Raw genomic sequence first — 57,316 nt, forward strand, 5'->3', positions numbered from 1 at the left:
ACTTTAAGGGGTGCATTTCACAATTAAAATGGTCATGTCTGGGGCTTTTTATTGTTTGCGTTTGTTGGAGGTCAAAATGCCAAGGTTTCGATTCTAAAAATAAATTTGGAACCTCGGTAACTCGTTTAGGTTACAGTGTTCTGTGTCAGCTACGCTGGGACTGGGGTATTTTGCTTTGGTACTCCGCTCTTCGTAAAAAATCAACGGCACGGTCAGGGAAGTCCGTAAACACCCCGTCAACTCCTGCTGTGAAGTAGAACTGATCGAGCAATTCCTCGAAGCTTGCTGCATAGGCAGGGATTTCTCCTTTATCCGCTCGGAAGGTGTATGGATGCACTTCCAGGTCAGCTTCATGAGCCTCTTTGACAAGATTGGTAATGATCAGGTGGTCTCTCGTCGACTCTTCTTTGATGATCATCGGCTTCCATGGCCCTACGCCGTCTGCGTATTTCGAAATTTCTTTCATCGCCCCTTTTTCAAACATCCAATCGTAGTTGTAGGGAGATGCCTTACCGTTTTCATAGATCATGGTTTCGTTCCAGCTGGTTTCTGCCATGAGCTGTACAAGCTTCACGTTCATATTCAAATGTGGATAGAGCTCCGTGCGAATCCGTTTTGCTTCATTGGGGTCGAAAGTCTGTATGTACGCTTTGTCATTCTTGGATACATAACCGTACTTTTTCAACACCTGCAGCACTGCGAGGCTGATGTCCTTTCCTTCGTGTCTGTGGAACCAAGGAGCTTTGATCTCTGAATAGATCCCTACGTTACGACCTGTGCTTTTGTTCATACCCTGGATGAGTTCAATCTCTTCTTCTAGGGTGTGAACACTGAAGCTGGATTTCCAGAGAGGGAAGCGATCTGGATAGTTTTGCACCTGCTTGCCGTTTTCCGCTGTGAAGACCTCTGTTGCTTTCAGTTTCTTGATCTCGTCAAGAGTGAAATCAATAACGTAATACCTGCCGTCTTTTCGTTTTCTATCAGGGTAGACCTCCGCTACATTGGTTACGCTGTCCAGATAATGGTCGTGCATGATAACCAGTTTGTTGTCCTTTGTCATGACCACGTCTTGTTCGATGTAGTCGACTCCCATCGCGTAAGCCATCGCTTTTGCGGGCAGCGTATGTTCCGGCAAGTATGCGCTCGCTCCGCGGTGGGCGATGACAATCTTATCCGCTTCGGCAAAGGATACGCTTCCAAAGCTTGTTGTAATTGCGAGAGCGGCTGCCAGGGATGTAACTAGTTTTTTCATGTTCTGCCTCCTCCATTTGGATGAAAAAAAGATCCACAAATTTCACTGGTAGGTTATACCATACCAAATGAAATATTGTGAATCTCCTGATCTCCATCACAAAAATATTATGTTGGTTACTAATGTAAGGGATAAAGAAAGCGCTGTCAACAAATAGTTGGCGGCTGCCCTTTTCAAGCAGAAATTTGAGATTCCATAAGTATTGCTGGACAAAAAAACAGCAAGGCTGATCGCAGGACCAACCTTGCTGTTTTTCTCGTACATCACGAATTACAACTTCACAGGCTCTCCTGCGAATACTTCCAATTCCATGGCTGCTGCAAAAAAGGAGGGGGCTTGCTTCACGAAAGCCTGAAAATGAGCGCTTGCATTGTGGGCCGCTACTGCGGCAGCGTCCTTCCACTTTTCTACCATGGTGTAGTGATATTCTTGCTCTGTGCTTTTCAGAAGGGTGTATCCCACATTTCCTTCTTCAGCTTGGCTTGCAGCAACCAGGGCTTTGGCCGCTTGAAGGAAGGCTGCTTCCTGTGCGGGTATCACTTGCAGATGGGCATGTATAATAAGCATGGTTTTCTACCTTTCTTCCAACGAATTAGAATTATTTCCAGGTTGTCACTGTCTCAACAGGGAGACGGTAAGATGGGTATCCTTCCTTGGCTGCTTTCCCGATACTGATCAGCATGATCGGTTGATAGCGATCCTTGTCCAAATCAAACGCTTCTGCTATTTGATCCTTTTCATAGCCGCCGATAGGGTTCGTGTCATAGCCGAATGAACGGGCAACCAGCATCAATTGCATGGATACGAGGCCGGCATCGATAAGATTGACATCCCGCAGGTCAGAAGCTGGTAAATTGGCGTAGTAAGGCTTTACGGCTTTCAACTGCATGTCCTTCACTTCCTGCGGCATGTATCCGAGCTCGACAGCTTTTCCAAATATCTCATCCATATATTCCGCATTATTCATGTCGACGAATACGGCAATAACGGCGGAAGAGGTGAGTACCTGCGTCTTGTTGAAGCGTGCCAGCTCTGCAAGCTTTTCTTTCCCTTCTTGACTTTCGATCACCACAAAGCGCCAAGGCTGCATGTTGACCGAAGATGGAGCGCGTGTGGCTCCCGCTAGAATTTCAGTCATTTCCTCGCGGCTGATTTTTATTTCAGGATCATAAAGTTTGACAGAACGACGACCAAACGTGATTTCACGAAAATCATTGGTTCTTTGTACGGTGTTCATGTAAAAACAGACTCCTTTCTGGAACAATCAAATATTGTTTTGCATTCGTTTGAGAAAATCAGTTAAGACCTGCGTTTCATCCTCGCTGAAGCCTTCCAGAATCTGCTGGATAAAATTTCGTTTCTCGCTTTTGTACCCTTCAATCCGATGATGTCCTTCTTCGGATAGACGAACGAAGGTTTCGCGGTTATCATTTGGATTTTTGTGTCGGGTTACCATACCATCCGCTTCCAGTTGCTTCAGGTGGCGTGTAATGGCAGCACTGTCGATATTGACGTGCTTTTGTAGCTGGGACTGATTGATTTCGTTGCATTCGCAAAGGATTTGCAAGATCGAGAGACGAGTAGAGCTGATTCCGGTACAGCGTTCGAACTTGGGACTTATTTTATTGGTTAATCCGATGAGCAGATTCAGTATCTGCTCCTCTTCAAATGCCTTGCGTGTCATGAAAAATGCCTCCCGGGGGCAAGATGAATAGGAACTCAGTCATATATCCACAAGCAATGAGAACATACAGTCAGTTGAGCATGATGACTTGATGATATTTGACGCATCAATAATTGATACATCAAATAATATAGCATCTTATTTTAGCGTTTGCAACATATGGTCTCTGCAAAAGTCGCTGGGCTAACGGAGGTGATAGCAATTTGTTCAAGGTATCATCATGTTCTTCCTCAAAAAAAGACAGGACGGTATGGTCATAGCAGAAGTTAAGTGATTCATACGAAGAGGAAATGGAGTAAGGGGAGAGGGGGCATCTTACTCCAATCGCAATTAATGGATAACAGAACGAAAGGAAGCTTCACTTGCTAGGTCCTGATGCGCCGAAATCAGTCATGGTCAGCTTTACGAAGTAAGTGATGGGTACGGTGCTGAATGTTTGGTCCCAATCTTTTTTTACTTTCTCCCACGTTTTTGGATACTCGATTCGCAAACGTTCTCCGAATCCAGCAACATCAGCATGGAGATTTTTTTGCATTTTTGCTGTGACACTCTTGACCAATTGCCGTACTTCCAATTCAGCCGCTTTTTCCACCCTTTTCAGGAATTCATTTTCAAAAGGATTTGCGTTCAACACCCAATTTTCAGACAAGCGTCCCTTCGAATTGATATGCACATCAAAGGAAATCTTGTTTCCGTCAACATGGGGAGTGATTTTGCTCTCCATGGTTTCGATCTCATAGATGATGAGTTGACCTGTCTCCTTGTCCAGGCTTCTCACTAGCCCTCCTTTACCTTTTCCGGTTATCCACGTTATGCCCTCCAAATCCATTTCGTTTAAAAATCCCGCCCATTTTTTTGTCTTTCCATTGATCACGGCTGCCCCTTCAAACTTTACTTCTTTGTCAGAAGCGGCTACATTTTGCAAGAGAAAGCTTGATTCGGAATTCAACTTGGCGGTTAATTTGGCGAGTGACACAGGAGGTAAAATTTTGGCTGTTCGGCTTCGGTTATCTACGATTCCAAGCAATTTCAGAGCTGGCAATTCTCCAGGTTTTTTGGTTTCCAAGACATGGCGGGCATTCCCGTTACAAACCAATACCAAGCAGCTTGGACGTATTTCGTTATCTCGCAGAAATAGATCCAGCAAAGATTCCAAACGATGTGTGCGTAACAGAGCCTCGCTAATCACAATGATTTTTAAGTGCGGGCTGAACAAGGGGGCATCATGACTCAATGAAAATTCACGGATGATTGGAAGAATAGATTCACCGGTTTGGGACGCATTCAAATATGCTTTTTGTTGTGGTCCTGCCGAACTGCTTTCTTTGCTTGTTGCTTTTGGGTTAATAAATTGATAAGTCATGGTGATTGTGTCAACGTGAGGAGGGCTCTTTCCTTGCTTTTCCAGCTTTTTTTCAACATTTGATTTGTTGCCGACATCCAATGCTAAACCGATGCCCATACCCATCTTGTCGATATCCTGGCTGCTCCAGCATCCGGTCAGTAAGAAGAGCAGGAAAACAGATAACGATGTCAAGAGGAGGAGCCGCTCACGATGATGACTTTGCTTCATGCTTACCCACCTTCAAGCGAGAAATAATAAGAAGGAGAAGGGGCAGTATGCCAAATAAGAAAATGGAAGCATTGCCCACAAAATCTCCAAGTGCAAATACGCCATTGATTTCTTTCGGAGTCATCGTGATGATGTAGATAACAGGCAGCAATCCAAATAGAAACGGCTCAATATTTTTCTTGAGGAGCTGGGCGAGGCCTAGGGCGGCTGAGTAGTAAGCCAACGTGAAAGTAGAAAAGATTTGCATAATCCATAATACGAGCAGCAACGATTCAAACCGTTCAAAGAGTAAACCGGTAATTTCAAAGCTTCGTATGAGATCAATGGTCGGCCATGTCCTTGTGACGACTCCATCGATTGAAAATGCCCCAATGACCATCACGACTGTGATCAGGTAAAAGATCAACGAGGCGCTAATTCCCACCACAACGGCTTTCACGGCTTTGTTTGGCTGTCTCATGTATACCACCAGAATCATCATTATTTCAAAACCGGTATAAGCGAGCGCAGTTGGTTTAATCCCATCGAACACCGGTTTCCACCCCAGCCCCAATACGGGACGAAGATGATCGATTTCAAAAATTTTTATGCTCATCAAGGAAACCACCAAAAAAAAGAGGACAGTAATTGGCAAGATAATCTCAAGCATACGGGCGAGACAATTGATGCCACCTACGACAAGATAAAGAGCAACCCACAAAAATACCATAACAATGGCCCACGTTGGGGTTTTCTCCAGCAAGTAAAAGGTTGTTACTTCAGCCATAGATCGGACTTGAAGAGATGAGGTTAAACAAAAATAACAGATGATAAGAAGACTGAGTATCCTTCCAACCCATTCCCCTGCAATCTCCTGGCTGTATTCAAAAAACGTTTTATCAGGGAACCGCTGGCTTAATTTTACAATGATTATCCCAGTGAACATTGCGAGTAAACCGCCAATAAGGACACTTATCCAAACATCCGGTGTCTTTGCTTTTTCCACTGAGATTCTAGGCAGGGTAAGGATTCCCGCTCCCAGTATAAAGTTGATGATGATCACTGCTGTTTGCGAGGTGGTGATCCGATCATTTCGGGTGGGTATCATTTTGGGCTTCACCTTCTATACTGAGTGGCTATCCTTTGCGAGTCGGCTCTTTCGTATGCAGCATTTTTGGACGGCGTTTCATCATCATGAGTGGCATGCGCACCATAAAATCTTTCCAATCGCTTAACCGATAGGGAACAGCAGGAGTAACATAAGGTACACCAAAACTTTTTAGTTTTACCAAATGACTCGTAAGCAAGAGAAAAAACAAAATCACTCCGTACAATCCAAACATGGCTGCGGAGAACATGACCAAAAACCGAATGAGACGTAAGGAAATACCCAGGTTGTATGACGGAATGGCAAAAGAGGAAATAGCAGTGACAGCCACGACGATTACCATAATTGGGCTGACAATACCTGCTTGTACTGCGGCTTGACCAATAATCAGTCCACCGACAATCCCAATGGCAGGGCCGATTGGTTTCGGCAATCGAAGACCGGCTTCTCTCATAATCTCGATGGAAACTTCCATGATCAGTGCCTCCAACAGAGCGGGAAATGGAACTCCTTGTCGAGTGCCGATGATGGAAATAGCCAATTCGGTAGGAATCAACCCTTGGTGAAATGAGATAAAGGAAATATAGAGGGCCGGTATAAGCAAGGAAGCAAAGGCAGTGAAAAAGCGCAACAAGCGAATGAATGTGCTTGGAATCCAGCGCTCATAATAGTCTTCAGGCGATTGCAGGAGCATGCTGAACGTAACCGGAACGATTAAGGCAAAAGGAGTACCATCGAGCAAGATGGCCACTCGTCCTTCCAGTAATGCACTGATGACGCGGTCAGGCCGTTCTGTGCTCTGCACCTGCGGGAATGGGCTGAGATAATTATCTTCAATAAATTGCTCCACATAGCCGGATTCCGGCACATGGTCAATTTTAATTTTCGTAATTCGGTTTTTTACTTCTTCAACCAACGCGGGATTCGCAATCTCTTTCATATAGGCGATAATCAGCTCTTTTTTTGCACGCTCGCCCACCTGAAATTTTAGGAAGAGAAGATCTCCATTTTCACCGTGTCTCCGCAAGAGGGCGGTATTTTCGCTTAACGTTTCCGTGAAGCCTACTCTAGGGCCTCTAACCAAAGATTCTGAGACAGGTTCATCTATATTTCTTGTTTTTACTTTTACAGTATTAAGAAGGAGAGCATTTGCGGCCCCTTCAATCAATAGTGCCGTGAAGCCAGTCAATACTTTTGTCCTCAGATCGTATACATCCCGGCATTCCAGTATTTCATGGATGGAAAGCACATGATTGATGAAAAACTCTTTGGAACCAGAAACGTCCCCGGAAGAATTCTCCTGTACCATCACTGCCACAGAATCATTCATGAGCGTTTTCAGAATAGTATTATCGATGAGATCCCGATCGGATAACCCATCTACAAAAATAATGGAAGCACGAATGGCAGTCTGTCCGAAAGAAAATTCGCGGATATGCACATCTGCGTTTTGGCCGATTTCCTGACGGATAAGATTCAAATTCGATAGGTAATCGTCTGTAAATGGAGCGATACTTTCCATCTATATCACTCTTCCTCCGTTGTACGAATCCAATGAAATAATCTTGAAATCGCATAAGGAACAAGAAAAACGACTGCGGCTTGAATAAAAACTGGCCAGGCAGGAAGATTTGAAACAATTGTTTTCCACATGGTTTTCCTCCTTTGCAGCTTCATTACAGTCGTAAAATGAACTTGTCCTATTTTGTTCTAGCATGGCAATTCTTATTCCAATCAGCTGGAAAATGTGGTATTCAATGTTCAGGTTAGGCCACTCTGGATCGGGGGAATCGGTTCTGATAAAAAAGAAGGATAAAAATCACAACGATTTTCATCCTTCTTTTTGCTATATTAATGATTTTTAACGACTTCCTGCCCCCGTACATTCCAAGTAAGGGCAAAAACAAGAGCAGCCAATGCGCACGAACCTGTCAGCAACATAAATCCTGCATCCCAGCCAGAAGCATCAACAATAACCCCCATCAATGCGTTCGCTGTGACTGTACCGCCCAGGTAACCAAACAGACCCGTCAGCCCTGCAGCGGTTCCGGCAGCCTTTTTCGGAACAAAATCAAGGGCTTGCAAACCAATCAGCATGACTGGACCGTAAATCAGGAAACCGATAGCGATCAGGCAAATCATATCGACCACGGAATTTCCTGGTGGGTTGAACCAGTAGACCAGAACAGCGATCAATACGCCGAGCATAAAGACAAACCCTGCGGGTCCACGGCGGCCCTTGAACAATTTATCGGACAGCCAGCCGCACAGGAGCGTTCCCGGGATACCTGCCCATTCGTACAGGAAGTAGGCAACGCTCGACTTGTTCATATCAAAGCCTTTTTCCTCACTCAAATAGGTCGGCGCCCAGTCCAGAACGCCGTAACGGACGAAGTAGACGAAGATGTTGGCAATCGCGATTGCCCAAACCCATTTGTTGTTCAATACATATTTGAAAAGGATTTCTTTTGTGGAGAATTCTGTTTCAAACGTTTTCTTTTCTTTGTTTGGATAGTCATTGCGATATTCTTCGATAGGCGGCAGGCCGACTGACTGCGGAGTATCGCGAATTAAGAAATACGTAATGAATGCAAAGACAATGGCAACCAGAGCAGGCAGGGTAAATACACCTTCATACCCGGAAGAGGTATTACCCGTAAGTCCAGTAAACATCGCTGCACCTGCAACAGCGAGGGGGGCCATCAAGCCTCCGCCCACGTTATGGGCTACATTCCAAATGGCTGTTTTGTTACCTCTTTCACTTACACTAAACCAGTGTACGAGGACACGCCCGGATGGAGGCCAGCCCATACCCTGGAACCAACCGTTCAGGAACAGCATCACAAACATGATCGTGACGGATGAGGTGAAGTAAGGAACAACCCCCATCAATAAACTGATAAGTGCAGAAAGAATCAAACCGGCAGGCAAGAACATTCGCGGGTTGCTTCGGTCTGAAAAAATGGCCATTACAAACTTGCTGATCCCGTAGGAAATCGAAATGGCCGATAACGCAAAACCGAGCTCTGATTTTGTAAATCCTTCTTCAATCAAATAAGGCATGGCGAGTGAGAAGTTTTTGCGGATGAGATAGTACGCCGCATAACCGATGAAGATTCCGAGAAACACTTGAAGCCTGAGTTTTTTATACTCAGAATCAATTTGTTCGTCAGGCAATCTGTCAATAGGCGGTGCAGGCTTAAACAGTTTGAGCATCTTATTCCTCCCCCTAGGTGATTTCTAACAAAGATGGAGATGCACGTAAAAAAACCCATACTTTAATGGCGCTTTCAAAAATGAAAGTGCCAAAAAGTATGAGTCTCCGAATCTCCATCATAGTTAACTTGTCGTAAGTGTATTCTATTATTCTGTGAAAACGTTGTCAATGCCGAGCCCGTGGATCACGCTTAAAAATTCTGGAGCATAAGAAAATTTTCCGTAAAAACGTGGTCGCACCACTTCAAAAAAGCCTCGATAGAGCCTTTTCTTATGTGTATGTTATTCAAAAAAATACATTTTTTTCAAATATAAGTATATCTTTATATTAACTCATCTGTATGAGGGGGGTAAAGCAAAGAGGTAGGGGATATCTTTTTTGCACAAGTAAAAATGAAGGAGGCTTTGCTTGATGTATGTTTTGATGAGAAAAACAGGAGTTTTGGTAGTACTATCGCTTATCTTAATTTTTTCTCTATTCCCGCAGTCTTCTGACGCCATGACACCGTGGACTCCCAACACCGTATACAAGGTAGGAGACATGGTTACGTATCAAGGGCAAGATTACAAATGTACATTTGCTCATACATCGCTTGTCGGATGGGAACCGCCTAACGTACCGACACTGTGGCAACTGCAAGGTCCCTCTGCTCCCGATACCATCCCACCTACGTCCCCCACAAATCTTAGTGAAGTAGGGGTATTAAGTAGTTCGGTCAGCTTATCTTGGTCAGCTTCTACGGATAACATATCTGTTCAGGAGTATCTCGTCTACAACGGAGATACACTTGCTGGTACATCGAGTACAACATCCTATACTGTGACTGGGCTTCTACCAAATACGACATATTCATTCACGATCCAGGCAAAAGATGCCGCAGGCAATGTATCCCCACCCAGCGCCTCGATATCGGTAACCACTTTATCTAAATCCCCAAATGAACCGGTGTCCAAACGAGTTTTGATCGGCTACTGGCATAATTTTGACAATGGTTCTACAGTACTCAAGCTAAGAGATGTCTCAGATAAATACGATGTCATCAATGTTGCGTTCGCAGAACCAGTCGGTGGCGATCATGCGACAATGGGATTCGTGCCATTCAATGCATCCATTGAGGAATTTAAGTCGGATATCGCCTTGTTAAAATCAAAGGGGAAGAAGGTCCTCATCTCGATTGGCGGAGCGAATGGTACAGTAGAACTAACGACGGAAGCTGCCAAACAAAATTTTATTACCTCGATGACCTCGATCATTCAAACGTATGGTTTTGATGGTATGGATATTGATCTGGAAGGAAGCTCCCTGTCGTTAAATGCGGGGGACACTGATTTTAGAAATCCGACAACGCCGAAAATTATAAACTTGATCTCAGCGACTCAGACGATCACGAATACATTTGGCCCATCCTTTATTTTGACAATGGCACCAGAAACGGCTTATGTCCAAGGAGGTTACGCTTCCTATGGTGGGCCGTGGGGCGCTTATCTGCCTGTGATTCATGCCCTACGCGATCAAATGAATTATATCCACGTCCAACACTATAATTCTGGAGCGCTCGAAGCATTAGATGGTCGTACGTATCAACAAGGAACGGCTGATTTCCAAGTAGCGATGGCCGAAATGCTATTGAAAGGATTCCCGATCGGGCGTAATCCTAACAACATGTTTCCAGCCTTGAGGGAGAACCAAGTCGCGATCGGGCTGCCTTCTGCTCCAAGTGCTGCCGGGGGAGGGTATACGTCTCCTGCCGATGTCCAGAAAGCCCTTCAATACTTGGTAAAAGGCACGTCTTTTGGAGGAACTTACAACCTCCAAAATCCGGCTGGTTATCCGCAGTTCCAAGGAATAATGACCTGGTCTATCAACTGGGATGCCAGAAATAACTATTCGTTTGCCAATCATGTTCGCACTTCGCTTGATTCATTGAACCAGTAATAACGGAATATTCATGCAACAGGAGAGCACCAGAAATTAGCCGACAGACGAAACCCTCCCTAGGTTCTTACCGGGGAGGGTTTTACGCTTGGTTACCCAACACCCCGAGTAGAGGGGCAGTATTATTGCCTTACCAACATCTTTTATCGTAAGGATTATCTGCACAATACCACTAGGGTGAGAGTTAAGTTAACGGGCAGTGTTTTTGAGTGATTCATTCACGCTGCTTTTTCGTTATAGAAGCATAATTCTTGGTGGTGTAGGTGAAGCCATAAATTCATTTAAAAAGGTAGTTGTTCAGTTTGGGAGAATTTATGCATTTGTAATATATCAAAAAATCAGTATAATGATACTTATTTGTCTTTGTGGAGTGGACTGTGATTAGGATAGCCATCCATCGAAGATAGAATCATACAGAAAGCGAGAATCTATTGCAGGGTCGGGAGAAGTTTATCTTAGTGGGGGGACATCTATGAAAAGTATACTGACGAAGGTAAGTCAAGTAAGTCTTGTAAAGCAAATCATTGTAGGTTTGATTATTGGTATTATCCTGGCTGTAACGATCCCTGAAGTAGCAAAACCCGTAGTAGTTTTAGGTTCTTTATTTGTAGGTGCTTTGAAAGCGATTGCACCTGTGTTGGTACTCTTTTTGGTTATGTCAGCCATTGCTCAACATAAAAGTGGGCACCAAACGAATATGAAATTCATAATTGTCTTATACCTTTTAGGAACCTTCTTAGCTGGATCAATCGCCGTTATTGCAAGCTTTATATTCCCTGTAGGCTTAACACTTGTAGAGGGAGCTAAGGATGTGACGCCTCCTGGCGGTGTTGTAGAGGTTCTCAAGACGTTGTTGCTAAATGTGGTTGATAACCCGGTTAATGCAATTGTTAAAGCGAACTATATCGGTATTTTAGCTTGGGCAGTACTTATTGGTTTGGCTTTACGAAATGCCGCTGATACGACGAAAACGATGATTACTAATTTTTCGGATGCGGTATCGAAATTGGTTGGTTGGGTAATTAAGCTTGCACCATTAGGAATCATGGGACTAGTATTTGAGTCAATTACTACAAGTGGACTTAATGCGTTAGTAGGCTATGCGAAATTACTTGCTGTTCTAATTGGTTGCATGCTCTTTGTGGCACTGATTGTCAATCCAATCCTTGTGTATGCAGCTATACGACAAAACCCTTACCCGCTTGTTTTCAAGTGTATAAAGGAAAGCGGCATTACAGCATTCTTTACACGAAGCTCAGCTTCAAATATTCCTGTAAATATGAAATTATGTGAAAATCTAGGTTTGAATAAAGATAGTTATTCGGTTTCGATACCATTAGGGGCTACTATTAATATGGCTGGTGCAGCTGTCACGATTTCTGTTTTGACCCTTGCAGCGGTTCATACACTTGGTATTCAAGTGGATATCCCTACCGCTATCATCCTTAGCATAGTATCGGCTATATGTGCTTGCGGTGCATCAGGGGTGGCTGGTGGATCTTTATTACTGATTCCTCTAGCATGTAGCCTATTCGGTATTTCAAATGAAGTTGCGATGCAGGTAGTCGGAGTCGGCTTTATTATTGGAGTGTTACAAGACTCTTTTGAAACGTCACTTAACTCCTCTTCAGACGTTCTTTTTACAGCAGCAGCTGAGTTTAAAGAGTGGCGAAAAGAAGGAAAGAAAATAAATATCTCCAAAGCAGCATAGGCGAATGAACTGCACCCCAATTGTGAGACTGGATTAACAATTGGGGTGCAGTTTTATTTTATTGTGGTAGATCGAGAACCGCACAGAATCGCTGTTACAGCGTTTCTCCACGTGTAAAATTAAAAATGCTTGTGAGGAGTGCGTGTGAAACGGTATCGTGAACAACGGTGTTTTTTAAACAACTGTTTAATAGCTACTGTGATAGCCATTGGCCTGAATTTCCCGGTATTTTCCTCTGAAAACAAGCCAAAAAAACCTCCAAAGCTACTACTGTATAGCGCCAGGAGGTTTCTCGCTTACAACTTATGCTATCCAATCGATGGTAGATCCAGATACATGTTGGTTTTCCATTCGCTGTTGCAGGTAAGGGTTTTTCTTTTGCTCATCTATTTGCTTGTCGTTAAATGAACGCTCTGCCTGGCTAGCTTCTTGAGAATTCTCAAGCTTTTTGTCGATCTCGTCAGCCATCTCCAGCAGCTTGCCGTCCAAGCCTTCTGCCTTCCGCTTTAGTTCTTCGGACCTCGTAAAATCTCCGTCCTTTGACGCCGGTTCCCACGCCTTAGCCTCTAATTCCAAGGTAATCTTAGCGCGTTTAACATTATGTACATTCTTGAGATCGTGAGTTGCTGTTAAAACAGCATGGAGGGTAGGGGAGGATTGTGGTGATTCATCTTGTTGGAGGGCGGAATCTGAAGCTTTCTGTTCCTTGCTCTCTTCATCCGTACCTCTCGCCTTGCGTTGTTCTTCCAACTGGATTTGTTTCATTTGCGTATCGATTTCCTCGATCTGTTTGTCCATCTCATCCAGTCGTTCTTTCATGATTTTCGGGTCTGTCAGTTTTTCAGCTGCATCCGCATAATAGTTGTTCCGGCTTTCCAGCATCGCTTGCTTTTGTTCCATGAGGCTTTGCAGCATCTTATTAGGGGCGTTTTTTCCATTGCTTAGCTGTAGGCCTTGCTGGCTAATCGTTACATGATCCTGCTTTTTGTTGCTGTCGTGCTCCAGGGCTTTCGTCTGAAGGTGAACTGCGCTTCTATACTGGACGGACGGGCCCATGGAATATCTAGGTGCCGTGAAGTTTCAAATAGCTACTAACAGGGAAAATATACTTTGCAGAAATGTCCATGTGGAGATGATAGGAACGCGCCTTCTAACGACCGGTGAGGCGTTGTTTGCGTTTCAACTCGTTATTCTACTAGATAGGAGTCCTCACAGATGATAAAGAAAATGATTACTGGTTATAAAGCATCGCTGTCTAAGCAGATCCTTTTTTTACTCGTCCTGCTTATTGTTGTTCCCTCTGTCGTTTTGAGCCTGACCTTAACACAACTGGCGCGCAATCAGTTAGAGCACGAATTGTTGTCCCAAGTCGAATCGGTTACCACGATGATTACACAAGTACTCAATAATTCGTACGAGGATTATTCTGCTACGATCGATAGCTTTGCGGATGTGCAAGTTCCGCCGGGGCAACGTGCCGATACGTATATCTATGATCGCATTCGCAACATAGAGAAAGACATCGACAATGTTTTGGCTGCGTTCATGTACTACGACAATCGATACTACAACTCGGCGAAAAAGGAAATTGATCCGACTACCCGTGAATGGTACAAGGAAGCGATGCAGCACAAAGGGCAGGTCGTTGTGACGCCACCTTATATCGACGCGATAAGCGGAAGCTACGTAATTACGTTTGCCAAGACGCTCTCCGATGGTAAAGGGGTAGCTGGAATCGACGTTTCTATCGATCACTTAAACGAGCTGGTAAAGACGTACAAGATCGGGGAAAAGGGATATGTGAGCTTGTTCGATCAGAAAAACGTGACACTGTCGCATCCACGATTCCCACAAGGCAAACCGCTTGAAGACGAGCGTTTCCAAGTGATGCGTGATCAAGCACAGGGTTCTTTCGAAATGAATGATGCCGAGCTTCGTGAATATTACCATTTCAATAAGCAAAATTCGCTCGGATTGAACGTTGTTTCCGTGATTGATTGGAGTGAAATCAATCAAAAAACGGGGCCACTGTTGCGGACTTCATTCTTGTTCATCGTACTGTTGCTTGCTCTCATTGCCCTGTTCGTTTGGATATTCATGAAACGCACGGTGCGACCAATCCTGCAATTGAAGCAACTGACCGACTCAATCGCGCAGGGGGATTTGACGGTCCGGTCCATCCAGAGTGGAAGAACGGATGAGATTGGGCAGCTGCAATCCAACTTCAATACGATGTCGCAAGCGTTGTCTGACGTCCTGCGTCAAATTACCGATCATTCCGAGCAAATCTCTGCTTCCTCCCACCATCTGTCTGCGAATTCGGAGGAGAACGTGCAAACGATTGAACAAGTCGCTGCCTCCATGCAAGAAATAGCGTCCATGTCTTCAGATATGAATCAGAGTATAGATAGCGTGAAGCAATCAGCGACGCAAGCGCAACAGGAGCTGGATGATGCCATTCGCATTCTGCGTGAGAGCACGGAAATGTCGCAGCTCATTACAGGTCTGGCCAGTACTGGGGAGGAGTCCCTCGGAGCAGCGAGACAACAGGTGAATATGATCGTGGAACATTCCATTCGTTCAAAAGATGAAATGGAGGAGTTAAAACGGGTTGCTGGAGAAATTAGCGGGGTGACGAATTTCATCCAGAATATCGCCTCTCAGACGAATTTGCTTGCGTTGAATGCTGCTGTTGAAGCGGCGCGCGCCGGGCAAGAAGGCCGCGGGTTCGCTGTCGTCGCTGATGAGGTACGCAAGCTGGCTGATCAGACAGGTTCTGCTGCTGAAAAGATCGACAGCCTGATCGATGAGGTCCAGAATCGCGTCCTTCACATGGTTAGACGCACGGAGGAAGGCGTAGATTCTGCTACAGCCGGAAGTGATTTGACACAATCGGTTGAACAGCGTTTTACGGAGATGTATGGGGCCATTAACCGCATTGACGCCCACCTCGCGCAAGTAGCCCGCGTCAGCGAACGGTTAATGCAATCAAATACGGCGATGCTTGTAGCCTTTGGCGAATCGAGCGCCATGAGCCAAGCTACTGCACAAGAGGTCGACCAAGTCGCCGCAGCCAGTGAAGAGCAAAATGCTTCGATGGAGGAAGTGGCGGCTTCGGCAACGCATCTTGCCAACATTGCTGAAGAGCTGCAATCATTGGTGCACCGTTTTAAATTGGAGCGCACACAGTAGTTGTAGTGATAAAGAGAAAGAAGACCGACAGACGTTGGTCTTTTTTTTTGTCCAAGTTGATCCGGATAATTACCTAAGTAACGTAAGCGTAACTTCTATTGAATTATCAACAAACGATCGATTTGGGCGAGATTTCAAGATTACGGTCAGTCCAATTAACGATACGATAAGTGCTTGTGCGGTAGCTTTCGCGTCTATACTCGAATCGAGTTCACCTGATTGGATACCCCGCTCGATCGTTTCTTGAAAGATGACAGAGAGGTACATTTGGTGTTCCCTTGTCAAAATCTCAAATTTCTCATCATGAGGGGCTAGCTCGACCATGGTATTAATGCAAAAGCATCCTCGGCTGAGACCTTCCGTATATTCCTCGTCGGCCACCTCTTTAAAAAAATGGCGAAATGCCTCTTTCACGGATGGCTGGTTTTGAAGCTTCGTTCGTATCTCGGAAGCACGTGACATCGTGTATCTGCGCAGTGCGGCTTCGAACAATTCTTTTTTGTCTCCAAAGGTTGAGTAAATACTGGGGCGCTGGATGCCCATTCGGGAAGTTAAATCACTTAATGAGGTAGCTTCATACCCCTTCTCCCAAAAAAGCTGCATAGCTGCATCTAGTACTTTTTCTTCGTCAAATTCGCGTGTTCTTGCCATAAAGAGTTCCTCACATTACTCATGAATTTGAATCTACGTGACTGCCAATGCTTTTTGTACTGAATGGTATTTTATATTTTATTGTTTTTCATCTGTTTTGTCAATTTGAGGTTGGCCTTTTCAAACGTGAAAAAGAATGTTATTGACAGAAAAAGAAATAGTGGGATATATTTACTGGGCGTTATAATGTACCGATCGGTATGTTATTAAAAGTTGAATGGAGGTAAGGTGAAGACAGATGGAAGAGGTTATTGAAAATGGAGCAGCCAAGGCCAATAGGAAGGCGGATTCAGCGCAAGACTCTCCCATGCCTCGCTATGTAATATTCTTGTTTGCGGTTGCTTGCGGGATGTCAGTTGCGAATATTTACTTCGCGCAGCCGCTACTTGATCATTTGTCGATTGAGTTCGGTATTGACTATTCCATCATTGGGATTCTGATCACCCTTACTCAAATTTTTTATGCGGCAGGACTGTTGTTGCTTGTCCCGCTTGGCGATTTATTGAACCAGCGTCGCTTGATTATCGGTCAGATGTTTTTATCTGTGGTAGCGCTGGTTATCGTAGGGACTGCCTCCACCAGCACGGTACTATTCGCGGGTATAGCTGCGGTGGGATTGCTTGCCGTTGTGACGCAGACGATTGTTGCATTCGCGGCGACCATGGCTGCTCCCGCTGAGCGAGGGCGAGTGGTTGGAGTAGTTACAAGTGGAATCGTCATCGGCATACTTCTAGCGCGAACCATTGCAGGAGTTTTAACAGATCTTGCGGGGTGGCGTTCCGTATATCTGGTCTCTGCTGTATTTCTATTTTTACTGGTTTGCGTGTTATTTCGGGTATTGCCAAATAGGGAACGGGAGGTAAAGCCGTTATCCTATCTCCAGTTGCTTGGATCGGTACTGAAGCTGTTCGCACAAGAACGGTTATTACGTATTCGCTCTGTTCTGGCTATGCTGATTTTTGCTGCCTTTAGCATTTTGTGGACGCCATTGGTATTGCCTCTGAGTGCGCCGCCATTATCTTTGTCGCACACGGCGATTGGGGCTTTTGGTCTCGCAGGAGTTGCCGGAGCGTTAGCGGCAGCAAGGGCAGGGAGGCTTGCAGATCGAGGCTACGGACAGAGAACGACGGGTTTTGCCTTGAGTCTATTGCTACTATCGTGGCTGCTAATCAGCTATGTAGAACAGTCGTTATTTGCCTTGGCGATCGGCATTGTTTTGCTTGATTTGGCGGTACAGGCCGTGCATGTTACGAATCAAAGCATGATCTTCACCTTAGGTGCAGAGGCGCGGAGTCGGCTAACGGCGGGGTATATGGTTTTCTACTCAATCGGCTCTTCTGCTGGCTCCATTGCCTCGACCTATACATATGCCCATTTGGGTTGGGAGGGAGTATGCTTGCTCGGCGCCTCTGTCAGTGCGTTGGCTCTGGTGTATTGGGCACTGACCAGACGCGTTTCGGCTATCCCAAGAAAATAGAGCGGTTGACTGATGTAAATTTTGCAAAAGGAGAGAGGGTCTGTGGAGATTGGTATTACTTCGTTTGTGGAAACGACGCCGGATGTTCAGACTGGTGAAGTGATCAGCCACGCACAGCGATTGCGTGAAGTTGTCGAGGAAATCGTCCTCGCTGATCAGGTTGGGCTTGATGTATTTGGCATAGGTGAACATCATCGCAAGGATTATGCTGCTTCTTCTCCAGCCATGGTGCTGTCTGCGGCTGCGCCACTGACAAAAAGGATTCGGCTGACGAGTGCAGTGACAGTGCTTTCTTCGGCTGATCCAGTGCGTGTTTTTCAAGATTTTGCTACACTCGATGGCCTTTCAAATGGACGGGCAGAAATTATGGCGGGACGGGGTTCCTTTATCGAGTCTTTTCCCTTGTTCGGCTATGACTTGAATGACTATGAGGAGTTGTTTGAAGAACATTTGGAACTGCTCCTGAAAATACAGGCGTCGGAAAAAGTAACCTGGAGGGGCGGTCATCGGCCAGCTATTCAGAATTTGGGCGTGTATCCACGGCCTGTTCAGAATCCTTTACCCATATGGATCGGCAGCGGAGGCAATCAGGAATCTGTTGTTCGAGCAGGTCTGCTGGGACTGCCGTTGATGCTGGCGATTATTGGTGGAAGTCCGCGGCAGTTTGCACCACTTGTGCAGCTTTACAAGAAGGTAGCCATGCACGCTGGTCATGACGTATCGCGATTAACGGTTGGGTCCCATTCACTCGGGTTTGTTGCAGAAGATACGGAACTGGCGGCAGATACATTCTTTCCTTCTACGCAGGCAGGAATGAACAAAATCGGAAGGGAGCGGGGCTGGGCGCATTATAACCGCGCTAGCTTCGATGCCGCGCGCAGCTTGGAAGGGGCGATGTATGTGGGTGATCCGGAGACGGTTGCTCAAAAGATCATTCACCTTCGCAAACATGTAGGCATGACGCGCTTTATGATGTATGTACCGATATCCACGATGCCGCATGATCAGGTAATGAGAGCCATTGAGCTGCTAGGGACAGAGGTAGCGCCTCGGGTGCGAGAGGAAATAACTAAGTGGGAAGCAGAGACACAGCAAGAATCAACTTTTGCATAATGGAGGGATTCACGTGGATTTTCATCGTCGAGTACTGCCGGAATTAAGGCAAACATTAGCACAATTCCCTGGTTTTCAACTCGAAGAAAATATAGAGTCGAGCAGGGCCATGCTGAAAAATCCGCCTATTGTGAAGTCAGAGGACGTACGTACTACAAGTCGAATGATTCCGGGCGCAGCAGGAGAGATGCTAGCGAAAATATACGAGCCCGTCCAGCGAACTGGCAGTAAGCTTCCAGCCATGCTGTGGATTCACGGAGGAGGCTATGTGCTGGGGCACCCCGATATGGATGATGCTTTATGCGAACGCTTTGTACAAGCGGCTAATTGTGTCGTCGTATCGGTCGATTATCGTCTGGCTCCCGAGCACCCTTATCCAGCTGCCATCCATGACTGTTACGCAGGTTTAACGTGGATGACAGACGAAGCTGAGTCACTCGGCATTGATTTGGATCGGGTTGCGATTGCTGGTGCAAGCGGGGGAGGGGGGCTGACCGCAGCCCTTGCTTTAATGGCTCGCGACAAGGGCGGACCGGCGCTTATCTTCCAGATGCCGTTGTATCCAATGATCGATAACCGTAATCGTACAGCGTCGAGCTATGAAATCGAGGCTGAAAATGCAACATGGAACCGGACAAACAATTTGGCTGCGTGGAGCATGTACCTGGGCGAAGGTGCCGACGACAGTCAGGTATCCGCATATGCGGTGCCTTCGCGAGCGGAAAATTTGGCGGGGCTGCCGCCGACCTATACGTGCGTAGGACAGATTGATCTGTTCCGAGATGAGACGATCGATTATGTGACGCGCCTTGCACAAGCGGGCATAGACGTAGAATTTCATCTGTATCCCGGATGCTACCACTGCTTTGAAGTGTTTGTCCCTGAAGCGGAAGTGAGCCAGCGCGCCAGCCAAAGCTATATAGATGCGATGGCGAGAGCGCTTAATCCTAAATAATCGATGAGACAAAAAGCACAACAACCGAACGAGGGAGAACTCGGCGTTTGTTGTGCTTTTGTAAGTTTCTGTAAGCGCAGTGGTACAGGAATTTTCGGTCATCTTCTCATTGAATTGTTCCCTGTTTTTCCTCCATCACATCATTGATTAATATGACGCCATGCGAAAGGGTCGTTCCGCCGCCGAATGCTCCGGCTACCGCCACTGTTTCAGCAATTTCTTTTTGGGAAACTCCGTCGTTGAGAGCTGCTTCCAAATGATAGACAATGCAATGCTCATTTCCGGAGTAAAGGGAGATAGCCAGTGCCTGCAAATGTTTATGCTTGGATGACAATTCACCGGACGAAAAGCATTGACTGGTGAATTCATTATATGCTCGCAAGGCCTCTGGCATCAGCTGCCCAAAAGCTTGCAGTCCTTCTCGATACTGTTCGGCCAAATAGTGCTCCATGGTTCCATTTCCTCCTATTTTAAAATCGCTGATAGTATTTCTTTGCTGGGAAATTTTCATACAGCTTATCCTTTATGGAGGTAGGATCACATCTGTAATCAATTGACTTTTCATGTAGTTTTTCTTCTTCTTGAATACAAAAATATTTAGTTATCAAGTATTTTCCTTGTAAATATAATTGTGGATATTATTAAAACATATTAAAATATATGAAGTGATCTTCGAATATAGCGTAAGGCGGAGAGGGGAATAATCTTACTAACCAGTAGGAATGCTTGATAAGAAGTAAAGAGAGATGTAAGAGGCAGTTTTTCAATCAATAAAACGAGAATGACTAGAAGCTATCCGAAAATACCGCCAACAGCAGAGAGGAAGAGGAAGCTTACGTGGAAAACAAAGAACTGAAGAGAGGCCTGGAAGCGCGTCATATTCAGATGATTGCTTTGGGCGGTACGATTGGTGTTGGGCTATTTATGGGGTCAGCCAGCACGATCAAATGGACAGGCCCATCCGTCATGTTAGCTTATGCAATTGTAGGAATTTTTATTTTTTTCATCATGCGTGCAATGGGTGAAATGTTGTATATGGAACCGAGTACGGGTTCATTTGCGACCTTTGGGCATAAGTATATCCATCCGTTAGCAGGTTATATGACGGCTTGGAGTAACTGGTTCCAGTGGGTCATTGTCGGGATGGCAGAGATCATCGCCGTCGGGCAGTATATGCAGTATTGGTTCCCGGATTTACCGCCTTGGATTCCAGGCATTATTGCAATGGTGATTCTCGGTGCAGCAAACTTGGTCTCGGTAAAATCATTTGGTGAATTTGAGTTTTGGTTTGCCATGATCAAGATTGTAACGATCGTTTTGATGATTATTGCAGGGTTTGGATTGATTTTCTTTGGTATCGGAAATGGTGGAAACGCAATCGGGTTATCGAATCTGTGGGAGAATGGCGGATTCTTTACAGGCGGTTGGACAGGCTTTTTCTTTGCTCTTTCCTTGGTGATCGGGGCATATCAAGGTGTCGAGCTCATCGGGATTACAGCAGGGGAAGCAAAAGACCCGAAAAAAACATTAACGAGTGCGATCCAAAGTATCATCTGGCGTATTTTGATTTTCTATATCGGTGCGATTTTTGTTATTGTAACCGTTTACCCTTGGGATCAATTGCAGGCAATCGGCAGTCCGTTCGTTGCTACTTTTGCGAAAATCGGTATTACCGCTGCTGCAGGTATCATTAACTTTGTCGTGATCACTGCTGCCATGTCTGGCTGTAATAGCGGGATTTATAGTGCAGGACGTATGCTGTATACCTTAGGTGTAAATGGCCAAGCCCCGAAAGTATTTACAAAGCTGTCTTCGAATGGTGTACCGCTGCTCGGTACGATTGGTGTTCTGATCGGTCTGGGTATTGGGGTTATCTTAAGCTATATCGCCCCAGAAAATCTTTTCGTATATGTGTACAGTGCGAGTGTGCTGCCTGGTATGGTTCCGTGGTTTGTCATCTTGATCAGTCAAATCAGATTCCGAAAAGCAAAGGGTGCTGAAATGGACAACCATCCATTCAAAATGCCTTTTGCCCCAGTGTCCAACTATTTGACCATTGCTTTTCTCATCATGGTACTCATCGGTATGTGGATCAATGATGATACACGCGTCTCCCTGATTGCCGGGATTGTCTTCTTGGCGATTGTGGTCATCAGTTTCTTTACACTCGGAATAAACAAGGCAGTACCACTGGACGAGCAATCAAACAAGAAATAATGAAAAGGGGCCAACTTTTGTTGGTCCTTTTTTTGTTCATCAAATCGCCTTTGTACGGCATACCTACTTCGTTTATCATTAGGATGACTGGACTGGTTAACCGCTTGGGGCCGCCAATGTCCGGGCTCGTCAATGGGTAGACTAAAGCGGGATACTCATTCATGATCTGAGAAAAAAGGAGCATAAGAATGAAACAACGCAACTATACACCGATTATCGTTATTCTCACCATAGCGATTAACACGCTTGTCGCCATCTTGTACTTCATGCCGAAAAACAATGATTTCAGCCATCTCGACCTGACGTTTCTGCCGTTTTTTAATGCGGTCATGAACAGTTTTACCTTTATATTTTTGATTGCCGCGCTTGTTTCCATTGTAAAGTTTAAAAACGTGAAGATGCATCGAGGATATATTTTTGCAGCCTTTTCCACAACAGCTCTCTTCTTGGTTTCGTATGTGATCTACCATGGAATGGCACCTAGCACTTCCTACGGGGGAGAGGGAATTCTGCGTCCGATTTATTACTTCATCTTGATTACACATATTCTGTTGTCGGCGATTATCGTTCCATTTGCGCTGGTTACGACTGCACGTGGACTCAACATGAAAGTGGAAAAACATAAAAAAATCGCCCGCTGGACGATGCCGATGTGGCTGTATGTCAGTGCGACGGGCGTCATTGTTTACATCATGATTTCTCCATACTATTAATCAGAAAAAGAGCATTAGCTGCTAAAAGCTAACGCTCTTTTTTTATCGAAGAAGCCTAATTATATTACCAATCCCATCGGCTTTGTTTGATTCCGAGATTTACGGCGAGTACAGAAGCTATCGGTTGCTTGATGGGGGTAAGTGAATTTGCTGTGCAGCTGGATTCCGGCTGATAATTCAATTCCTGCGCTTTTTGAATATCGGCTTCGGCTAGATTGTTCGTTTTGTTTGCTTGCTCATAACAGGGCGGTGAAATATACGTCTTGTTTGTATGCTCCAATATGACTCGTGTATCAGGTGAGGGGCCTGCCTCAACAGGAATGGAAAGCACGCCTGCTACTACGACTACAGCACCAATGCCAATAAGAAGTCCTCGCTTCATCCTATTCACTCCATCTATTTAGTAAAGGATTGTCCAAATGAGCCGATTTATTGTAACACCTTATTTCCAAGTCAGTAATGGCTCAATGTAGCTATTTACATAAAAAACCACCGCCTCCAATTTGGGACGGTGGTTGGTTTATCTATGAATTGATCTCTATGCCGTTTTCGTCTACACCGAGAGCTTGTCGTGCCATAATCTTGAATTCTTCCAGCCCTGATTTCAGCGCAAAGGTAGCAAGAGTGACAGGATACGCAGCCGTCATTTCGACGATATGCTCATGCATGCGGGGCCAAACACGGCCTCCTGCTTTCTCATACCGTTGGATGAAATCGGCCAAGCCAGTATCACCGAACAACAGGTAAACGACCGTGAAATCAACAGCAGGGTCAGCGACTTCTGCCTCCGTCCAATCGAGGAGCCCCGTTACCTTGCCGTTTTCAGCAACCAGGATATGTCCTGGATGGAGATCACCATGCACAAGAGCAGAGTGAGCAGGCCAGAATGTGTCATCCGCAAGCCATTTTTGCCATCGATCCCATAGCGCCCCAGAAACGCCAAAGATGTGTTTGACTTCATTCATCTTTTCTCGAAGGGTTGCTCGTGCTTCGCTAGGCTGCTTGACGCGGATACCAGCATCTCGAGCAAGATCATGATGAATAGCGTGTAATTCCACCAATGCTTCCGCCCACGTTTGGATGCATTGTTCAGGTAGAGATTCAGGATTCAGATACCACTCATAATTTTTTGTTTCCATATTGATCGTCGCCATCGGTGTGCCATCTAGGATCGGATAAGCGATGAATTCAGAGGTGTAAACCTGCCAATCCGGTACTTCGACACGTAGATGTTTTGCCACGAGATCTAACACCTTTTTCTCATAACGAGCAGTTTCGACGACATCGTCCCGGCGCGGTTGGCGTAATACCCAGGGAACACCGTCTATCGTACTTGCAAAAATCGCAAGGAAATCTAAGCCGGATTCATTCACTTTCACGGTAGTTGGGTCTACAAGGATTCCGTTATTTTTGGCGATTGCAAGCATTTGCTCTACATTGTTTTTTGACATAACAAAAACACCTCATTCATGGATAGTTAAAATCAATTCAAACACAAATAAACCCATACCATTCCGTTTTTGAAAATGGCTGAGCCTACATGGGGTGTTGGCGATTTTAACGAAGTCTCATGAATGCGATGCCCATTGCAATGTCCATCATCGTAACCTCCTATAATTGAAAACAAAGATAGTGTACCATGGAATCTAACGAATAGCGACAAGGAGATTAGCGATGATGAAATTGGTTTCTTGGAATGTAAATGGACTTCGCGCATGTGTAAACAAAGGTTTCTATGAGTACTTCAATAAAGTGAACGCCGATATATTTTGCTTGCAGGAAACGAAGCTGCAAGAAGGTCAAATCGAGATGGAGATCGGCGAGGAGTACCATCAATATTGGAACTACGCAGAGAAAAAGGGTTACTCCGGAACGGCTGTTTTTACAAAAATGGAACCACTATCTGTACGTTATGGCTTGGAAGAAGACCATGAGCCTGAGGGACGAGTCATTACGCTGGAGTTCCAGGATTTTTACCTGGTCACCGTATATACCCCGAATGCGAAGCGTGATCTATCAAGATTGGATTATCGGCTGGAATGGGAGGATCGGTTTCGGAACTACTTATTGCAGCTAGATGCGAAGAAACCCGTGGTGGTTTGTGGGGACCTGAATGTCGCCCATCAAGAGATTGATTTGAAAAATGCGAAGTCCAATCGCGGTAATTCTGGCTTTACTCCTGAAGAGCGTGGGAAGATGACGAGTTTGCTGGCAGCGGGGTTTGTGGATACCTATCGATATTTTTATCCGGATCAGACAGATGCATATACGTGGTGGTCTTTCATGCCGAAAGTGAGAGAGCGGAATATCGGGTGGCGCATTGATTATTTCCTCGCGTCTGAGAGATTGGCTCCATCGCTGCTCGGGGCGGGAATTGACTCACAGGTAATGGGAAGCGATCATTGTCCGGTTGTGTTGGAGCTCGGGACCATCGAGTGAGTATGCTATGCCGGTAGAAACGGGGCCGAATAATGTGGTCCCGTTTCTTTTAGTAAGCAAGATTATATATAAACAATGTTGTACGTAGGCCTCGTTACGCCGTTCGCGTACTGTTTCATGTCCACTAACTCGAGTTTGAGACGTGGCTTCGCACTTCCGAATAGAGGGACACCTTCCCCGACCATCACCGGATTCACTTTCAGCACTAATTGATCAATCAGTTGATGTGCTAGTAACGCTCCTGCCAATTCACCGCCCCCACATAGCCACAGCTTGCCGTTTTCTTGCTGTTTGAGATTCTTGATAAATTCGATGGCATCGCCCTTGACCAACTCGACTTCTGCATTGGACTCAAACTGCATGGAATTTGAGAAAATATAATGCTTGATTCCCTTATAACCTGGTTCGCCGGGCTTGGCACCGAATTTAAACCCAAACTCGTACGTTTTGGCGCCCATCAGCACAGCGGCATATCCCTGAATTTCAGATAAAAAATCCGGTACATGTTCTCCCTCAAATAAAAAGAGAGTGCTGTCGATATTTCCGTCCATCATGGCTTGATCGGCAATGAAATTGTCTAGCGAAACGGCAACGTGATACGTTAAGGTAGCCATACAGAGATCCCTCCTTTTTCGTACATCCATTTTATGTTAAACAAGCTGGGATTTGAACACACTAGAATTGACATAGTCGTAGATTATCGTTTATTTTAATAGTTAAGTTAGCTTAATTATTGGTGGTGGTTAAATGAATGAAGAGCTCGTCGCTTTTGTCCGGGAGCTAAACGAAATCGAGTATGCTTGTCAGGTAATGCTGACGCAAGAATACGCGGATGTGCTGGATGAGACGATTACGAATAACCAGATCATTATGATTAACTTGTTGCATGATCGCGGTCGACTGCTCACTGGTGAATTGGCAAAGCAAATGGACATCACGGCAAGTGCAGTCAGCCAAATGTTGAACAAGATGGAAAAGCGCCAGTTAGTCAAACGTTCGATTAACCCCGGGAATCGCCGGGAAATTTTTGTTGAGCTGGATACTGCCGGAGTGAACTATATCGAAACAAGCCGCAAGATTGAATTGTCGATCATTGAGCGCTTCTATTCCAAGCTTCCTTACGAAGATTTGGTAGCGCTAAAGGAAATAATGTTGAGATTTCGGAGAATTATTGAGGAAGAGCAGACGCGGAAGACAGTTGAATAATTACGAAACAAGGGTAAGCGGCTGGGGCACCAGGAGACGGGCGAATGTCCTGGCTAACCTGCGTCTAATATTTAAGTTTAATTAAATGTTAAGATAGATTAATAATTTGTGTGAAGGAGGCAGATTCAATATGCGGATTTTTGAAGTTGTGTTTGTCATTATGGCTATAGGCTTATTGTGGTACTTAATTTGGGCTCGGAAAGCTTCAGGGCGGCTATTTCTATGGGGAATGCCTATTTTGCTGGTCAGTACAGGGCTGTTTCACCTGATTTTTGAAAAGGCGCGTTGGCAAATGGGTCTAGCTTATTTGGTTGCTCTAATCGCCCTATGCATGTACGGAGCCAGGGCTTACCGGAACACGATAAGGGATAGAGAATGGAAGAAGTCTATTTTACTCAGTGTGCCGGCTTTTCTGATCAGCGCACTCGCCATTTGCCTGCCATTTATGTTACCTGTCTTTTCCTTTGAGAGGCCAACTGGCGCTTATCGAGTAGGAACGGTTACCTACACATGGTCGGACAACTCTCGCATAGGGAGTGACGGGACTTCCAGAAAGATCAATGTGCAGATCTGGTATCCAGCTGATTCGTCATCTTCTGCTACTCCGGGTAAATACATTTCCAATCTGCCGGCGTTTGCCAAAGCTATCGAGGAACAGTACGGATTTTCTGGGAAAGTATTGAGTTACCTCGAACAGGTGGAGACGCATACTTACGCGGGAACTTCCTTCGCTTCAGACTTAAAAGAAGCACCAATCATTTTCTTATCGCACGGGAATATGCTAGGTAGCCGCTTCACGAATACGTTTCAAGCGATTGAATTAGCCAGCCACGGTTATATTGTAGCCGCGGTCGAGCATCCTGGGACGGCGATGATGTCAGTTTATCCAGATGGCAGCTATGCTCCTTTCATAGATACGAGCTCTCATCTCCCTATGGAATACAACGTACAGAACCATGCTTCTATTCCCGTTATCAAGGAGCAGACGCAAGATATCGAATTTGCCCTTCAGCAGCTTATGGATATGAGTGAAAGTGTAACGGAGAGTCCGTTTGCCCATCGAGCTGACTTTTCTAATGTGGGCATCATCGGTCACTCCTTTGGGGGTGCAACTGCGGTGGATGTTCTATACAAAAATCCTGCATTTAAAGCAGGTATTAATATGGACGGCTACTTGTACGGTGAGGATCGTGACAAACCGTTAACGAAACCGCTGATGATTATGAACGGAGGCTTCAAATTACCAGAACTGGAGGATTCGCCGGAGATGAAACTAGCTGAAGAAGGGCGGCGAGAGCGAGTATTAGCTCAATCAGGTGTGGAGTTGGATATCTGGCAGGCGGGGCATCTCAGCTTTACAGATTTTCCTCTGTATTCACCAATGATGGACGCGCTTAGTCCTGAAGTGCGGCGCAATCACACCATTATTAACGAAGTATCGCTAGCTTTCATGGACCGGAATCTTAAGGGTGATCCAAATGCTTCCTATTTAGATGTTGTGGAGCGCTATCCAGATGTTACGATAAGGATGAAGTGATGTACCTGCAGTGTTGTAGAAGGGCCATGCAATGGGTGGAGATGTAAGCTAGTTTTGGTGCTGATTTGGGATACTGACTGACTCATAGGGTAGGAGGATCGGGATGAAAAAAATGACGACGGAGGAACAAGTCCTTTTTGACGAATTATATAGATCGGATGAGAGGAAAGTAGAAATTCTCCACTCCTTGGGCAAGCTGGGAAGCATGATGGCACTGACCTTTCTCTTGCCATTTGCCTTGGAAAAAAGAGAAGAAGTGCGAAAGGCAGCACTTGCGGCTGTCCATCAAATAACCACACGCCTGCGTAAACAAGATTTCATTAGCTTGGACCAATACTTACGGAGGTTGACCCTTTATTCAAATAGAAACCAGTTGGCAGCGTGGCATGAATTGTTACCTGAGGATATTCGTGCTTTTTCTATCAACGATGAGTCAGACCTCAATTTCATCGGAATTTGCAGCTTCCATCGTAACGGTTATGTAAGAGAAGCGGCGATTGAAGTGTTGTTAAAACAGGTTACGGGTGCGGAGCTTCCCTTTTTGTTGATCCGTTTGAATGATTGGCAGCCTAAAATTCGTTATCTAGCGTTTATGGCATGTAAGCTGAGATTCCGTCCCAATTATGTGAAACACTTTCTCGAATCGATTTTCTTGTTGAAGCATTTGTCCGCATACTATAACCGTGAAAAGTTCTCTGATTTCCTAGAGGAGATCGACGCAATGTTTCGTCATCCAAATAATCGAGACGTGTTGCGAAGTGGTTTTCACTCAAAAGACCCGGTTGTTCGGCGATTTTGCTTTGATTTGGCAATCAACCTGCTTGATATCGATCCGGATGAGGTTATTGCAGAGGCTTTGATTCAGAAGGATGCTTTGATCAGGCTCCAGACGGTTAGGCATATGTGCAAACAGGACGAAAATGAGCGCCTGCGAAAATGGCTGGATCGAATCCGACGTGATGTGTTTCCTTCTATTCGCCAACTGGCCCTACAAGCTTATGTGGATCGCTTTCCAGAGGAATCGACTGATGCGTTGCTTGCGGCATTGCTTGATGGACATAAATCTATCCGAGAAATGACACGGTTTTATTTGAAAGACAAAAATATCAATTTCGCTACCTTCTATCGGGAAAAATTGGTGGATACCGAGGAACATGTGATACCCATAGCGATTGTGGGAGTAGGGGAAACGGGTGTGAGGGCAGATGATCAATGGATTCTCCCGTTTTTGCGCCATGAAAATGAACGAATACAAAGAGCAGCCGTGAAGGCACTCGCTATGCTGAATCCGGAAGATCACATCGAAATTTTTATCCGCGCGCTTCAAGCTGATAAACGAAGCGCATCTCGTGAAGCAAGACAAATACTAGCGGATCGGGTGGAGCTTCGTCATACGGATATGCTCTGGGAGATGCTCGAAAAAGATGTAGGCCTTCACGTGAAGAAAAACATTCTCTTCTTATTTTCGAAGATCAACAAGGCAGACAGTATTTCATTATTATTACGGGCATGTGTTGTGGAAGAAAAAGAAATACGCGATGATGCAATCCTGTATGTCGAGCATTGGCTGTATGGATATAATAGAAGGTTCTATTTGCGATTAAAGGATGAACAGCGTGAGAAAATTAACCATATTCTTGAAGCAGTTCGAAAGTTTCTTCCGGAAGATATAGCTGAATCTGTCGAGTCACTCCTTGCGAAAAAATAACAAAGGGGCACCATTATAGGTGTCCCTCTACCTCGTAATTTCATTCTGTCCCTAATAGTTCTTTTAAGGTGGAATCAATAAACGCGGTATCGACAGGGTTAAGTCCAAACCCAGCCAAGTGTCCCCAGATTGATTCAATCGGCTTAAAGGTAGCGTTAGGGATGTGCTTTGTCTCATATTCACTGTCTTCTGGCGTGAAATACAAATCAGTCCGTACAGGCATGACAACCGTTCGTGCCTGGATGCTTCGTAACGCTGCCTCAAAGTCTCCCTTGTACTGATCATTTTGGCTAATGTCGGCATGCTGCCACGTCCACATCATCGCCAGCAAATCGTTTGCATCCGAAGGTACAAAGCTTTCCTCCCAAAATCCCGAGATAAAGTCGGAAAGTGTCTATAGCCCAAAGCTTTATAGCATGCCTCGCGGTAAAATGGCTGTGAAAACCCCCAACTCGCATATACGCGCCCCAAGGTACGCAGGCCAACCTCTGGAGATGCTGTATACTGCCCGTTATTCCAAGCTACATCGGCCTGCAATGCTGCTCGGATGCCTTCGATCAAGACGATGTTATGCGGCCATGTTTTTGCGGTTCCGGCAAAAGGAGCCAATCTCTCGACCATATCTGGGTAGATCGCCGCCCAATGAAAAGCCTGGATGGCCCCCATCGACCAGCCGGTTGCTAACGCAATTTTTTTGATGCCAAACCTCTCCGTAATGAGTCGATGCTGAAGGACGACATTATCGTAGATCGTAACGTGTGGAAAATTGGCCTGATCATACGAGCTTGCCGTGTTGCTCGGTGAGGACGATAGCCCGTTGCCGAGCATATTGGGAATGATGATAAAATATTGATTCGGGTTCAAAGCCTTATCTTCCCCGATGAGCCATTCGTTTTGGTAATGCTGATCTCCAAACGATGTAGGAAATATAATGACGTTATCCTTGGCGGCGTTGAGCGTACCATACGTTTTGTAAGCAATAAATGCAGGCAGTGTCACGCCTGACTGCAAGCGAACCTCTCCCAAGTGAAAAATGTCGTAATCCATCTCGCATTGCTCCTTTGTAGTCATGATTTTTTTCAACTATAAACGTTCCCGTACAGGGGAAAGTCAAGGGAATGATAGATTGGGGGTTTTCCATGTTTAAGATCAGTGAATTTTCCCGATTGAGCAGAGTGTCCTTAAAGACGCTTCGTTTTTATGACCAAATTGGAATTTTGAAGCCAGCGGATATCGACAAAGAGACTGGCTATCGGTTTTATGCAGCAGAACAATTGGTTACACTCAATCGAATCCTCATGTACAAGGACTTGGGTTTTACGTTGCAACAAATTCAGCAATTGCTGCATGAAGAGATGTCCGTGGAGCAACTACAAGGCATATTCAGGCAAAAAGAAAGGGAAATGGAACAGCTGCTTGAGGTGGAGCAAGCACGTTTGAATCGAATCAAGGAGCGTTTGCTCTCGATCGAGCAAAAGGGGTACGTAGAACAAGAGGTTGTCTTTAAACGAGTCGAAGCCCAAAAAGTTGTTTCGTTCCGTTCAGAAGGTACGGTAGAAGAGCTGCCGATGCTCTTTGATCGGCTGGCTCATTATGCAGGCAAGCAGCAGAGAGGGATGCTTTCCCCCATCGTTTTGTGGAAGGAGTCGGAGCGAGACGAGACGGCATTCGAATTGGAGATCGGCTATGTACTCAAACAGGACATTTCCTTGCCAACCGACATGCTGGCAATACGTATGCTGCCAGAGGAGCCGATGATGGCTACCCTGGTTCAGCGTGTAGAGCCATTCGTTCCTTCTACGGCCTGTATTGACTTGGCAAAATGGATAGAGCGCAATCAATACCGGATCAAAAAAGATCAGCCAGGCAGAGAAAACTATCTGCAATCCCCACACGGGGGCGATATGTATGTAGAAGTACAAATTCCAATTGAATCCCCCTGAAGAAGGCCGGTACCTGTATAGACAAAGAGGTACTGGCCTTTTGCTTGTGTTCATTTGACGCTGGTGGAGGGCAGATAGTACAGTAAGGTTGATCGAGGATACAGAAAATTCCAATTAGGAAAGAAGGGAAACCAGCTATGAATAGAAAAGCACGTCGGTTCATTGATCTGAGTGTGCCTCTTGATCGTCTGGCGAAAGAACCGTTTCCACCTGAGATTCAATATAGTAGTCATGAAGAAGGGGCTGTCCAAGCCGCGCAGTACTTCGGATTGCAACCAACGGATTTTCCCGAACAGAAGGCTTGGGCGAGTGAAACGGTGACACTCACGACACATACAGGGACACATGTCGATGCGCCTTGGCATTACTGGCCTACTTCTGAGGGAGAGCCGGCGAAAACGATTGATCAGTTGCCGTTGGAGTGGTTCTACGGGGATGGTGTCCTGCTTGATTTTAGTGAAAAGCCGTCTGGCTATGAGATCACGGTGAAGGATATAAAACAGAAGCTCTCACAAATCCAATACGAACTGAAACCGTTCGATATTGTCCTGATCAGGACGGACGCGGATAAAAGATACTATGAAGAGCACTATTTTCAATCACATGCGGGAGTATCCGCCGAAGCGACACATTGGCTGATTGATCAAGGAATCAAGGTCATGGGAACCGATGGGTGGGGATGGGATATCCCGTTTTCCGTTCAAGCCGCTGATTATAAGCAAAATCCACGCGATGGCGTTTTATGGGCGGCTCACTATGTGGGAAAAGAGAAAGAGTATTGCCAAATTGAAAAACTGGCGAATCTGGAGCAATTGCCTAGGCCCTACGGATTTACCGTATCTGTGTTTCCTGTAAAAGTGAGAGGAGCGAGTGCGGGATGGGCGCGCCCTGTCGCGATTTTTGAGGAAGAGGAGTAGTTGTATGGGCATGAACAAGAGAGCGAAAGTTCTGTTCCTCCTACTCTTCTTCTTGGGCCTTTGTTTCATCATGATCGCGTATGTTTCGCTGATCTGGCATCCTGCATTGCCATTCGAATCCAAGTCCAAAAGAGAAGTAACGGAGCTGTTAGGTGAAAACACGGGAACAATTGTCAAATTGACCACGGAGGAAAACGTCGATTGGTATGGGTATGGGCCGCAAGCGAATGAGGCTTCAGCGGCAGATGCTATGAAACGAGCGGTGACAGAAAAAGGCTGGACCTTTATCCAACAAGAAGGGGCCGGATACTTTTTTGAACGGGGGAAAGAGAAGATGATCATTACGTCACAAATGTGGACGGGCAACTATGTACTCTTTCGAATCCCTGCAGGTGTTCTAGAACCTTGAAGGGGGAAGGGCTTTCCACAACAAATATTTCTCTCGTAAACAAACAGCACAAGGCCGATACCCCGCAGCAATAGCGGTAGCTTCGTCTGCAAAAAATACGCGATGGCGCACATAACCGCCTCGCATAATGGCTCTGGTGGCAGAGGGACAATCCAGTCGGCCATATATTTTACCTGGTCTGTAGCCGCCAAATGTACCAGGTGTATCGCTTTGATAAAACTGGCGATCGGCTCCCAGCAGGGTGTAAGTTTTGGCAGGCATGTGGCTTCCTCCTTTATGGGTTGGTGTCAGTACATTCACTTCAACAGGAGGAAGCCACAGCAAGCCTACATGGATTTTTACCTTATGAGAATTTCGGAATCGCGAAATAGGCAGTCAAGCGGTGGTTGATCTGCTCTTCGGTGAGCTCTGGGAACAATCTCGCTTCCTTCACCATATCGTACAGACGCTCCATCGGCTCGCGGCCATCGGCTTTCTTTGCCTTCGCGTCGTTTTTGAGCAGCTCCCAAATCCCAACCACATACTCGCGTCTGGTGACATCTTGTTTGCGGAAAAAGAAATCGAGGCGCTCCACATGGTCCATGAATTCGTCGCCGAAGCGCTTGTCCACTTCCCCGCGCAGGAGGGCGATTTCAGCCTCGTACATCGGACGCTCGTTGCCTTTTTCCTTGCTGATCCAAGGTGTCTCCAGTACAAGCGGCAGGTGGCGGATTTTCTCGTGGTTCACGATGTAATTCATCGCATCAAAGCCGATGAGTCCTGCACCGATTGGCGCATGGCGGTCTTTGCCTGCCCCGCGGAAGTTTTTGCTGTCATTCAAGTGAACGACGGCGAGACGATCCAAGCCAATTGTCCGATCAAACTGTTCCAGGACACCGTCGAAGTCGTTGACGATATCATAGCCAGCGTCGTGAATGTGGCAAGTATCCATGCAGACGGTCAGCCTGCTGTTGTCTTCTACTTTCTCGATGATGGCGGCGATTTCCTCAAAGCTGCGACCGATTTCTGTCCCTTTGCCCGCCATAGTCTCTAACGCGATTTTCACGTCGGTGTCTTTGACGCCTGTCAAAACCTCATTCAAGCCTTCCGCGATCCGGGCGATGCCGTACTCCGCGTCCTTGTCTGTGTAAGCACCAGGGTGCAGAACGATATTTTTGACGCCAATGTAGTCGGTCCGGCGAATCTCTTCTTGCAGAAAGCGGACAGCGAGCTCATAGGTATCGTCCTTGTAAGACCCCAGGTTAATAATGTACGGGGCATGTACCACAATTTCATCCACGCCTTGCTTCGCCATTACTTCTTTGCCTTCCGTAATGTACTGGTCCTCGATCGGTTTGCGGCGGGTATTTTGCGGTGCACCTGTGTAGATCATAAAGGTACTCGAGCCGTAAGAAGCTGCTTCTTGGGCGGCATTCAGCAGTCCCTTACCGGAGAATGATACGTGGGAACCTATTTTTAGCATAGGATAGAACCTCCTTTGATTAATAAAGAAAACGCCATAAATAAAAAGTAGCGTACGACTCCCAATTCGTCCAAGCCTTGGACAGCTCTCGTATTTCTGCTTTGGTCGGCTTTTTTTCTTTGCCTAGTAAAAATTTGATCGCATTGTGCAAGCCGACATCATCAATGGGAAAAGCAGAGGGCATTCGCAGACAGCGCATGAGCACATAGTTGGCCGTCCACGGTCCAATCCCGCGGATGCTGGTCAAACGTTTCTCCGCGGTTTGATAATCTCCTCCGTCCCATAATAGCTCTTTCGATAGTTTCCCTTCAACGATGAGTTGTGCGACGTCAATCAAATACTCGCATTTCTTGGTCGTCATGCGCAAGCCATCCAGATCAGCGACGGTCAATCCGGCGATTTTTTCCGCTGTGGGAAAAAGCCAATACGTCTGTCCTTCAAGCTCTACTCTTTTTCCGAACGTCTCTACCAACCGCCGCTTGAGGGTGTACGCATAGGTCAGGTTAATTTGTTGTCCAATGATTCCCCAACTGAGCGCTTCAAACAGGTCGGGAATACCCATGGTCCGCAGCCCGTAAAACTTTTCAACAGCCTGCTTAAGAAGAGCATCTCCTGCGGCAAGCTCATAAAACGGAACGAGATCCCTGTCCAGATCGAACCAGTCTCGCACATAGCGTGCTACTTCTGTTCGTACTTTTTCATCGGGGAGCGAAGGATTTAGAAAACGCACAGTCAATCCTTGATCGGTATCTGCGTGAATTTCGACCACTTGTGGATCTTGTTCCATCGAGATAGCTTTGTAGAGGCGCCCGTTTTGAATGTGAAACATGCATTCGCTGGATGCTCTGGATAAGTAGTGAAGATTTTGCGAAAAACTGAATTCCGCAGGTATGGACAAAATTATTTCTTCTCTATTATCGACCCAAGCCGAGGGGGATAGTCCGCTTGTCATGTGAAAACCTCCTGTCTGACTTCCTCCTAGTTTTATAACAAGATAAGCGGGGCTGTCATTTCGTTATCTTGCTATTTTAATCTTCTAGCAGTACGGATCACGTAGCGTGGGGGTATACTGTCGGTAAGAGCAAGCGATTCGAAAACGGCTATAGCAAAGGAGATGACATGTCTTGGAGGAACGGGTAACCGATGAGCGATGGCAGGCTATTATTCATAATGATGCGTCTTACGATGATCAATTTTTTTATGCGGTAAAAACGACGAAGATCTTTTGTAGACCGTCGTGCAAGTCGAAGCCGCCGAAGAGGGAGAATGTGCGGGTTTTCCAAAATGCAAGCCAAGCCCTTCGGGAAGAATTTCGCCCGTGTAAACGCTGCAAGCCAACGGGAGAGAGATTGCCTGATCGTGAGTGGGTGGCACAAATTACACAGTACATTGATTCCCATTATAACGAAAAGCTGACGTTGGAGCATTTAGCTGATATGTGCCATGGGAGTCCGTTTCATTTGCAGCGAACGTTTAAGCGACTCATGGATATGACGCCCGTGGAGTACATCCAGAAAAAGCGGATAGAACGGGCGCGAGAGCTGCTGGCTCATTCGAACAACCAGATCGCGGATGTTGCGCAAATGGTAGGAATGCCGAATACGCCGTATTTTATCACGTTGTTTAAAAAAATGACGGGCAAGACCCCGAGTGAATATCGCCAACTGTACGTCAAACAACAAACGACATAAGGTCCTTGTGAAATGTGATATCTTTAGAGGTAAGAAGCATTGAAGATGAGAAACAAAAGGGGCCCTGCCAAGATGAACGATACGAAAACCTTGCGAGAAGTATTTAAACAGACCACTTATCAAATCGCCGGGCACAGCAAGAGAGACCTCCACCAATTGCAGCAGGTCCTATCCAGGGTGGATGGGAATGTGGAGGGCGATATGTACGGAACAGGCGAACTCATCGAGAATTTTCAACAAAAGATGGCCGAATATTTGGGTAAAGAGTCCGCCGTATTCTTTCCCAGCGGTACGATGGCCCAACAAATCGCGCTACGCATCTGGTGCGATGAGAAAGGAATCAAAAAGGTCGCCTATCATCCGCTCTGCCACTTGGAGATCCACGAGGAAGATGGGCTGAAGGAGCTGCATCAAATCGAGGCTGTCTTGCTGGCCGATAAGGACAGAGTGATTGAGCTGGACGATGTTCTCGGCATGGACGACGATATCGCGTGCCTGTTGCTGGAATTGCCACAGCGTGAGATTGGCGGACAACTGCCCGCGTATGAGGATTTGGAGGCGATTTCCCGTTATTGTCGGGAAAAAGGAATTCGGCTGCATCTAGATGGCGCCCGGCTTCTGGAAATCCTGCCGTTTTATCAGAAGTCTGCCGATGAGGTATGCGCGTTGTTTGATAGCGTGTACATATCCTTTTACAAAGGAATAGGCGGAATCGCTGGAGCGATCCTGGCTGGGAATGAAGAATTCACGAAGCAATCGAAGGTATGGAAAAGACGCCATGGCGGTGACCTGATTAGTTTGTACCCGTATATTGTCACGGCAGAATACCATTTTGAGCAGAGAAAGCATAAATTCAGTCAATATTACGAGCATGCAAAAGAGCTGGCGGGATTGTACAACCAATGCCAGGGGATATCCACGAGACCGGCCGTGCCTGTATCCAACATGTTTCATGTGCACGCAGATTTGCCGAAAGAAGAGCTCGAGCGTATCTTGCTCTCACTTAGTGAAGAGACAGGGATTGGCTTCACGCATTATGTTAGACAGGAAGACGAATCTTCTAGCTCCTATGAGGTAAGTATTGGCGATCGGTATGCGATGATCCCGAAGGAAGAGTTGGCATTGGCATTCGAAAAGCTGCATCAGAAAATAGGGGAGCAGAAATCAAAAGCTGAGTAAATGAATCGATTTCGGGCGCGAATGTTTCCGAAAAGAAGACAAAGGAACCGAATGATAGCTAATAGCCCCTTTCTGGCAGCGAATGCTGTAAGAAGGGGGCTTTTGATTTTTGCTAGGTTTTCACTGGTTCGCCTGTACGCCAAATCGGGTAAACAATTGCCAGATCAGCTCTCGTCTGCTGGATACCCCGGTTTTTACGAAGATGGACTTCAAATGATCCTGAACCGTATAGGCGGAGATGTGCAGTGTGCGTGCGAGCTCCTTCGTGGAAGCGCCGCGGACAATCTGGTCGAGTATTTGCTTCTCCCTTACAGACAATCCGTATGCTTCGGCGATGAGTGGCAGCATATCAGCAGGTTTTGCGGGACCGAACAATACAGCCAAGTGGATCGTACAGCTTTGACTGTTCATAGGGCTTGCCTGAATCGTCATGTAAGGGCCATTTGGCATGCGAATGCAGACTTTTGCCATGGATGTCGTATGACCTGCTTCTGCCGGATTGGAAAGTGCCCGCGAACAAACCGCTCGCACTGGTCGGGGCAAGGTATTGCGATCAATCGACTCCCATTGGCGCAGCAGGGTCAGCCATTTTTCCGCTGTGGGATTGGCAGCGAGCAAGGTGAATTGATCCGACAGCATCAATATCCCCATCTCTTCTTCCATCCACGTATTCTCCTCAGCGGGTAAAGACAGACTCGTCTTTCGCAACTGATAAGCGATCAACGGAGCCAAAGCCAAAATACATTCACGTTCTGGCTCAGAAAAAAAGGCCCGCCCCTGCGATCGAAACAACGTTAAATAGCCCCAGCATGCACCGTCGTACTTGAGGGCAGCACGCATTTCATCATGAAACCCGGCGGGGAGCAGAACATTGCGATAGCGGTCACTTCGTTCAAGGTGGCCCTCGGTCGCCTGACTCAGCGTCGCGACAGGCTCAGGCGCTTTGCACAAATCATCATACCGGTTGAAGTCCTCGCGCAAGTATTCATGCTCAAAAATGCCTTGATGAATAGCTTCCACCCCGTCTTCCGTAATGGCTCCGGTAGATAAAAGTGTTTGCGGATCAACGGCAGTACAGCAGGCCCCATCAAAAGGGACGAACTCTCGCAATAGCTGCAAGAGCGCTGTCCGATAGTCTTGTGAGGAGTCAGAAAAACGTTCAGCCAGTGCCATCACTTTTCGTTTGCTCGCTTCCTGATTTGTGTTCATCTGCATTCTCCTGTATGTCTATTGGCAAAAGGAAAATCCCAGCTTTGTGGGATGGTGCTCTCCTCGATCCTCTCTATAATTGAGAATAATTCTTAGTCTAAATTTACAAGATACGCGAGGAGTTGGAAAGACCGTATGAGCCAGCGGCAGCGCTTTTTCATGATGATCGCGATTTGTCTGGGTGCATTTTTGTCTCATTTTACGGCGGGGATTGTCAATGTCTCGCTTCCTCAGTTCACATACATTTTCCAGACGGAGCTGGCGATCGCACAATGGATTACCACAGGTTATTTGCTTGTCATTGCGTCTCTTCTTCCTTTCATGGGCAAGCTGGGAGATCGATACGGGCATCGTGTGCTGCACAATTACGGCTTCCTGCTGTTCACGGTAAGCTCTGTCTTGGTGGCATTTTCGACGACGGTCACGATGCTGTTGGTGCTTCGAATTATGCAAGCCATCGGAGCGGCTATGTTCCAGGCGACCAATATCGCGCTCATTGCGATTTTGCTCCCAAAAGAAATGCGGGGAAGGGCAATGGGGATCATGAGTACAGCTGTTGCGCTTGGCGGCATGACCGGACCGATTGCAGGTGGGATGATCGCGTCGTGGTTGAGCTGGGAGTGGCTGTTTCTGATTCATGTTCCTGTCGCGATACTGGCTACAGGGCTGGCTTTTCGTTACATTCCTTCCCTAGAGCAGACGAGGGAGACCCGTTCACTTGATCTCGTTGGGGCAGGTCTGTTCATGCTACTGGTCAGCTTAGTCATTACCGCGATCTCCAATGGAAACGGGTGGGGTTGGGCTTCAGAAGGGATACTCATTCTTTTTGGGGGTGTACTCGTCTTGGCATGGGCGTTCGTCTGGTGGGAACGGGGACAGTCAGTGCCGTTTCTACCCATGGCGGTCTTTCGCCGATCAGCTGTGTCCAGTGGACTGTTTATTAGCTTCACTTCGTTTGTGCTTGCGAATCTCGAACTGGTTGTCCTGCCGTTCTACTTGCTTGATCAGGCGCATGTTTCCCCTCTGACGGCAGGGTACATGATGACTGCTTACCCACTGCTGCTGGCGCTGACCGGACCTTTTAGTGGCTGGGTTTCAGACCGCTATCGGGTACGGCCGCTCATTTTTGCAGGTCTTGGTGCGATGGGGGCAGGGATGACCGTCTTGGCGATCTGGCTAGAGGCATTATCTACGGTGGAAATCATCGCGGTACTGGCTTTGACAGGGGCAGGTATGGGGCTGATTGCTTCGCCCAACAACAGCTACATCATGCGCCACGTCCCGATGGAGCATGCGGGCGCGATCGGAGGCATGATCGCCTTGACGAGGAATGCAGGGATGGTAGTCGGCGCAGCGTTGGGACTGGGCATGATGAACGGCGATTCGAGCCAAGCTGCGCATCCGACGATCGATGCGTATCGTGTGGTTTTTGCAGCAGGTGCGCTGATCTGCCTGAGCGGTTTGTTGGTCTGGTGGTATGCGGGACGTCTGGAGCGGAAGAAAAAGAGAGGCACAGAGGTGGAGAAGGCATGAGCAAGGATCGAATTGTGGTCGTCGGAGGGTACGGTCATGTAGGGGCAACCATATGCAAGAATTTGGGTAACGCATATCCGGGACGGGTGTATGCAGCCGGACGCAGCTTGGAGAAGGCTGAAGCATTTTGCCAACAAGCAGATGGGAAGGTGCTGCCGCTGCAACTCGATATTCACAAGCCGTTGGACCAGGGCATGCTGGAAAAAGTAAAGCTGGTGGTCATGTGCCTGGATCAGACGGATACGGCTTTTGTGGAAGGGTGTTTGCGGAATGGAACGCATTATCTCGATATTTCAGCGACTGACCATTTTTTGACGCAAATCGAGCAATGGGGGAGACAAACTGAAACGAAGGACATGGGAACCGCCGTGCTCAGTGTAGGACTTGCGCCAGGTCTTACCAACCTGCTCGCAGGGGAAGCTCATCGCTTGCTGGATCAGGTGAATGAGCTGGACATATTCATTATGCTTGGTCTCGGTGATCGGCACGGGAAGGCCGCGATTGAATGGACTGTCGATAACTTGTGCACGAGCTACGAGGTGATGAACAAGCATCAGCGAGTAACCGTCGAGAGCATGACAGAGGGCAAGGTCGTTGATTTTGGGCCGGAGCTGGGGAAAAAGCACGCGTATCGATTTCCGTTTTCCGATCAGCAGACATTGGCGCGCACCTTGGATGTCTCCACAGTATCTACGCGACTTTGTTTTGATCTGGATGGGATGACGAGAGTAGTGGCGGCCCTTCGGAGTATAGGAATTTGCCGATTACTCCATCAACCAAAAGTACGGGAAGCCGTGATTAAAGCGTTTGGGAGTTGGAAAATAGGGGATGATCGGTTTGCCATTAAAGTAGAAGCACGAGGACAACGGGGAGCTGACGAGGCTGCAGTAGAGTGTCTGCTTTACGGGCGCGATCAGTCAAACATGACCGCAATGGTGGCGGCTGCCGTAGCAAAATCGCTATATAAAGAAGCGTTTCCTCCAGGTGTCCACCACATGGAACAACTGTTTTCATTAGAAAAAATGAGATTTTGGCTGGAGCAGGAAGCATCACTGACCATAAATGTCAGGGAAGCCGGTCTATGATAGAGCTATCGACGAACGAAAGAGGGGGCTTTATCATGACTCACTATGCCAAAAACATGTACGACTTTCACGCGTGGGCGAATCAGACGTTAATCAATCGCTTGAAGGAACTTCCGGAAGGGGTTTATGAGCAGGAGGTCCAAAGCGTTTTCCCGACAGTAGCAAAAGTGATGGAGCATATTTATATGGTGGACCAAGGCTGGATTCTCATATTGCAGGGGATGGATATGAAAGCGGCATTGAATGAGGCATGGCTGAAGGAAAAGGAATTAACGGGAAAAAGCTTGGTAGAAGTAGAGCAGTTGTATGCCGAGCTGGTCGAGCAATTCAGAGCTTTTCTCAGCCAAGAAGAAGATTTGGAGCGGCGCATCGTCCTTGATAATCCGTACACGAGAGTACGCGATACGAGCTTGGCAGAAATCATCATGCAAGTGGCCAATCACGGAACGTATCATCGTGGAAACATAACGGCGATGCTGCGCCAAATGGGGTATCCTTCTGTCATGACCGATTATGCTCTATACTGGTACGCCAACTGACAAGAGCCTTGGGCTGGAAGAGATTTCATTCTTCTGGCCTTGGGCTGTTGACAAGGGAGAATTTACGTCCTATAATTATCTTAAATTCAAGATATTTAATTTTCGTAACATCGTCATCCTACTTCCCCAAGCAGGAACATTTTTAAATCAATTATCTCTAATTTGAGATATTGAAAATGAATGAGATAGAAAAAATCGAGGAGGAAGTCCCATGAGTGAATTCACTACCCTTGTAAAAAACAGAAGATCCGCAAACAAGTTTCTAGCTGACGTAACGATAACACCTGCTGAGATCGATGAAATCATGTCGCTGGTCAAATTCGCGCCATCAGCATTCAATTTGCAGCATGCCCATTATGTAGTTGTCATCGATCCAGAAGCCAAAGAGCGTGTATATGAAGCGGCATATAGACAATATAAGGTAAAGACCGCTTCGGCAGTTGTGCTTGTATTTGGTGACAAGGAAGCGTACCAAAGCGTAGAGCGCATTAATGAAGGTCTTCTTCATTTAGGAGTCATGGATCAACGCGAGTACGACCACAACAATTCTTCTGTAAGAGCAATGCACGAGGCTGGAGGAGAGCAGTTCAAGCGTGATGAAGCGATCCGCAATGCCAATTTGTCCGCAATGCTGTTCATGCTCGCTGCAAAGGATAAAGGCTGGGATACGTGCCCGATGATCGGATTCGACCCAGCAGCGGTCCAAGAGATAGCGAAGGTTCCGGACAGCTTTGTGCCAGCTTTGATGATCACGATTGGAAAAGAAGATACATCCAGCCAGCGTGTCAGAGGGTACCGCAAGCCTGTTGGGGAGTTCGTAAGCTACAACACATTCCAAGCAAGCAAATCATAATTTGAGGAGGCTATTCAAAATGACACAACAAACGGCAGGAATTCACCATATCACGGCTTTTGTCACAAGCGCCCAAAATAACGTTGATTTTTACGCAGGTTTTCTCGGATTGCGCATGGTGAAAAAAACGATCAACTTCGACGCACCAGATGTATATCATCTGTACTTTGGGAATGAGGTCGGCAGTCCAGGTACCGCGATCACCTTTTTCCCGTGGGAATCTGGTCGCCGCGGACGCGTTGGCGGTGGGCAGGTTGGCTATACAACTTTCTTGATTCCGGTGGGGGCGTTTTCTTTCTGGGAGGATCGACTGAAAAAATTCGGAATTGAGTACCGCCGCGTGGAGCGTTTTAATGAAACGTATCTGCAATTTACAGACAGAGACGGCTTGCAGCTGGAGATCGTGGAACGTGAAGGCGGTCCAGCAAGCAAATGGTCCTTTGGCGGAGTGCCAGCTGACAAGGCGATCAAAGGCTTCGGCGGAGCGATCTTGTACAGCATGGCTCCAGCCCACACCATGGATGTTCTCGAGAGACTGATGGGATTGACTAGGGTTGGCGAGGAAAATGGCCTTGTTCGTTTCCAGGCTCACGGCGATTTGGGCAATGTCATTGATGTGAATGCTGAGCCGATACCAAGAGGAGCAGGTGGTGCAGGTACGATCCACCATATCGCATGGCGTGCCGTAGATGATCAGGATCACCAACTGTGGCAGCAGCGTGCAGCTCAATCCGGTCTTCATCCGACAGATATTATCGACCGTCAATACTTCAACGCCATCTACTTCCGAGAGCCGGGCGAGATTTTGTTTGAGATTGCAACAGATCCTCCAGGCTTTGAAAGAGATGAGCCATTTGAGACATTGGGTGAAAAACTGATGCTCCCTGAGTGGTATGAGCCACGTCGCGCCCAGATTGAGCAAGGCTTGCCGCCGATTACAGTCAGAGTGTTGGAGGAAGATAAATAATGAATTTGCAGCACATTTTTCGAAAAGGAACCGATTCAGAAGCACCAACCCTGTTGCTGCTTCACGGAACAGGCGGAGATGAGAACAACCTCTTGCCATTGGCCAATCGCATTTATCCAGGCGCTTCTGTTCTGAGCGTCCGTGGGAATGTTCTCGAAAACGGCATGCCGAGATTCTTCCGACGCCTAGCAGAGGGAGTTTTTGACGAAGAAGATTTGGTCTACCGCACGCAGGAGCTGCATGAGTTTTTGGATCAGGCGGCGGCTATGTATCAGATCGAGCGAGACAATATCGTGGCAGTCGGCTATTCGAACGGGGCGAATATCGCAGGTAGTCTCCTGTTCCATTACCCGAATCCGCTAAAAGGGGCGATTCTTTATCACCCAATGGTTCCACGCCGCGGGATCGCTCTGCCTGATATGTCAGCCATCCCGGTGTTCATCGGAGCGGGCACGAATGATCCGATCTGTACTGCACAAGAGACGGAGGAGCTGAACCGACTACTGACAGAAGCAGGTGCTGACGTAACCGTGCATTGGGATTCGTATGGTCATCAGCTGACAGTGAAGGAAGTAGAGGCTTCGGCCGCGTGGTTTACAGAGATTTTTCGCAAGTAATCGATGAGTAACAAGAGCGGCGGACCCAGGTGTTTGCCGCTTTTTTGTGTGTTTTTCCGGGAAAAGAGCATGCTTCCCGCAGATTTAATCAAATGTGTAAGAGCCTTCAAGAGCCAGCAGTATTCGTTCATCTCTTGTTCATATTGCTTCTTTACGATTGATCCGTTTAGATAGGCGCAAGCCAGTGACGATTTGCAGGAGGATAGACAAGTGAGTATCATTCAAAATAATGAAGCAGGAGAACCAGAGGGCGGAGTAACGAGGGGGCCAGCTTGATGAAACTGACGATTCTGATTGCGGATGACGATCCACACGTACGTGAGCTATTGCGATTTTACTTAGCAAAAGAGGGATACAACGTCTTGGCTTGTGTGCATGGAAATGAGGCTTCGCAGCTGTTGGAACAGGAATCAGTCCAGCTCGCCATCGTGGATGTGATGATGCCAGGCAAAAACGGCTGGGAGCTGTGCCGGGAGATACGGGAATTTTACGACCTTCCTGTCATCATGCTGACGGCAAAAGGAGAAGTGCGGGATAAGGAAAAAGGTTTTTTGGCGGGGACGGATGATTATTTGACCAAGCCATTTGAGCCTACCGAATTGCTGTACCGCATCAAGGCCTTGCTGCGTCGTTATCAGATGGTCAGCAAACAAATCATCGTCATAAACGATACTGTCATCGATCGTATCAGCCATGTCGTGAAGGTAAAAGATGAGTTGATTCATTTACCGTTAAAGGAATTTGAGCTGCTTGCCCAGCTTGCCAGTTTTCCTGATCGGATCTTTACCCGAGATCAACTGTTGGAGCTTGTGTGGGGGAGCGACACCGAGAGTGATAGTCGTACCATCGATGTGCATATTAAGCGGCTGCGAGAGAAATTTACGGAGAAAACAAATGACTTTGTCATTTCTACCGTTCGCGGCTTAGGCTACAAGCTGGAGGTACGAGGCTCGTGAGATCTCTCTACGTTCGGGTCGTTCTTACCTTCGTTGCAATTGTACTGATCAGCGGCACACTTGGCTTTTTGCTGGCAAATGAGTATTATCAACGAAATCTGCGTGCTTATAATGAACAAAAAATCATGAGCATCGGACAGCAAATGATTGATTTGTACCAGCATAAATCCACACTTGACCTGTCCGCCTTCATGGCCCATGTCGCCAATTTGAATTTTCAGCTGCATCTCGTGGATGAGAATGGCGCAGTAAGCCAATTCGGAGCACCTTTCCGCGATCAGCAGATAGAGCCTGCCATCGTTCAAAAAGTGCTGGCGGGTGAGACCTACAGAGGAATTACAGAAGAACAGCACGGCTTGTTTGTGACCGGATTTTTTGAAAACACGTTGAAAAACAGCATTGGCTTGCCGCTTAAAGCAGAAGGGAAAAAATACGCCCTGTTTGTACGGCCAAATATTGAGCAGCAGTTTGGTGAGGTGCACATTATGTTTGCCCTGCTGTTGGCAGCGATGTTTGTCCTTAGCTTGATCCTGATCTTGATATTTACCCGTTATTTGGTGAAGCCGATCGAGAAGCTGAGCCGTGCGACCAAAAAGCTGGCAGAAGGCCAGTACAATATCCACCTGGACATCGCGCGCCGGGACGAAATCGGCGATTTGGCCATGCATTTTGCCAGGATGACAGAGTCACTCAAACAACTGGACGAGATGCGCCAAGAGTTTGTCTCCAATGTCTCTCATGAAATCCAGTCTCCATTGACATCGATCCAAGGCTTTTCTCAAGCCATCCGCAGCGGTGGTGTGACAAACGAACAGCGGGAGACGTACTTGACTATCATCGAAGAGGAGAGCAGACGGCTGTCTTCCTTAGGCAAGCAGCTATTGACGCTCGCTTCCCTGGACAAAGAGACAGGTCTGTACGAACCGACACGTTTTCGTCTGGATGAGCAGATCAGGCAAGTCCTCTTAGTTTTGCAGCATCAGTGGCAACAAAAAAAGCTCACGATGGAGCTGACTTTACCGGAGACCTTCATCGTGGGTGACAAGCAGCTGCTCAATCAAGTGTGGATGAACCTGCTTGCGAACAGTATCAAATTCACCCCAACAGCTGGCTCTATTTACATTGCGATACAGAAGGATACGCGAATTGTCGTGACCATTCGGGATACGGGGATCGGCATGTCAGAAGAAGAGCAGGAGCATGTCTTTGAGCGTTTTTACAAAGGAGACAAGTCACGCAATCGAGAAGCGACGGGCAGCGGTCTCGGTCTTTCTATCGTGCAAAAAATTTTGCAGGTCGCAAAAGGCAGCATTCACATTCAAAGCCGTATAGGCGAAGGGACAACGGTCACGGTCAGCCTACCGACGGGGGAGAATCCTACTGCACGAACGCTAAACGAATCATAACAAAGCGAAGCAAGGGAGTGATTTCCATGAATATCGGCATGCGTTTTCTTGCCGCTGTCACATCCTCTTTCTTTACCGGTCTGTATGCTGCGTTGATCATCTACAGCTTTCGTGATCCAAGCGCGCCGTACGGGTTCGGGCAAGAGTATTTGCTGGGTGTACTCGTAAGCATGGCATTGAACCTGGTCGTCTTCTTATGGCTGTCTGTGTTCCTGGACTGGCTTGTGAGTAGGTCACACTTGGTTGGGTGGAAAAAATACGCTGTGCGTTTCGCTGGATATGCTGTCATCGGCTATGTGCCTGTGCTTTCGCAATGGCTAATGAGTGTTGATCCGCATGCTGCCTTGTTTTACCCGCAGGCAACGGTTTTTGTGTTTGCTGCGATATGTTACTTCCTTATATTTGTGGGAATAGAGGCGGTCAACAAGCGTCTTCATACAGAAACCGAGCCATCCGCAAAAGGCTGATTTTATAAGGGTTTACCCGGAAAAATGAGGGAACCCCTCATGGTTAATCAAATGTTTAAAATACTGACTAAGCGGTTGTGTACCATTGAATGACGTAATAATGGTGTGCGTTACCACCGAATAAAAGAAAATCATTCCACTCATCATAAATCAGCGTGTTAGTGGACCCAGCTGTCACAATGGAGCCAAAATCAATTTCAATACCTAGTTCATCTAGTTTGCCAAGCGTATTTTTTACGTCTATTTTCATGAATAACCCAAACTTTATAAGGGGATCAATGACCCGACTAAGTACAAGCTGTCTGTTGCTATTTTTGACGTTCATCTCTTCCCAAGCCCATTCTTCACCCCAGTATTCGAGACGCTCCATTAAAAGTAGAAAAGCATCCACCGGATGAGGGACTTCTGTTTTTTCAAGAGACAAGAGATAGGCGGAAGCCTCCCAGCGTGGCTGCCGGTCTTCTTGAATATGAAAATGATCGATGAACTTTCGGTTATGGATACCCTGTAAACAATGGATTACCGCATCCTTGTTTATCATGTGCGAACACACCTCCTGACTATTTCTTAAAAAAGTCATCTTATCCTATAACAAAAAAGCCCGAGCAATCAGGTAGCTCGGACAATGGTTTTCTGTTCTTTGGCGTGTTCAATCCCCGCAGATATGAGATGGCGTACATGGTCATCATCCAACGAGTAAAAAACGAGCTTTCCTTCTTTGCGGTACTTGGCCAGTCCCATGTTGCGCAGAAGCCGCAGATGGTGGGAGGTGTTAGCGATCGAGCTTCCGATGATGGCAGCCACATCGCAGACACAGAGCTCGTCTTCCATCGAGAGGATGTGAATGATTTTGGCGCGGGTGTCATCGGCCAACGCCTTGAAGATTTTTGCTACCCCTTCTGATTCTGTGGCGAACGGCTTTAACCGATTTACTTTTTCCTCATCAAAACATTGGATTTCACAGATGTCATCCACTGTAACCATCACCTCATGCTCTACAATGTCCTACTATTATAGACATTCGCGGAGAAAGTGAAAAGGAAAAACGACATTTTCATGGCAGTGTAGTGTCCCTCTCTGTTTTCGTGTAAGATGAACATGATCCAAGAAATGGGGAGAGAATACCATGAGTGCGCAACCAAAGTGCCCGAAGTGCCGTTCTGCGAAAATCGATTTGACGGAATCGATCAATAAGCCATTATACATAACGATTTATGTAGCGGTTTTGGCAGTGCTTGCCTTGATCGGCATTTCGGTGAAAGGGACTCCTGTCATTTTTTTGTTCCTCGGACTGTCAGGGGCCTTTATCCTGTTTGCCGTTCGTCTTGCCTTAGAAAAGCGTAAAGTAATCAAGTGCAAATGTCTGGACTGTGGGGAGCGTTGGCAGACGACCCCAGCTCCAGTAGATGCTCGTAGCAAGTAACACGACTCCTCGTAAAAGGGGTCTTTTTCTTTATTCTCGATCTGTAAAAAAATGGACGAAATATTCAAAGCAATTCTTGAACGAACCAGAAGGATGCGCTAATATAATAATTAAATATTTGTTTGAATGTTTGTGGATTGATTTCATTTGAAGCTGGGCAAAATAGATGCTTGGAAAAAGGTGAAAACAAATGGCAGAAGAACGAAAAAAAGAAGAGTGTTGCAGTGGGCATCAATGCGGCAGTGAGCATAAGCATGCTGGTAAAATTCTCACGGTTCTCGAGCCTGCGGCTGCGGCAACAGAAAGCGCAGGCATTCTTTCTTCACAGGCTGTTGTCTATCGCGTTACAGGTATGGATTGCAGTTCGTGCGCCAAATCACTGGAAAAGCATATGCAGACGTTGCCTGCCGTAAAAGAGGTAAACGTGAACTTTTCCACGGGTAAAATGCAACTCGTCGCGGATGGGCTGGGAGAAGATGCAGTGGTCAAGGAAGTCGCCAAGGCTGGCTACAGCGCCATGCTGCTTACGAGACGCACGGCCAAAGCAGTACCGAAAACGGATCAAGCAGGGACGGTACTGACGACGATTTCTGGTGTGTTGTTGGCTCTCGGCTTTCTAGGTTCCTTATCGCCTAGCATATCTCCGCTGGTCGTTACAGTGCTCTATGCGTTGTCGATCATAAGTGGCGGCTACCGACCTGCGCGCAGTGCTTTTTACGCGATCAAAAGCGGTTCACTGGATATGAACGTATTGATGTCTGTTGCGGCAGTAGGAGCAGCATTAATCGGGGAATGGCTGGAAGGAGCGACAGTCGTCTGGCTCTTTTCCATCGGAAACTTGTTGCAGACCAAGTCGATTGAAAAAACGCGCGACTCCATACGAAATCTGATGGATTTGGCTCCGCCTGAGGCATGGGTCAAGGTGGGGGAGTCTCTTACACGCAAGCCAGTTGAGGACATCGCTGTCGGCCAAGTCATTGTGGTGAAGCCGGGAGAGAAAATCCCGCTGGACGGTGTCATTGTACACGGGACATCGAGCGTCAATCAGGCCCCGATTACAGGTGAATCGATTCCCGTGGATAAGCTGGTCGGGGACAGTGTTTTTGCAGGGAGTGTCAACGAAAGCGGCGCGGTGGAGATCAAGGTAACCAAGCTGGTAGAGGATACGGCGATTGCCAGAATCATTCATCTCGTGGAGGAAGCGCAGGAGAAAAAAGCGCCTACTCAGGCGTTCGTCGACAAATTCGCTGCGATCTACACGCCAATCGTGCTCGTGCTTGCTTTGCTCGTGATCGTATTCCCGCCATTACTCGGACTCGGCACCTGGGGAGAATGGTTTTACAGAGGGCTTGAGCTGCTGGTTGTTGCTTGCCCGTGCGCACTGGTCATTTCCACGCCAGTTGCGATTGTGTCCGCGATTGGAAATGCAGCGAGAAACGGCGTCTTGATCAAGGGCGGTACGTTTTTGGAAAAGGCAGGAGCAATCACTGCCATTGCTTTCGACAAAACGGGTACATTGACGGAAGGAAAACCACAGGTTGCAGCGGTTATCGAGCTGGAGGGAAGCGAGGACGAAGTAGTGTCGATCGCCAGAACGATTGAAGAGCGTTCTTCCCATCCGATTGCACAAGCGATTCTCACCTATGCGAATCAAAAGCAGGTTGCTTCCCAGAGCGGGCAAGATTTCAAGGCGATCATCGGAAAAGGGGCGAGTGCTGTCATCGGAACCGAAACATTTTATGCAGGTAAGCCCGCCCTGTTTCAAGAGCTGGGAATCGATTTCTCGGCATGGCAAACGAAAATCGAGTCGTTGCAGAGTGAGGGACATACGCTAGTAGTTATCGGCACCGCAACGAAATTGATCGGGATGATTGCTGTTGCCGATACTATTCGTGAGATTACGGTTAGTGCCATTGGCAAGCTCAAGGCAGCAGGAATCGAAGACATCGTGATGCTGACGGGTGACAATACGGGTACGGCGAAAAAAGTAGCGAGCCAGACAGGAGTCAATCGTTATTTTGCAGAGCTGTTGCCACAAGATAAGGTAGAGGCGGTTAAGAAGCTCCAACAGGAAGGCAAGGTCGTCGCCATGGTGGGTGACGGGATCAATGATGCGCCTGCTCTCGCGTCAGCTGACTTGGGGATTGCCATGGGTGGGGCAGGCACCGATACGGCAATGGAAACCGCGGATATCGTGCTGATGGCCGACAATCTCGAAAAGCTGCCGCACACGATGAAGGTCAGCAGAAAAGCACTCACGATTATCAAGCAAAACATCTGGTTTTCGATCATCGTAAAGCTGATTGCACTCGTGCTGATATTCCCGGGCTATCTAACCTTGTGGCTGGCGGTGCTCAGTGACACAGGAGCCGCCTTGCTGGTCATCTTAAACAGCATGAGACTGTTGCGAATGAAGGACTAAATAAGAAAGGGAGATGAGCTGTCGAAGCTCTCTCCCTTTTCTTATATATGGTTTACACTAAGACGCCGCCGCCGTATCTTTCGAATTCTTTCTGGGTGCAAGCGACAAAGTGACCGCGCTCAATTTCACGCAAGACGCGTTCTTCCCCTTGATCTCGCAAATATTCCTGATCATCGAAAACGATGCGCTTACGGTTGCGCTCATAATCAGGGTCTGGCAATGGAATTGCCGAGAGCAACGATTTGGTGTACGGATGAACTGGATTCTCGTACAGGCGATTACTTTCTGCCAGCTCTACAATACGTCCGCGGTACATGACACCAATACGGTCACTGATGTACTTAACCATGGACAGGTCATGGGCGATGAACAGATAGGTCAGGCCTTTTTCTTTTTGCAGGCGCTTGAGCAGGTTAATGACCTGCGCCTGAATGGACACGTCGAGGGCAGAGATCGGTTCATCGGCAATGATGAATTCCGGATCAACAGCCAATGCCCGTGCAATCCCGATCCGTTGGCGCTGTCCGCCGCTGAACTCATGCGGGTAGCGGTTTGCGTGCTCGCGGTTGAGGCCAACGGTTTCCAACAGCTCGTGTACCTTGGCGATGCGTGCTTCCTTGGTCGCCAGACGATGAATGTCCAGACCTTCCGCAATAATATCGGATACGGTCAGACGTGGATTCAACGACGAGTAAGGGTCTTGGAAGATCATCTGGATTTTGCGGTTGAGCCATTTCTTTTCTTCAAGTGTTTTCTTTCCGTGTACACTTTGTCCATTGAACAAGACCTCTCCGCCCGTTGCATCGTAAAGGCGCAGGATGGTGCGTCCTGTGGTGGATTTACCGCAACCGGATTCACCCACAAGACCGAAAATTTCCCCTTTGTAAATGTCAAAGGTGATACCATCTACAGCTTTCAGCGTATGACCATTCCCAAGGTCAAAATGCTGTTTCAAATCTTTGACTTCAACCAGCTTCTCACGGTTCTCGTAGTTAAACGTTTTTTTGGTGCTTACTGGAGCCTCAGTCGCATCATCCGAATTGACTTTTCGTCTCACAGCCGAAGCAGGTGGTTTGATGTCAGGTGCCATTTCATGCAAGAGCCATGTTGCCGCATAGTGCGTGTCGGAGATTTTGAACATCGGTGGCTCATATTCCAGATCGACCTTCAGCGCAAATGGGTTACGAGCCGCGAAGGCATCACCTACAGGTGGCTTGAACATGTCAGGCGGCGATCCAGGAATGGACATTAGCTCGTCATCGCTGGCATCGAGGCTAGGCATGGAACCTAACAGACCCCATGTATACGGGTGCTTAGGATCATAGAAAATTTCATCGACTTTACCGATCTCTACAATTTTACCTGCATACATAACCGCTACACGGTCTGCCATGTTAGCAACTACACCGAGGTCATGCGTAATAAAGATGATCGAGGTGCCCATCTTCTTTTGCAGTTCCTTCAGCAACTCCAAAATCTGCGCTTGAATGGATACGTCCAGAGCAGTCGTCGGCTCATCGGCGATGATAATTTTTGGATTGCAGGCCAGTGCGATGGCAATGACGATCCGTTGGCGCATTCCACCAGAAAACTGGTGCGGGTATTGATCGACACGTTCATTGGCAAGCGGAATCCCTACCATTTCCAACAGTTCAATAGCACGGCTGCGGGCTTCAGCGCGGTTCAGCTTTTGGTGCTTGATGAAGCTCTCCATGATTTGGTTCCCGATAGTCATCGTCGGATTCAAGGAAGTCATCGGGTCTTGGAAGATCATCGAGATATCGCGACCGCGAACATCCTGCATTTCTTTTTCGGAAAGCGTAACCAAATCTCTTCCTTCAAAAAGAACCTGTCCTTTTGGAATGCGTCCAGGAGGAGAAGGAATAAGTCGCATAAGTGCTTGGGAGGTGACCGATTTACCGGAACCAGATTCACCAACGATCGCCAGCGTTTCTCCTTTTTCCAGATCAAAGGAGACGCCACGTACTGCTTTGACTTCACCTGCATACGTATCGAAAGACACATGCAAATCTTTTACTTCTAAAACTTTTCCCATATCATCATCCCTTTCGAGCATGCTTTGTCGTGATTAACCCTCCATGTATATCTAACAATCTCTCTAGTAGGAATTTTTGCGAAAATGAAAATCATTATCACCATTATACTATATTCATTAACCGTTGTTAAAAAATTTTTTTCTACGTTGCATACTCATGCAGAATCATCTTCAATTTTGCCAAAATCCCAGAATAGTGGTTTTTTTAGCGTTACCAAATGATAGCCCAGTCATACTATGCATCAAAGCAGCAGAATACTGGCTTAGAGGGAGGGTAACGCTTGTGAGCAAGCTCAATGGGCCCAAGGAAATCGCACTCACTTTTGATGATGGACCGGATCAGTTGTGGACGCCTCGTGTGTTAGACATACTAGCCCACTATCAGGTAAAGGCCACTTTCTTTTGTGTGGGCCAAATGGTGAAGTACAATCCGAAAATACTGGAGCGGATCGTAAAGGAAGGTCACGTGGTAGGAAACCATAGCTGGGATCACCCTGACTTTACGAAAATTCCTCTCTTGGCTGTTCAGGAGCAGATAGAACGTACCTCGGATCAGATCGAGAAGGTAGTAGGTGTGAGACCTAGGATGGTTCGACCGCCATATGGAGCAGTGAATGAGGAGGTCATCCAGCTGCTTGCGGCGAGCGACTACGAAATGATTTTGTGGGATATAGATAGTTGGGATTGGAAAGGTCTCACCGGCCCACAGGTAGCGAGAAACATCTTGGGACATGTCACCCCAGGCGCAGTCGTGCTTCAACATTCCGCTGGCGGTACGAAAGACACGTTAAAGGGAAGTATGGACGCTTTGCCCTATGTCATTGAGGTGTTAAGTGAGCAGAAATATACCTTCTCAACCGTTTCCGCCTTGTTTCAACTGGCAGCTTATCGAGAAAGGACCTGTCCTGTCGAGAAAAGGAGAAGGGGCAGATAGAGGAAATGGATTGAATTCTGTGGTAATTAGTAGAATCAGAAGATTTCTTTTTAGGGGAGCGAATCCGTACATGTCCAAAGCAGATAATATGCTCTCCATTTTGTGGCTGTTGAAGACTGGCAAGCGAATGACAGCCAAGCAATTGGCAGAGATTCTCGAGATTAATATTCGCACCGTTTATCGCTATATCGACTCACTGTGTGCGAGCGGTGTACCCATCATTTCCGATGCCGGACACAATGGCGGCTACAGTTTACTTCAGCATTTCAATGAAGCTCCGTTGTTTTTCGACCTCAACGAGCAAAAAGCCCTGATTCATGCAGCGGCTTTTGCCCAAGAGGCCGGGTATCCCTTCGGAGCAGATTTACACCGGGCCATTTCCAAGCTAAAACGTTACACAAATGAAGAGCAGCGTGACGCGATTGACCGGCATAGTATCGGCTTTGAGGTGATCCAGCCTCCTGTTGATCCTTCTCTCGAATCTACCCTGCAGGAACTGGAGCTGTCTGTTGCCAATGGATATACCCTTTCGATGGAGTATCAGAAAGCCTACCAGACAACGAGACAGAGGCGTCATATCGATCCATACGGGCTCGTTTATTGGAAGGGAAACTGGTATATCGTTGCCTATTGTCATCTCCGTAGTACCATTCGCAGCTTTCGTGCAGATCGTGTCTATGAGATCCAACGTACAGAAGCCAGCTTTCAACGCCCTCCTGAATTTTCTGCGCGCCATTTTTTTCTCTCGAATTTACTACCGGAAGCAGACAAGCAGGGAAGCACTATTTTGATCAAAATCAAAGGAAGAACACAGTCACTCGCTGATTTGTGCAGGCATTGGTATCTCGGACATACTTTGATTGAACGCAGCGAGACACAGGTGATTTTTCAAGTAGATGAGCAAATGGCCCATTCGATCCTTCCTCACTATCTGTTGCCATACGGAAAATCCATTCAAGTTGAAGAGCCAGCTTTTGTAAAAGAGCGGTTGGCTGCCATCGCTGCCGATTTATTTCATTTTTATCAGTCGACATGATTTCACTGACCATTTCTGTCAGTAGAGTTGATTTATATTGAAAGCAAAGAAGAGATGGAAAAAGGAAATGGAGGCAGATTGATTATGAAGCATGAAGCATTGCGTTTGTACGAGTATCATGTATGGGCAAATGAAAAGGTATTCGAGCGGTTGCAGGAGGTACCAGAGGAAGTAAGTGAGCAACAGGTTCCGAGTGTGTTCCCGACCATCACCCAGACATTGGCTCACATTCTCAAAACGGATTATGTTTGGTTGTTGGCAATGAAGGGGGAGAGCTACGAAGAGGTAGGACCAAAAGTAGCGGTTCTCTTGCAGGAATTAAAAGGGAAGAACGTACACGAACTGCGAAAACTGTTTGCCGAATCAGCCCAGCAATTCAGAGGTTTCTTCGGGCAAATCTCGATGGAAGACACCGCGCCTTATAGGCACCCGGCATTGGGCACGGTTCATGCTCGCTATGCCGACATCGTCCAGCACGTCGCCAACCACGGCACCTATCACCGAGGCAATATCTCCGCCATGCTCAGACAAATGGGTCACGCGGGAGCTTCCTCCGATTTCATTTTTTATTTGTTTGAGACTTCCGCGGTAGAACAATAGATTTCAAAAATAAGCAGCTTAAATCCGGAACGAGAGTATTAAGCGAAGAAAAGTGGTACTAAAAGAGAAATAAGAAAAACAAGGGAAATTCTACCCCTTGTTTTTCTTATTTCTGATCTAGGCCTTTTAAAAGATATAACAATCCAATACTTAAAAGTATTCCGCCTATTAATTGATAGGAGAATATGAAATTATCCATCAATCGCAAGTATTCCGTGGTATCGAAGCTTTTAAATCCTGAGATATACTCGAACGCTGCTTCTCTTCCCAAAATTGAACTCTCACGAATGAGATACCAACCAGTAATGCCAAGTAATAAAGCTAGTCCTTTTTGAACAATTTGAGGAATGGACATGTTTTCTCCTTCCCTAATTTCTTATCTTCACGATATAGACATCGTATCCATCACTTTCTGTAGGATAGTATACATTAAAACCGCCATAAACGGGATGTTTAAATTTATAGACATCTGTATTGTTATACGTTAAAACTTGTCCGTAATGCTTTGCTGGGATATCTACAGGGATACTTATTGTATAAGTATGTGTGCTTGTATATTCTAGACCCACCTGAGCTTTGAAAACTTTAGGAAAATCGGCAGAAACAGAAGCAGAAGTCTTAGTGCTTCTTTGTTCCGAAAAATCAAATTTAACGCCTTTTACAGGAGCGTCACTATGATTATTTACTTTTTTCTCTTTGAAAAAATGCTGGATATTACCATGATAGCCGGTATAGGTATACCCATACATCAAAGATGCATTTTTTTCTTCACTTAATTGTTGTTGGTTTTCAAGTGTAGTTGCTTTAGAATACTTTTTCTTTTGGAAAAGTTGAGCATCTTTTTCGCTCTCGAAATAATAAACATTTGCAGTTTGACCATCTGATGCTTGAACTTTTTCGATTTTATATGGTTGGGCTGATTTAGCAGAAACTCCACTGCTAAAAACTGATGTTGAAATTAAAGCCGCTACAGCAAAAAACAACAATCCTTTTTTCATAATTAACACCTCTTTCTTTAAATTTATATATATTTTACCATATATTTCTAAAATGATAATATAATGGAATTTTCAAAAAGTATATTTTGAAAAAGGGGACTACAGTGCCAATGTGAGTCTTTCTTTCAATTCGCTATTGTTGGTGGTTCTACTAATATTTGGATGTTTACGATCGCGGTAAAAAAAGCCAAGGTGGTAGCGGGTCAGTTAGAAACAGCAATCTGACATTATCGAAAAATTGCTTTTGGGTATGAATATTTGTCTGAATGGCTTGACTCATATCGTAAATGCCATGGCTCAAATCTCTTAGCTCATCGGGGCGAGTCAATAATGGTGGTGCATCTAAATGAGTGGTCCATCTGAATCCAATCCGACAAGTTTATCGACGATGTCGTTTTTTACCGTCAGGAGCAGAATGGTGATGTCCTTTCGATCTTGGAGTTTTTTCGACATACGTCATGGCCCGACAAATTCAGTATCATGACGTCGAGTACGAGTACATGGGGATGAAACGATTCGACTTTTCGCAAAGCCTCCTCGCCGTCCGCGACGAAAACCTTGCATTCCACGGCCACTCCCCCCGTCGTTCCATACCATACCACGTTCAAATTATCGGGTTCATTCGATCAAATATTCCCGATAGGAAGCCAGTGTCACTTTTGATATACTTTCTCTATCGATGATAATGAGAATGATTATCAATATTTTGATAGAGGATCGGGCAGAGGTGAGAACATGAACGAAACACAAGCCTTGGTTCAACAATTCACAGAGAAGACCATGGCAGAAACCATTTTTAAGCTGCGTGACATTACATGGCTCAAAGCACAAGGACATGACCGACTACGTCAACAATTCACTCATTCGCATATTTTGCTGGTCGTAACCGGGGGACGAGGGCGTCTGCGGCTGGAGAACGAGGAGTACCAATTGCGGCAAGACGCTAT

Annotated in this window: 56 protein-coding genes and 2 pseudogenes (1 of these 58 cut by a window edge); 32 read left to right on the top strand and 26 right to left on the bottom strand. The window is 46.6% G+C overall.

The features are described from left to right. Positions 1-145 precede the first annotated feature (145 nt). The 9 genes from glpQ to glpT form a co-directional block, all read right to left on the bottom strand. Positions 146-1,252, bottom strand: coding sequence for a glycerophosphodiester phosphodiesterase (glpQ, locus tag C7R91_RS21215; protein WP_047074646.1), 1,107 nt, complete (start codon positions 1,250-1,252; stop codon positions 146-148). A gap of 270 nt (positions 1,253-1,522) precedes the next feature. Further along, positions 1,523-1,819 (bottom strand): putative quinol monooxygenase, encoded by a 297-nt coding sequence (locus tag C7R91_RS21220; RefSeq protein ID WP_047074644.1) that lies wholly within the window; start codon positions 1,817-1,819, stop codon positions 1,523-1,525. A 31-nt stretch (positions 1,820-1,850) separates the two neighbouring features. Then, positions 1,851-2,489 carry a nitroreductase family protein gene (locus tag C7R91_RS21225; protein ID WP_047074642.1) on the bottom strand — a complete coding sequence of 213 codons (639 nt, stop codon included), beginning with the start codon at positions 2,487-2,489 and terminating at the stop codon, positions 1,851-1,853. Positions 2,490-2,516: 27 nt separating this feature from the next. Further along, positions 2,517-2,936, bottom strand: coding sequence for a MarR family winged helix-turn-helix transcriptional regulator (locus C7R91_RS21230; RefSeq protein ID WP_047074640.1), 420 nt, complete (start codon positions 2,934-2,936; stop codon positions 2,517-2,519). 358 nt (positions 2,937-3,294) lie between these two features. After that, the gene (locus tag C7R91_RS21235) at positions 3,295-4,509 is read right to left on the bottom strand and encodes a Ger(x)C family spore germination protein (RefSeq protein ID WP_047074638.1); all 1,215 of its coding nucleotides are present in this window, start codon (positions 4,507-4,509) and stop codon (positions 3,295-3,297) included. Next, entirely contained in the window at positions 4,487-5,596 is a 1,110-nt protein-coding gene (locus tag C7R91_RS21240; RefSeq protein ID WP_047074636.1) for a spore germination protein, read from the bottom strand. Before C7R91_RS21240 ends, C7R91_RS21235 begins: the two co-directional genes overlap by 23 nt. Before the next feature lie 28 nt (positions 5,597-5,624). Continuing rightward, positions 5,625-7,118 carry a spore germination protein gene (locus C7R91_RS21245; RefSeq protein WP_047074635.1) on the bottom strand — a complete coding sequence of 498 codons (1,494 nt, stop codon included), beginning with the start codon at positions 7,116-7,118 and terminating at the stop codon, positions 5,625-5,627. A 5-nt stretch (positions 7,119-7,123) separates the two neighbouring features. Continuing rightward, a complete protein-coding gene (locus tag C7R91_RS29785; protein WP_012684041.1) occupies positions 7,124-7,249 on the bottom strand; it encodes a hypothetical protein in 126 nt (41 codons plus the stop codon). A 198-nt stretch (positions 7,250-7,447) separates the two neighbouring features. Next, complete coding sequence (gene glpT, locus C7R91_RS21250) at positions 7,448-8,812, bottom strand: glycerol-3-phosphate transporter (protein ID WP_047074633.1); 1,365 nt, start codon at positions 8,810-8,812, stop codon at positions 7,448-7,450. Positions 8,813-9,224: 412 nt separating this feature from the next. Here glpT and C7R91_RS21255 point away from each other — a divergent pair, with 412 nt between their 5' ends. Continuing rightward, complete coding sequence (locus C7R91_RS21255; RefSeq protein WP_047074631.1) at positions 9,225-10,748, top strand: chitinase; 1,524 nt, start codon at positions 9,225-9,227, stop codon at positions 10,746-10,748. Between the two features lie 472 nt (positions 10,749-11,220). Further along, on the top strand, positions 11,221-12,459 hold the full coding sequence (sstT, locus tag C7R91_RS21260) for a serine/threonine transporter SstT (RefSeq protein ID WP_047074629.1): 1,239 nt from the start codon (positions 11,221-11,223) through the stop codon (positions 12,457-12,459). Between the two features lie 303 nt (positions 12,460-12,762). Here sstT and C7R91_RS21265 read toward each other — a convergent pair whose 3' ends face one another. Beyond that, entirely contained in the window at positions 12,763-13,359 is a 597-nt protein-coding gene (locus C7R91_RS21265) for a hypothetical protein (protein WP_141336907.1), read from the bottom strand. Between the two features lie 315 nt (positions 13,360-13,674). On the opposite strand from C7R91_RS21265, the gene C7R91_RS21270 reads away from it, so the two are divergent. Beyond that, positions 13,675-15,651 (top strand): methyl-accepting chemotaxis protein, encoded by a 1,977-nt coding sequence (locus tag C7R91_RS21270; protein WP_047074625.1) that lies wholly within the window; start codon positions 13,675-13,677, stop codon positions 15,649-15,651. A gap of 69 nt (positions 15,652-15,720) precedes the next feature. On the opposite strand, the gene C7R91_RS21275 is transcribed toward C7R91_RS21270, so the two are convergent. Continuing rightward, on the bottom strand, positions 15,721-16,302 hold the full coding sequence (locus C7R91_RS21275) for a TetR/AcrR family transcriptional regulator (protein WP_016742704.1): 582 nt from the start codon (positions 16,300-16,302) through the stop codon (positions 15,721-15,723). A 238-nt stretch (positions 16,303-16,540) separates the two neighbouring features. On the opposite strand from C7R91_RS21275, the gene C7R91_RS21280 reads away from it, so the two are divergent. From C7R91_RS21280 to C7R91_RS21290, 3 genes are read left to right on the top strand one after another with little or no spacing between them, the layout of a single operon-like run. After that, positions 16,541-17,779, top strand: a complete 1,239-nt coding sequence (locus C7R91_RS21280; RefSeq protein WP_047074622.1) for an MFS transporter — start codon at positions 16,541-16,543, stop codon at positions 17,777-17,779. Positions 17,780-17,821: 42 nt separating this feature from the next. After that, positions 17,822-18,892: an LLM class flavin-dependent oxidoreductase gene (locus C7R91_RS21285; RefSeq protein ID WP_047074620.1), complete on the top strand. Its 1,071-nt coding sequence runs from the start codon at positions 17,822-17,824 to the stop codon at positions 18,890-18,892. A gap of 13 nt (positions 18,893-18,905) precedes the next feature. Then, positions 18,906-19,847, top strand: coding sequence for an alpha/beta hydrolase (locus tag C7R91_RS21290; protein WP_047074618.1), 942 nt, complete (start codon positions 18,906-18,908; stop codon positions 19,845-19,847). A 106-nt stretch (positions 19,848-19,953) separates the two neighbouring features. Here C7R91_RS21290 and C7R91_RS21295 read toward each other — a convergent pair whose 3' ends face one another. Further along, positions 19,954-20,298 carry a carboxymuconolactone decarboxylase family protein gene (locus C7R91_RS21295; RefSeq protein ID WP_012684054.1) on the bottom strand — a complete coding sequence of 115 codons (345 nt, stop codon included), beginning with the start codon at positions 20,296-20,298 and terminating at the stop codon, positions 19,954-19,956. 386 nt (positions 20,299-20,684) lie between these two features. Here C7R91_RS21295 and C7R91_RS21300 point away from each other — a divergent pair, with 386 nt between their 5' ends. Both C7R91_RS21300 and C7R91_RS21305 read left to right on the top strand, forming a co-directional pair. Continuing rightward, positions 20,685-22,064, top strand: a complete 1,380-nt coding sequence (locus tag C7R91_RS21300) for an amino acid permease (RefSeq protein WP_047074616.1) — start codon at positions 20,685-20,687, stop codon at positions 22,062-22,064. Between the two features lie 188 nt (positions 22,065-22,252). Further along, complete coding sequence (locus tag C7R91_RS21305) at positions 22,253-22,777, top strand: DUF420 domain-containing protein (RefSeq protein WP_047074614.1); 525 nt, start codon at positions 22,253-22,255, stop codon at positions 22,775-22,777. Between the two features lie 64 nt (positions 22,778-22,841). Here C7R91_RS21305 and C7R91_RS21310 read toward each other — a convergent pair whose 3' ends face one another. After that, a complete protein-coding gene (locus C7R91_RS21310) occupies positions 22,842-23,159 on the bottom strand; it encodes a hypothetical protein (RefSeq protein ID WP_047074611.1) in 318 nt (105 codons plus the stop codon). Between the two features lie 142 nt (positions 23,160-23,301). Beyond that, positions 23,302-24,228 (bottom strand): macrolide 2'-phosphotransferase MphJ, encoded by a 927-nt coding sequence (mphJ, locus tag C7R91_RS21315; protein ID WP_047074610.1) that lies wholly within the window; start codon positions 24,226-24,228, stop codon positions 23,302-23,304. Positions 24,229-24,454: 226 nt separating this feature from the next. Here mphJ and C7R91_RS21320 point away from each other — a divergent pair, with 226 nt between their 5' ends. Further along, positions 24,455-25,216, top strand: a complete 762-nt coding sequence (locus tag C7R91_RS21320; protein WP_047074654.1) for an exodeoxyribonuclease III — start codon at positions 24,455-24,457, stop codon at positions 25,214-25,216. 62 nt (positions 25,217-25,278) lie between these two features. Here the strand turns inward: C7R91_RS21320 and C7R91_RS21325 are convergent, their stop codons facing one another. Beyond that, a complete protein-coding gene (locus C7R91_RS21325; protein ID WP_047074609.1) occupies positions 25,279-25,830 on the bottom strand; it encodes a dihydrofolate reductase family protein in 552 nt (183 codons plus the stop codon). Positions 25,831-25,963: 133 nt separating this feature from the next. Between C7R91_RS21325 and C7R91_RS21330 the strand changes: the two genes are divergently transcribed. The 3 genes from C7R91_RS21330 (at position 25,964) to C7R91_RS21340 (ending at position 29,667) form a co-directional block, all read left to right on the top strand. Next, positions 25,964-26,422, top strand: a complete 459-nt coding sequence (locus C7R91_RS21330) for a MarR family winged helix-turn-helix transcriptional regulator (RefSeq protein ID WP_047074607.1) — start codon at positions 25,964-25,966, stop codon at positions 26,420-26,422. 130 nt (positions 26,423-26,552) lie between these two features. Next, a complete protein-coding gene (locus C7R91_RS21335; protein ID WP_047074605.1) occupies positions 26,553-27,959 on the top strand; it encodes an alpha/beta hydrolase family protein in 1,407 nt (468 codons plus the stop codon). Between the two features lie 103 nt (positions 27,960-28,062). Then, a complete protein-coding gene (locus tag C7R91_RS21340; RefSeq protein WP_047074603.1) occupies positions 28,063-29,667 on the top strand; it encodes a HEAT repeat domain-containing protein in 1,605 nt (534 codons plus the stop codon). Positions 29,668-29,707: 40 nt separating this feature from the next. Here the strand turns inward: C7R91_RS21340 and C7R91_RS21345 are convergent. Beyond that, positions 29,708-30,714, bottom strand: a pseudogene (locus tag C7R91_RS21345) (alpha/beta fold hydrolase). Between the two features lie 92 nt (positions 30,715-30,806). On the opposite strand from C7R91_RS21345, the gene C7R91_RS21350 reads away from it, so the two are divergent. The 3 genes from C7R91_RS21350 to C7R91_RS21360 all read left to right on the top strand — a co-directional run bounded on the left by C7R91_RS21350 (position 30,807) and on the right by C7R91_RS21360 (position 32,936). Next, a complete protein-coding gene (locus tag C7R91_RS21350) occupies positions 30,807-31,610 on the top strand; it encodes a MerR family transcriptional regulator (RefSeq protein WP_047074601.1) in 804 nt (267 codons plus the stop codon). A gap of 137 nt (positions 31,611-31,747) precedes the next feature. After that, a complete protein-coding gene (locus C7R91_RS21355; protein WP_047074600.1) occupies positions 31,748-32,527 on the top strand; it encodes a cyclase family protein in 780 nt (259 codons plus the stop codon). A 10-nt stretch (positions 32,528-32,537) separates the two neighbouring features. Beyond that, on the top strand, positions 32,538-32,936 hold the full coding sequence (locus tag C7R91_RS21360; RefSeq protein WP_255322548.1) for a hypothetical protein: 399 nt from the start codon (positions 32,538-32,540) through the stop codon (positions 32,934-32,936). Here C7R91_RS21360 and C7R91_RS21365 read toward each other — a convergent pair. The 3 genes from C7R91_RS21365 to C7R91_RS21375 all read right to left on the bottom strand — a co-directional run bounded on the left by C7R91_RS21365 (position 32,925) and on the right by C7R91_RS21375 (position 35,350). Then, positions 32,925-33,197 (bottom strand): Ada metal-binding domain-containing protein, encoded by a 273-nt coding sequence (locus tag C7R91_RS21365; RefSeq protein WP_047074597.1) that lies wholly within the window; start codon positions 33,195-33,197, stop codon positions 32,925-32,927. The two genes, C7R91_RS21360 and C7R91_RS21365, sit on opposite strands and share 12 nt — an antisense overlap. Before the next feature lie 82 nt (positions 33,198-33,279). Then, positions 33,280-34,398: a deoxyribonuclease IV gene (locus tag C7R91_RS21370; protein WP_047074595.1), complete on the bottom strand. Its 1,119-nt coding sequence runs from the start codon at positions 34,396-34,398 to the stop codon at positions 33,280-33,282. Between the two features lie 19 nt (positions 34,399-34,417). Further along, positions 34,418-35,350: a DNA-3-methyladenine glycosylase 2 gene (locus C7R91_RS21375; RefSeq protein WP_047074594.1), complete on the bottom strand. Its 933-nt coding sequence runs from the start codon at positions 35,348-35,350 to the stop codon at positions 34,418-34,420. A 172-nt stretch (positions 35,351-35,522) separates the two neighbouring features. Here C7R91_RS21375 and C7R91_RS21380 point away from each other — a divergent pair, with 172 nt between their 5' ends. Further along, the gene (locus tag C7R91_RS21380) at positions 35,523-36,089 is read left to right on the top strand and encodes a bifunctional transcriptional activator/DNA repair enzyme AdaA (protein ID WP_047074591.1); all 567 of its coding nucleotides are present in this window, start codon (positions 35,523-35,525) and stop codon (positions 36,087-36,089) included. 72 nt (positions 36,090-36,161) lie between these two features. Further along, a complete protein-coding gene (locus C7R91_RS21385) occupies positions 36,162-37,268 on the top strand; it encodes a threonine aldolase family protein (protein WP_047074590.1) in 1,107 nt (368 codons plus the stop codon). Positions 37,269-37,388: 120 nt separating this feature from the next. Here the strand turns inward: C7R91_RS21385 and C7R91_RS21390 are convergent, their stop codons facing one another. Further along, positions 37,389-38,477, bottom strand: coding sequence for a response regulator transcription factor (locus C7R91_RS21390; RefSeq protein ID WP_047074587.1), 1,089 nt, complete (start codon positions 38,475-38,477; stop codon positions 37,389-37,391). 135 nt (positions 38,478-38,612) lie between these two features. Between C7R91_RS21390 and C7R91_RS21395 the strand changes: the two genes are divergently transcribed. The 9 genes from C7R91_RS21395 to C7R91_RS21435 all read left to right on the top strand — a co-directional run bounded on the left by C7R91_RS21395 (position 38,613) and on the right by C7R91_RS21435 (position 46,900). Next, positions 38,613-40,010, top strand: a complete 1,398-nt coding sequence (locus C7R91_RS21395; RefSeq protein ID WP_047074585.1) for an MFS transporter — start codon at positions 38,613-38,615, stop codon at positions 40,008-40,010. Next, complete coding sequence (locus C7R91_RS21400) at positions 40,007-41,095, top strand: saccharopine dehydrogenase family protein (RefSeq protein ID WP_047074583.1); 1,089 nt, start codon at positions 40,007-40,009, stop codon at positions 41,093-41,095. Before C7R91_RS21395 ends, C7R91_RS21400 begins: the two co-directional genes overlap by 4 nt. Before the next feature lie 35 nt (positions 41,096-41,130). Further along, a complete protein-coding gene (locus C7R91_RS21405) occupies positions 41,131-41,634 on the top strand; it encodes a DinB family protein (protein ID WP_047074653.1) in 504 nt (167 codons plus the stop codon). A 211-nt stretch (positions 41,635-41,845) separates the two neighbouring features. Then, the gene (locus tag C7R91_RS21410; protein WP_047074581.1) at positions 41,846-42,487 is read left to right on the top strand and encodes a nitroreductase family protein; all 642 of its coding nucleotides are present in this window, start codon (positions 41,846-41,848) and stop codon (positions 42,485-42,487) included. 19 nt (positions 42,488-42,506) lie between these two features. Further along, positions 42,507-43,454, top strand: coding sequence for a ring-cleaving dioxygenase (locus C7R91_RS21415; protein WP_047074579.1), 948 nt, complete (start codon positions 42,507-42,509; stop codon positions 43,452-43,454). Then, entirely contained in the window at positions 43,454-44,071 is a 618-nt protein-coding gene (locus tag C7R91_RS21420; protein WP_174769397.1) for an alpha/beta hydrolase, read from the top strand. Before C7R91_RS21415 ends, C7R91_RS21420 begins: the two co-directional genes overlap by 1 nt. A gap of 275 nt (positions 44,072-44,346) precedes the next feature. Continuing rightward, positions 44,347-45,027: a response regulator transcription factor gene (locus C7R91_RS21425; protein ID WP_047074577.1), complete on the top strand. Its 681-nt coding sequence runs from the start codon at positions 44,347-44,349 to the stop codon at positions 45,025-45,027. Beyond that, on the top strand, positions 45,024-46,433 hold the full coding sequence (locus C7R91_RS21430; protein ID WP_047074575.1) for a sensor histidine kinase: 1,410 nt from the start codon (positions 45,024-45,026) through the stop codon (positions 46,431-46,433). Before C7R91_RS21425 ends, C7R91_RS21430 begins: the two co-directional genes overlap by 4 nt. Positions 46,434-46,459: 26 nt before the next feature. Next, entirely contained in the window at positions 46,460-46,900 is a 441-nt protein-coding gene (locus tag C7R91_RS21435) for a hypothetical protein (protein WP_047074573.1), read from the top strand. 67 nt (positions 46,901-46,967) lie between these two features. Here C7R91_RS21435 and C7R91_RS21440 read toward each other — a convergent pair whose 3' ends face one another. After that, the gene (locus C7R91_RS21440) at positions 46,968-47,441 is read right to left on the bottom strand and encodes a hypothetical protein (RefSeq protein WP_047074571.1); all 474 of its coding nucleotides are present in this window, start codon (positions 47,439-47,441) and stop codon (positions 46,968-46,970) included. A 68-nt stretch (positions 47,442-47,509) separates the two neighbouring features. Next, positions 47,510-47,884, bottom strand: a complete 375-nt coding sequence (locus C7R91_RS21445) for an ArsR/SmtB family transcription factor (protein ID WP_035290894.1) — start codon at positions 47,882-47,884, stop codon at positions 47,510-47,512. 142 nt (positions 47,885-48,026) lie between these two features. Here C7R91_RS21445 and C7R91_RS21450 point away from each other — a divergent pair, with 142 nt between their 5' ends. Continuing rightward, a complete protein-coding gene (locus C7R91_RS21450; protein ID WP_047074570.1) occupies positions 48,027-48,323 on the top strand; it encodes a hypothetical protein in 297 nt (98 codons plus the stop codon). A gap of 190 nt (positions 48,324-48,513) precedes the next feature. Then, positions 48,514-50,745 carry a heavy metal translocating P-type ATPase gene (locus C7R91_RS21455; RefSeq protein WP_047074568.1) on the top strand — a complete coding sequence of 744 codons (2,232 nt, stop codon included), beginning with the start codon at positions 48,514-48,516 and terminating at the stop codon, positions 50,743-50,745. Between the two features lie 52 nt (positions 50,746-50,797). On the opposite strand, the gene C7R91_RS21460 is transcribed toward C7R91_RS21455, so the two are convergent. Beyond that, a complete protein-coding gene (locus C7R91_RS21460) occupies positions 50,798-52,801 on the bottom strand; it encodes an ABC transporter ATP-binding protein (protein WP_083995254.1) in 2,004 nt (667 codons plus the stop codon). A gap of 283 nt (positions 52,802-53,084) precedes the next feature. On the opposite strand from C7R91_RS21460, the gene C7R91_RS21465 reads away from it, so the two are divergent. The 3 genes from C7R91_RS21465 to C7R91_RS21475 all read left to right on the top strand — a co-directional run bounded on the left by C7R91_RS21465 (position 53,085) and on the right by C7R91_RS21475 (position 55,371). After that, positions 53,085-53,735: a polysaccharide deacetylase family protein gene (locus C7R91_RS21465; protein ID WP_052773450.1), complete on the top strand. Its 651-nt coding sequence runs from the start codon at positions 53,085-53,087 to the stop codon at positions 53,733-53,735. Between the two features lie 70 nt (positions 53,736-53,805). Next, on the top strand, positions 53,806-54,771 hold the full coding sequence (locus C7R91_RS21470; protein WP_047074562.1) for a helix-turn-helix transcriptional regulator: 966 nt from the start codon (positions 53,806-53,808) through the stop codon (positions 54,769-54,771). An 84-nt stretch (positions 54,772-54,855) separates the two neighbouring features. Then, positions 54,856-55,371 (top strand): DinB family protein, encoded by a 516-nt coding sequence (locus tag C7R91_RS21475; RefSeq protein WP_047074561.1) that lies wholly within the window; start codon positions 54,856-54,858, stop codon positions 55,369-55,371. Positions 55,372-55,477: 106 nt separating this feature from the next. Here the strand turns inward: C7R91_RS21475 and C7R91_RS21480 are convergent, their stop codons facing one another. From C7R91_RS21480 to C7R91_RS29980, 3 genes and pseudogenes are all read right to left on the bottom strand, one after another. Then, the gene (locus tag C7R91_RS21480; protein WP_047074560.1) at positions 55,478-55,726 is read right to left on the bottom strand and encodes a hypothetical protein; all 249 of its coding nucleotides are present in this window, start codon (positions 55,724-55,726) and stop codon (positions 55,478-55,480) included. Between the two features lie 13 nt (positions 55,727-55,739). Beyond that, positions 55,740-56,369: a hypothetical protein gene (locus tag C7R91_RS21485; protein WP_174769396.1), complete on the bottom strand. Its 630-nt coding sequence runs from the start codon at positions 56,367-56,369 to the stop codon at positions 55,740-55,742. A gap of 363 nt (positions 56,370-56,732) precedes the next feature. Next, positions 56,733-56,917 (bottom strand): annotated as a pseudogene (locus C7R91_RS29980) (response regulator); the annotation flags it as partial. A 187-nt stretch (positions 56,918-57,104) separates the two neighbouring features. On the opposite strand from C7R91_RS29980, the gene C7R91_RS21490 reads away from it, so the two are divergent. Further along, positions 57,105-57,316: the beginning of an AraC family transcriptional regulator gene (locus tag C7R91_RS21490; protein WP_047074558.1), read on the top strand. 1,438 nt of this gene lie beyond the right edge of the window; the window shows 212 of its 1,650 coding nt (coding positions 1-212); the start codon lies at positions 57,105-57,107; the stop codon falls past the right edge of the window.

This window comes from Brevibacillus formosus (assembly GCF_003013405.1).
Classification (GTDB): domain Bacteria; phylum Bacillota; class Bacilli; order Brevibacillales; family Brevibacillaceae; genus Brevibacillus; species Brevibacillus formosus.

Bases quoted from the DNA above. Each gene is read 5' to 3' on its own strand.
- C7R91_RS21445 (WP_035290894.1), bottom strand. From the start codon at position 47,884: ATGGTTACAGTGGATGACATCTGTGAAATCCAATGTTTTGATGAGGAA.
- C7R91_RS21270 (WP_047074625.1), top strand. From the start codon at position 13,675: ATGATAAAGAAAATGATTACTGGTTATAAAGCATCGCTGTCTAAGCAG.
- glpT (WP_047074633.1), bottom strand. From the start codon at position 8,812: ATGCTCAAACTGTTTAAGCCTGCACCGCCTATTGACAGATTGCCTGAC.
- C7R91_RS21460 (WP_083995254.1), bottom strand. From the start codon at position 52,801: ATGGGAAAAGTTTTAGAAGTAAAAGATTTGCATGTGTCTTTCGATACG.
- C7R91_RS21455 (WP_047074568.1), top strand. From the start codon at position 48,514: ATGGCAGAAGAACGAAAAAAAGAAGAGTGTTGCAGTGGGCATCAATGC.
- C7R91_RS21370 (WP_047074595.1), bottom strand. From the start codon at position 34,398: ATGCTAAAAATAGGTTCCCACGTATCATTCTCCGGTAAGGGACTGCTG.
- C7R91_RS21245 (WP_047074635.1), bottom strand. From the start codon at position 7,118: ATGGAAAGTATCGCTCCATTTACAGACGATTACCTATCGAATTTGAAT.
- C7R91_RS21385 (WP_047074590.1), top strand. From the start codon at position 36,162: ATGAACGATACGAAAACCTTGCGAGAAGTATTTAAACAGACCACTTAT.
- C7R91_RS21305 (WP_047074614.1), top strand. From the start codon at position 22,253: ATGAAACAACGCAACTATACACCGATTATCGTTATTCTCACCATAGCG.
- C7R91_RS21405 (WP_047074653.1), top strand. From the start codon at position 41,131: ATGACTCACTATGCCAAAAACATGTACGACTTTCACGCGTGGGCGAAT.
- C7R91_RS21335 (WP_047074605.1), top strand. From the start codon at position 26,553: ATGCGGATTTTTGAAGTTGTGTTTGTCATTATGGCTATAGGCTTATTG.
- C7R91_RS21395 (WP_047074585.1), top strand. From the start codon at position 38,613: ATGAGCCAGCGGCAGCGCTTTTTCATGATGATCGCGATTTGTCTGGGT.
- C7R91_RS21220 (WP_047074644.1), bottom strand. From the start codon at position 1,819: ATGCTTATTATACATGCCCATCTGCAAGTGATACCCGCACAGGAAGCA.
- C7R91_RS21275 (WP_016742704.1), bottom strand. From the start codon at position 16,302: ATGGCAAGAACACGCGAATTTGACGAAGAAAAAGTACTAGATGCAGCT.
- C7R91_RS21475 (WP_047074561.1), top strand. From the start codon at position 54,856: ATGAAGCATGAAGCATTGCGTTTGTACGAGTATCATGTATGGGCAAAT.
- C7R91_RS21310 (WP_047074611.1), bottom strand. From the start codon at position 23,159: ATGAAGCGAGGACTTCTTATTGGCATTGGTGCTGTAGTCGTAGTAGCA.
- C7R91_RS21325 (WP_047074609.1), bottom strand. From the start codon at position 25,830: ATGGCTACCTTAACGTATCACGTTGCCGTTTCGCTAGACAATTTCATT.
- sstT (WP_047074629.1), top strand. From the start codon at position 11,221: ATGAAAAGTATACTGACGAAGGTAAGTCAAGTAAGTCTTGTAAAGCAA.
- C7R91_RS21265 (WP_141336907.1), bottom strand. From the start codon at position 13,359: ATGGAACAAAAGCAAGCGATGCTGGAAAGCCGGAACAACTATTATGCG.
- C7R91_RS21360 (WP_255322548.1), top strand. From the start codon at position 32,538: ATGAACAAGAGAGCGAAAGTTCTGTTCCTCCTACTCTTCTTCTTGGGC.
- C7R91_RS21330 (WP_047074607.1), top strand. From the start codon at position 25,964: ATGAATGAAGAGCTCGTCGCTTTTGTCCGGGAGCTAAACGAAATCGAG.
- C7R91_RS21295 (WP_012684054.1), bottom strand. From the start codon at position 20,298: ATGGAGCACTATTTGGCCGAACAGTATCGAGAAGGACTGCAAGCTTTT.
- C7R91_RS21340 (WP_047074603.1), top strand. From the start codon at position 28,063: ATGAAAAAAATGACGACGGAGGAACAAGTCCTTTTTGACGAATTATAT.
- C7R91_RS21365 (WP_047074597.1), bottom strand. From the start codon at position 33,197: ATGCCTGCCAAAACTTACACCCTGCTGGGAGCCGATCGCCAGTTTTAT.
- C7R91_RS21225 (WP_047074642.1), bottom strand. From the start codon at position 2,489: ATGAACACCGTACAAAGAACCAATGATTTTCGTGAAATCACGTTTGGT.
- C7R91_RS21400 (WP_047074583.1), top strand. From the start codon at position 40,007: ATGAGCAAGGATCGAATTGTGGTCGTCGGAGGGTACGGTCATGTAGGG.
- C7R91_RS29785 (WP_012684041.1), bottom strand. From the start codon at position 7,249: ATGTGGAAAACAATTGTTTCAAATCTTCCTGCCTGGCCAGTTTTTATT.
- C7R91_RS21480 (WP_047074560.1), bottom strand. From the start codon at position 55,726: ATGTCCATTCCTCAAATTGTTCAAAAAGGACTAGCTTTATTACTTGGC.
- C7R91_RS21485 (WP_174769396.1), bottom strand. From the start codon at position 56,369: ATGAAAAAAGGATTGTTGTTTTTTGCTGTAGCGGCTTTAATTTCAACA.
- C7R91_RS21350 (WP_047074601.1), top strand. From the start codon at position 30,807: ATGTTTAAGATCAGTGAATTTTCCCGATTGAGCAGAGTGTCCTTAAAG.
- C7R91_RS21450 (WP_047074570.1), top strand. From the start codon at position 48,027: ATGAGTGCGCAACCAAAGTGCCCGAAGTGCCGTTCTGCGAAAATCGAT.
- C7R91_RS21435 (WP_047074573.1), top strand. From the start codon at position 46,460: ATGAATATCGGCATGCGTTTTCTTGCCGCTGTCACATCCTCTTTCTTT.
- C7R91_RS21425 (WP_047074577.1), top strand. From the start codon at position 44,347: ATGAAACTGACGATTCTGATTGCGGATGACGATCCACACGTACGTGAG.
- C7R91_RS21255 (WP_047074631.1), top strand. From the start codon at position 9,225: ATGTATGTTTTGATGAGAAAAACAGGAGTTTTGGTAGTACTATCGCTT.
- C7R91_RS21320 (WP_047074654.1), top strand. From the start codon at position 24,455: ATGAAATTGGTTTCTTGGAATGTAAATGGACTTCGCGCATGTGTAAAC.
- C7R91_RS21470 (WP_047074562.1), top strand. From the start codon at position 53,806: ATGTCCAAAGCAGATAATATGCTCTCCATTTTGTGGCTGTTGAAGACT.
- C7R91_RS21440 (WP_047074571.1), bottom strand. From the start codon at position 47,441: ATGATAAACAAGGATGCGGTAATCCATTGTTTACAGGGTATCCATAAC.
- C7R91_RS21375 (WP_047074594.1), bottom strand. From the start codon at position 35,350: ATGACAAGCGGACTATCCCCCTCGGCTTGGGTCGATAATAGAGAAGAA.
- C7R91_RS21355 (WP_047074600.1), top strand. From the start codon at position 31,748: ATGAATAGAAAAGCACGTCGGTTCATTGATCTGAGTGTGCCTCTTGAT.
- mphJ (WP_047074610.1), bottom strand. From the start codon at position 24,228: ATGTCAAAAAACAATGTAGAGCAAATGCTTGCAATCGCCAAAAATAAC.
- C7R91_RS21410 (WP_047074581.1), top strand. From the start codon at position 41,846: ATGAGTGAATTCACTACCCTTGTAAAAAACAGAAGATCCGCAAACAAG.
- C7R91_RS21420 (WP_174769397.1), top strand. From the start codon at position 43,454: ATGAATTTGCAGCACATTTTTCGAAAAGGAACCGATTCAGAAGCACCA.
- C7R91_RS21390 (WP_047074587.1), bottom strand. From the start codon at position 38,477: ATGAACACAAATCAGGAAGCGAGCAAACGAAAAGTGATGGCACTGGCT.
- glpQ (WP_047074646.1), bottom strand. From the start codon at position 1,252: ATGAAAAAACTAGTTACATCCCTGGCAGCCGCTCTCGCAATTACAACA.
- C7R91_RS21280 (WP_047074622.1), top strand. From the start codon at position 16,541: ATGGAAGAGGTTATTGAAAATGGAGCAGCCAAGGCCAATAGGAAGGCG.
- C7R91_RS21230 (WP_047074640.1), bottom strand. From the start codon at position 2,936: ATGACACGCAAGGCATTTGAAGAGGAGCAGATACTGAATCTGCTCATC.
- C7R91_RS21235 (WP_047074638.1), bottom strand. From the start codon at position 4,509: ATGAAGCAAAGTCATCATCGTGAGCGGCTCCTCCTCTTGACATCGTTA.
- C7R91_RS21415 (WP_047074579.1), top strand. From the start codon at position 42,507: ATGACACAACAAACGGCAGGAATTCACCATATCACGGCTTTTGTCACA.
- C7R91_RS21240 (WP_047074636.1), bottom strand. From the start codon at position 5,596: ATGATACCCACCCGAAATGATCGGATCACCACCTCGCAAACAGCAGTG.